57 protein-coding genes and 1 tRNA gene (1 of these 58 cut by a window edge) are annotated in these 45239 nt (G+C 33.8%); 27 read left to right on the forward strand and 31 right to left on the reverse strand.

Annotated features, from left to right (window positions below; genetic code table 11):
* Positions 1-749: the end of an ABC transporter substrate-binding protein gene (locus C6989_RS07430; RefSeq protein ID WP_182126803.1), read on the forward strand. The gene continues 1705 nt to the left of window position 1, outside the view; 749 of the gene's 2454 nt are visible here — the last part of the coding sequence; its start codon lies off the left edge, out of view; the stop codon is at positions 747-749.
* Here the strand turns inward: C6989_RS07430 and C6989_RS07435 are convergent.
* The 4 genes from C6989_RS07435 to C6989_RS07450 form a co-directional block, all read right to left on the reverse strand.
* Positions 734-1225, reverse strand: coding sequence for a DUF367 family protein (locus C6989_RS07435; RefSeq protein ID WP_182126804.1), 492 nt, complete (start codon positions 1223-1225; stop codon positions 734-736). The two genes, C6989_RS07430 and C6989_RS07435, sit on opposite strands and share 16 nt — an antisense overlap.
* A gap of 34 nt (positions 1226-1259) precedes the next feature.
* Positions 1260-4550, reverse strand: a complete 3291-nt coding sequence (locus C6989_RS07440; RefSeq protein WP_182126805.1) for a lamin tail domain-containing protein — start codon at positions 4548-4550, stop codon at positions 1260-1262.
* A gap of 138 nt (positions 4551-4688) precedes the next feature.
* On the reverse strand, positions 4689-4985 hold the full coding sequence (locus C6989_RS07445; RefSeq protein WP_237087641.1) for a hypothetical protein: 297 nt from the start codon (positions 4983-4985) through the stop codon (positions 4689-4691).
* An 85-nt stretch (positions 4986-5070) separates the two neighbouring features.
* Positions 5071-5147, reverse strand: a tRNA-Pro gene (locus C6989_RS07450).
* Between the two features lie 72 nt (positions 5148-5219).
* Here C6989_RS07450 and map point away from each other — a divergent pair.
* Positions 5220-6113: a type II methionyl aminopeptidase gene (map, locus tag C6989_RS07455; RefSeq protein ID WP_148703635.1), complete on the forward strand. Its 894-nt coding sequence runs from the start codon at positions 5220-5222 to the stop codon at positions 6111-6113.
* 1 nt (position 6114) lies between these two features.
* On the opposite strand, the gene C6989_RS07460 is transcribed toward map, so the two are convergent.
* Entirely contained in the window at positions 6115-6294 is a 180-nt protein-coding gene (locus C6989_RS07460) for a hypothetical protein (protein ID WP_148703636.1), read from the reverse strand.
* Positions 6294-7415: a DUF1512 domain-containing protein gene (locus C6989_RS07465; RefSeq protein WP_148703637.1), complete on the reverse strand. Its 1122-nt coding sequence runs from the start codon at positions 7413-7415 to the stop codon at positions 6294-6296. The genes C6989_RS07460 and C6989_RS07465 overlap by 1 nt, the downstream gene beginning before the upstream one ends.
* A gap of 137 nt (positions 7416-7552) precedes the next feature.
* Here C6989_RS07465 and C6989_RS07470 point away from each other — a divergent pair, with 137 nt between their 5' ends.
* A complete protein-coding gene (locus C6989_RS07470) occupies positions 7553-8113 on the forward strand; it encodes a TATA-box-binding protein (RefSeq protein WP_012214981.1) in 561 nt (186 codons plus the stop codon).
* A 171-nt stretch (positions 8114-8284) separates the two neighbouring features.
* On the opposite strand, the gene C6989_RS07475 is transcribed toward C6989_RS07470, so the two are convergent.
* Together C6989_RS07475 and C6989_RS07480 are read right to left on the reverse strand one after the other, a co-directional pair.
* Positions 8285-8614 carry a tRNA-binding protein gene (locus C6989_RS07475; RefSeq protein ID WP_148703638.1) on the reverse strand — a complete coding sequence of 110 codons (330 nt, stop codon included), beginning with the start codon at positions 8612-8614 and terminating at the stop codon, positions 8285-8287.
* Positions 8615-8652: 38 nt separating this feature from the next.
* The gene (locus C6989_RS07480) at positions 8653-8850 is read right to left on the reverse strand and encodes a hypothetical protein (protein ID WP_148703639.1); all 198 of its coding nucleotides are present in this window, start codon (positions 8848-8850) and stop codon (positions 8653-8655) included.
* Between the two features lie 390 nt (positions 8851-9240).
* On the opposite strand from C6989_RS07480, the gene C6989_RS07485 reads away from it, so the two are divergent.
* From C6989_RS07485 to C6989_RS07495, 3 genes are read left to right on the forward strand one after another with little or no spacing between them, the layout of a single operon-like run.
* Positions 9241-9657 carry a type II toxin-antitoxin system RatA family toxin gene (locus C6989_RS07485; protein ID WP_148703641.1) on the forward strand — a complete coding sequence of 139 codons (417 nt, stop codon included), beginning with the start codon at positions 9241-9243 and terminating at the stop codon, positions 9655-9657.
* Between the two features lie 3 nt (positions 9658-9660).
* A complete protein-coding gene (locus C6989_RS07490; RefSeq protein ID WP_182126807.1) occupies positions 9661-10869 on the forward strand; it encodes a glycosyltransferase family 2 protein in 1209 nt (402 codons plus the stop codon).
* 38 nt (positions 10870-10907) lie between these two features.
* Entirely contained in the window at positions 10908-12050 is a 1143-nt protein-coding gene (locus C6989_RS07495) for a S1C family serine protease (RefSeq protein WP_148703643.1), read from the forward strand.
* A 75-nt stretch (positions 12051-12125) separates the two neighbouring features.
* On the opposite strand, the gene C6989_RS07500 is transcribed toward C6989_RS07495, so the two are convergent.
* Positions 12126-12713 (reverse strand): hypothetical protein, encoded by a 588-nt coding sequence (locus C6989_RS07500; RefSeq protein ID WP_182126808.1) that lies wholly within the window; start codon positions 12711-12713, stop codon positions 12126-12128.
* A 14-nt stretch (positions 12714-12727) separates the two neighbouring features.
* A complete protein-coding gene (locus tag C6989_RS07505; protein ID WP_148703645.1) occupies positions 12728-13087 on the reverse strand; it encodes a KpsF/GutQ family sugar-phosphate isomerase in 360 nt (119 codons plus the stop codon).
* 144 nt (positions 13088-13231) lie between these two features.
* On the opposite strand from C6989_RS07505, the gene cofG reads away from it, so the two are divergent.
* The 3 genes from cofG to C6989_RS07520 are packed head-to-tail and all read left to right on the forward strand — an operon-like array spanning position 13232 to position 17016.
* Positions 13232-14401 carry a 7,8-didemethyl-8-hydroxy-5-deazariboflavin synthase subunit CofG gene (gene cofG, locus C6989_RS07510; protein WP_148703646.1) on the forward strand — a complete coding sequence of 390 codons (1170 nt, stop codon included), beginning with the start codon at positions 13232-13234 and terminating at the stop codon, positions 14399-14401.
* On the forward strand, positions 14398-15657 hold the full coding sequence (cofH, locus tag C6989_RS07515) for a 5-amino-6-(D-ribitylamino)uracil--L-tyrosine 4-hydroxyphenyl transferase CofH (protein ID WP_148703647.1): 1260 nt from the start codon (positions 14398-14400) through the stop codon (positions 15655-15657). Before cofG ends, cofH begins: the two co-directional genes overlap by 4 nt.
* The gene (locus tag C6989_RS07520) at positions 15658-17016 is read left to right on the forward strand and encodes a TldD/PmbA family protein (RefSeq protein ID WP_182126809.1); all 1359 of its coding nucleotides are present in this window, start codon (positions 15658-15660) and stop codon (positions 17014-17016) included.
* Between the two features lie 14 nt (positions 17017-17030).
* On the opposite strand, the gene C6989_RS07525 is transcribed toward C6989_RS07520, so the two are convergent.
* From C6989_RS07525 to C6989_RS07535, 3 genes are all read right to left on the reverse strand, one after another.
* Complete coding sequence (locus tag C6989_RS07525; protein WP_182126810.1) at positions 17031-17966, reverse strand: calcium/sodium antiporter; 936 nt, start codon at positions 17964-17966, stop codon at positions 17031-17033.
* Positions 17967-18080: 114 nt separating this feature from the next.
* Positions 18081-18455, reverse strand: a complete 375-nt coding sequence (locus tag C6989_RS07530; protein WP_148703650.1) for a DUF6659 family protein — start codon at positions 18453-18455, stop codon at positions 18081-18083.
* 14 nt (positions 18456-18469) lie between these two features.
* Entirely contained in the window at positions 18470-19780 is a 1311-nt protein-coding gene (locus C6989_RS07535) for an ammonium transporter (protein WP_148703651.1), read from the reverse strand.
* Between the two features lie 116 nt (positions 19781-19896).
* On the opposite strand from C6989_RS07535, the gene C6989_RS07540 reads away from it, so the two are divergent.
* Entirely contained in the window at positions 19897-20229 is a 333-nt protein-coding gene (locus C6989_RS07540) for a P-II family nitrogen regulator (protein ID WP_148703652.1), read from the forward strand.
* Between the two features lie 6 nt (positions 20230-20235).
* Entirely contained in the window at positions 20236-20364 is a 129-nt protein-coding gene (locus tag C6989_RS10255) for a hypothetical protein (RefSeq protein WP_255464666.1), read from the forward strand.
* A gap of 95 nt (positions 20365-20459) precedes the next feature.
* Here C6989_RS10255 and C6989_RS07545 read toward each other — a convergent pair whose 3' ends face one another.
* Complete coding sequence (locus tag C6989_RS07545) at positions 20460-21041, reverse strand: P-II family nitrogen regulator (RefSeq protein ID WP_148703653.1); 582 nt, start codon at positions 21039-21041, stop codon at positions 20460-20462.
* A 185-nt stretch (positions 21042-21226) separates the two neighbouring features.
* Here C6989_RS07545 and C6989_RS07550 point away from each other — a divergent pair, with 185 nt between their 5' ends.
* Positions 21227-21574, forward strand: coding sequence for a helix-turn-helix domain-containing protein (locus C6989_RS07550; RefSeq protein ID WP_148703654.1), 348 nt, complete (start codon positions 21227-21229; stop codon positions 21572-21574).
* Between the two features lie 85 nt (positions 21575-21659).
* On the opposite strand, the gene C6989_RS07555 is transcribed toward C6989_RS07550, so the two are convergent.
* From C6989_RS07555 to C6989_RS07565, 3 genes are all read right to left on the reverse strand, one after another.
* Positions 21660-23033, reverse strand: a complete 1374-nt coding sequence (locus tag C6989_RS07555; protein ID WP_148703655.1) for a pyridoxal phosphate-dependent aminotransferase — start codon at positions 23031-23033, stop codon at positions 21660-21662.
* An 84-nt stretch (positions 23034-23117) separates the two neighbouring features.
* Positions 23118-23276 carry a hypothetical protein gene (locus C6989_RS07560; protein ID WP_160272900.1) on the reverse strand — a complete coding sequence of 53 codons (159 nt, stop codon included), beginning with the start codon at positions 23274-23276 and terminating at the stop codon, positions 23118-23120.
* Between the two features lie 3 nt (positions 23277-23279).
* On the reverse strand, positions 23280-23495 hold the full coding sequence (locus C6989_RS07565; protein ID WP_148703656.1) for a hypothetical protein: 216 nt from the start codon (positions 23493-23495) through the stop codon (positions 23280-23282).
* 142 nt (positions 23496-23637) lie between these two features.
* Between C6989_RS07565 and C6989_RS07570 the strand changes: the two genes are divergently transcribed.
* The 9 genes from C6989_RS07570 to C6989_RS07610 all read left to right on the forward strand — a co-directional run bounded on the left by C6989_RS07570 (position 23638) and on the right by C6989_RS07610 (position 31809).
* Positions 23638-23823 carry a hypothetical protein gene (locus C6989_RS07570; protein ID WP_148703657.1) on the forward strand — a complete coding sequence of 62 codons (186 nt, stop codon included), beginning with the start codon at positions 23638-23640 and terminating at the stop codon, positions 23821-23823.
* Between the two features lie 354 nt (positions 23824-24177).
* On the forward strand, positions 24178-24903 hold the full coding sequence (locus C6989_RS07575) for a proteasome assembly chaperone family protein (protein WP_148703658.1): 726 nt from the start codon (positions 24178-24180) through the stop codon (positions 24901-24903).
* Between the two features lie 49 nt (positions 24904-24952).
* On the forward strand, positions 24953-25975 hold the full coding sequence (gene purM / locus C6989_RS07580; protein ID WP_148703659.1) for a phosphoribosylformylglycinamidine cyclo-ligase: 1023 nt from the start codon (positions 24953-24955) through the stop codon (positions 25973-25975).
* A gap of 74 nt (positions 25976-26049) precedes the next feature.
* Positions 26050-27300: a cation:proton antiporter gene (locus tag C6989_RS07585; protein WP_148703660.1), complete on the forward strand. Its 1251-nt coding sequence runs from the start codon at positions 26050-26052 to the stop codon at positions 27298-27300.
* Between the two features lie 46 nt (positions 27301-27346).
* Complete coding sequence (locus tag C6989_RS07590) at positions 27347-27568, forward strand: hypothetical protein (RefSeq protein WP_182126811.1); 222 nt, start codon at positions 27347-27349, stop codon at positions 27566-27568.
* Between the two features lie 56 nt (positions 27569-27624).
* A complete protein-coding gene (locus C6989_RS07595) occupies positions 27625-29214 on the forward strand; it encodes an elongator complex protein 3 (RefSeq protein ID WP_182126812.1) in 1590 nt (529 codons plus the stop codon).
* Between the two features lie 3 nt (positions 29215-29217).
* On the forward strand, positions 29218-30807 hold the full coding sequence (gene lysS / locus C6989_RS07600; RefSeq protein WP_182126813.1) for a lysine--tRNA ligase: 1590 nt from the start codon (positions 29218-29220) through the stop codon (positions 30805-30807).
* Positions 30808-30809: 2 nt separating this feature from the next.
* A complete protein-coding gene (locus C6989_RS07605; RefSeq protein WP_182126814.1) occupies positions 30810-31010 on the forward strand; it encodes a hypothetical protein in 201 nt (66 codons plus the stop codon).
* A gap of 28 nt (positions 31011-31038) precedes the next feature.
* On the forward strand, positions 31039-31809 hold the full coding sequence (locus C6989_RS07610; RefSeq protein WP_255464667.1) for a coiled-coil domain-containing protein: 771 nt from the start codon (positions 31039-31041) through the stop codon (positions 31807-31809).
* Here the strand turns inward: C6989_RS07610 and C6989_RS07615 are convergent.
* Positions 31804-32250: a pyridoxamine 5'-phosphate oxidase family protein gene (locus tag C6989_RS07615; protein WP_182126815.1), complete on the reverse strand. Its 447-nt coding sequence runs from the start codon at positions 32248-32250 to the stop codon at positions 31804-31806. The two genes, C6989_RS07610 and C6989_RS07615, sit on opposite strands and share 6 nt — an antisense overlap.
* Before the next feature lie 220 nt (positions 32251-32470).
* Here C6989_RS07615 and C6989_RS07620 point away from each other — a divergent pair, with 220 nt between their 5' ends.
* From C6989_RS07620 to C6989_RS07630, 3 genes are read left to right on the forward strand one after another with little or no spacing between them, the layout of a single operon-like run.
* A complete protein-coding gene (locus tag C6989_RS07620; protein WP_182126816.1) occupies positions 32471-32614 on the forward strand; it encodes a hypothetical protein in 144 nt (47 codons plus the stop codon).
* Between the two features lie 27 nt (positions 32615-32641).
* Positions 32642-32944 (forward strand): hypothetical protein, encoded by a 303-nt coding sequence (locus C6989_RS07625; RefSeq protein WP_182126817.1) that lies wholly within the window; start codon positions 32642-32644, stop codon positions 32942-32944.
* A 31-nt stretch (positions 32945-32975) separates the two neighbouring features.
* Positions 32976-33149: a hypothetical protein gene (locus C6989_RS07630; RefSeq protein WP_182126818.1), complete on the forward strand. Its 174-nt coding sequence runs from the start codon at positions 32976-32978 to the stop codon at positions 33147-33149.
* A 288-nt stretch (positions 33150-33437) separates the two neighbouring features.
* Here C6989_RS07630 and C6989_RS07635 read toward each other — a convergent pair whose 3' ends face one another.
* Genes C6989_RS07635 through C6989_RS07655 form a run of 5 tightly spaced genes read right to left on the reverse strand, consistent with a single transcriptional unit; the run spans position 33438 to position 36593 of the window.
* Positions 33438-33770 (reverse strand): hypothetical protein, encoded by a 333-nt coding sequence (locus C6989_RS07635; protein WP_182126819.1) that lies wholly within the window; start codon positions 33768-33770, stop codon positions 33438-33440.
* Positions 33771-33814: 44 nt separating this feature from the next.
* Positions 33815-34330, reverse strand: coding sequence for a ferritin (locus tag C6989_RS07640; RefSeq protein ID WP_182126832.1), 516 nt, complete (start codon positions 34328-34330; stop codon positions 33815-33817).
* A 40-nt stretch (positions 34331-34370) separates the two neighbouring features.
* Entirely contained in the window at positions 34371-35669 is a 1299-nt protein-coding gene (locus C6989_RS07645) for an NRAMP family divalent metal transporter (protein ID WP_237087644.1), read from the reverse strand.
* The gene (locus C6989_RS07650; RefSeq protein WP_148703668.1) at positions 35641-36012 is read right to left on the reverse strand and encodes a carbonic anhydrase; all 372 of its coding nucleotides are present in this window, start codon (positions 36010-36012) and stop codon (positions 35641-35643) included. Before C6989_RS07650 ends, C6989_RS07645 begins: the two co-directional genes overlap by 29 nt.
* 29 nt (positions 36013-36041) lie before the next feature.
* Positions 36042-36593: a DNA-3-methyladenine glycosylase I gene (locus C6989_RS07655; RefSeq protein ID WP_148703669.1), complete on the reverse strand. Its 552-nt coding sequence runs from the start codon at positions 36591-36593 to the stop codon at positions 36042-36044.
* A 50-nt stretch (positions 36594-36643) separates the two neighbouring features.
* Between C6989_RS07655 and C6989_RS07660 the strand changes: the two genes are divergently transcribed.
* Entirely contained in the window at positions 36644-37069 is a 426-nt protein-coding gene (locus C6989_RS07660) for a hypothetical protein (protein WP_148703670.1), read from the forward strand.
* On the opposite strand, the gene C6989_RS07665 is transcribed toward C6989_RS07660, so the two are convergent.
* The 3 genes from C6989_RS07665 to C6989_RS07675 all read right to left on the reverse strand — a co-directional run bounded on the left by C6989_RS07665 (position 37070) and on the right by C6989_RS07675 (position 39963).
* Positions 37070-37477 carry a CBS domain-containing protein gene (locus tag C6989_RS07665; RefSeq protein WP_237087645.1) on the reverse strand — a complete coding sequence of 136 codons (408 nt, stop codon included), beginning with the start codon at positions 37475-37477 and terminating at the stop codon, positions 37070-37072.
* Between the two features lie 66 nt (positions 37478-37543).
* A complete protein-coding gene (locus C6989_RS07670; protein ID WP_255464669.1) occupies positions 37544-38728 on the reverse strand; it encodes a hypothetical protein in 1185 nt (394 codons plus the stop codon).
* A 77-nt stretch (positions 38729-38805) separates the two neighbouring features.
* Complete coding sequence (locus C6989_RS07675; protein WP_255464670.1) at positions 38806-39963, reverse strand: tetratricopeptide repeat protein; 1158 nt, start codon at positions 39961-39963, stop codon at positions 38806-38808.
* Positions 39964-40163: 200 nt separating this feature from the next.
* On the opposite strand from C6989_RS07675, the gene C6989_RS07680 reads away from it, so the two are divergent.
* Positions 40164-40304 (forward strand): hypothetical protein, encoded by a 141-nt coding sequence (locus C6989_RS07680; RefSeq protein ID WP_182126820.1) that lies wholly within the window; start codon positions 40164-40166, stop codon positions 40302-40304.
* A gap of 181 nt (positions 40305-40485) precedes the next feature.
* Here C6989_RS07680 and C6989_RS07685 read toward each other — a convergent pair whose 3' ends face one another.
* Positions 40486-42234, reverse strand: coding sequence for a sensor histidine kinase (locus C6989_RS07685; RefSeq protein WP_182126821.1), 1749 nt, complete (start codon positions 42232-42234; stop codon positions 40486-40488).
* Between the two features lie 580 nt (positions 42235-42814).
* Here C6989_RS07685 and C6989_RS07690 point away from each other — a divergent pair.
* Positions 42815-43189, forward strand: coding sequence for a hypothetical protein (locus C6989_RS07690; RefSeq protein WP_182126822.1), 375 nt, complete (start codon positions 42815-42817; stop codon positions 43187-43189).
* Between the two features lie 97 nt (positions 43190-43286).
* Here C6989_RS07690 and C6989_RS07695 read toward each other — a convergent pair whose 3' ends face one another.
* The 4 genes from C6989_RS07695 to C6989_RS07710 all read right to left on the reverse strand — a co-directional run bounded on the left by C6989_RS07695 (position 43287) and on the right by C6989_RS07710 (position 45147).
* Entirely contained in the window at positions 43287-43904 is a 618-nt protein-coding gene (locus C6989_RS07695) for a hypothetical protein (RefSeq protein WP_182126823.1), read from the reverse strand.
* A gap of 99 nt (positions 43905-44003) precedes the next feature.
* Positions 44004-44204 carry a hypothetical protein gene (locus C6989_RS07700; RefSeq protein ID WP_182126824.1) on the reverse strand — a complete coding sequence of 67 codons (201 nt, stop codon included), beginning with the start codon at positions 44202-44204 and terminating at the stop codon, positions 44004-44006.
* Entirely contained in the window at positions 44201-44425 is a 225-nt protein-coding gene (locus C6989_RS07705) for a hypothetical protein (protein ID WP_148703677.1), read from the reverse strand. Before C6989_RS07705 ends, C6989_RS07700 begins: the two co-directional genes overlap by 4 nt.
* Positions 44426-44586: 161 nt before the next feature.
* Positions 44587-45147 carry a galactose oxidase early set domain-containing protein gene (locus tag C6989_RS07710; RefSeq protein WP_182126825.1) on the reverse strand — a complete coding sequence of 187 codons (561 nt, stop codon included), beginning with the start codon at positions 45145-45147 and terminating at the stop codon, positions 44587-44589.
* Positions 45148-45239: the final 92 nt, after the last annotated feature.

Here is a 45239-nt window from a genome sequence, read left to right on the forward strand (position 1 = left end):
CGGGAGCTACAAGTAAGAATGTAAATTGGATTTCATTGATAGTGCCAAATGATGCAAATCTAGTCAAAGATTATTTGAGTGATTTTAGAAACTCGAACTACATACCTATATCATTAAAACAAAATAATTTAGAATCAAAATACTATCAAGAAAGATTTGAATCAGCAATAAAGTGGATTGATGAAAAAAACCATGCAGTAATTAGTAATGGTCCATTTTATTTAGAGTCATATTCACCAGAATCACGGACAATTTTAGTAACTGCTTTTGATGATGATTCATATCCCTTTGAAATTGGAAGTTGGTCTGAATTTCAAAATGCAGCATTTCCAATTATCAGAGAAATTAAATTAAAAGATGTGATTCAAAAAGGAGAAGAATTTTCAGTAGAAATAGAGGTTGAAAATACAGATTCTATCCTATACTTTTTAGTAAATAGTCATGGAAATATGATATCATCAGAATCCATACAAGTGGATAAAGACAAAATAAATCTCAAAATAGATTCAGAAAAATTACTGCCTGGAACAGGTAACATCAAAATTTTTGCTGTTTCAAATTCAGTTCTTAAACCAGATTTTTATGAATCAAGTTTTATTGTAACTGAAAAGAAAACAGAGTTACCAAGTAGTTCTTCTGATAATATAGAATTTTCAGAAGATGGTATAAAATACGAGGTTTTGATTATTCCCATAATCATTATTATCGGAATTATTATTTTATTAAAAAAACATCATAACAACCCATAATCTTTTAGAATTAATTCAACTTGTTCTTCCTTTTCTAATTTGGAATATTCACCCAAAAGGTTTTGATTAAGTTCATAGAATGTATGTCCCCACTTGAATTTATCAAGCAACTCTAATCCCTGTTCGTTATGTCCCAAAATAAACAAAGATGCTGCCAAGGCTTCAGCAGTAGTTAATTTATTTAATTTAGCATAGTTTACTGGATTTCCTGCAAGCAACGGGGGCAACTTTCGTTTTATTCCATTAAATTTTTTTGAAAATGCTTGATCTGCTAGATTCCAAGAGCAATCAATTCCAACTATAGAGTTGATCAATGACCTGTCTTTTGGCATCAAAGTATTTTTTGAAAAGGGATCTAAAACTAAACCTTTTATTCCAATCTTTTTAATATTTTGAGCAAGACCAAACTTTATCATTTTTGCAGCAGTACATTTTTTTGGATCATCTTGATAAAACATCAAAACCTGAAGTTTCATTTCAAATAATTTTAGAATGAAGAGTATTTTGAATTTACTCTACAGTCTTGTATGTTACCTTGTAATAGAATCGAGATACCTGATCATCTTTTATTATCTCCACATTCCAATCAGAATCAAGTAAGAAATCTTCAGAGGATTCAGGTAAAATACTGAATTTTTCTAGGCGAACATCAGGACCACTATATCTAACATTTAGGCTCATTCCATCCACCTCCACAACATCATAGATTTGACCAGGTTTTCTAGTAGATTCACTAACAAGGCAATCAGCATCAGGACCAATTACACAAATACCACTTGAAGATGAAATTTTGAGATTAACATCAGAAATATCAGATCTTAAAGGAGTTAGCAAAGAACCTGAAACAACTCTTGGCAACAGAGTCACATCATCAACAGTTTTTTCTTGTGCAGATACAGAAATGATATTATCAGCAATTCTATTTTCTTTTTCAATTACTGTTTCCAATTTTGGAGTAGGTGGTTTTTCAACAACATTAAATCGGATATGTTTTGTTTCAAAGTCAGCATCAATGGTCACCTCATATTTTCCAATTGCAGATGCAGTGTTTGGTATTTTATATTCATGAGTAAATGAACCAGATGGGCTTGGGCGAATTGATTTAACTGCACCAGCATGAACTCCACAAATAAAAGAGCCACAGGTAATTTCGGTATCAGACTTTTTAATTATGCTTACATCATATGTTTCTAGATAGATGAGTTTGTTTGGCTTTCCAGAAATTATTACAGTATCACCAGGGTGATATTCAGGTTTATCAGTAGAGACTAACAAAGATACAGGATCATCAATACCAAAAGTAAAATCATTAGCAACACTAAAGGTAGCAGTTGCTCTAGCAGTAGAATAGACTGCCTTGACAGAATAAAATCCTTCACTAAATACGGTTGCAGGTAATTCAAACAAACTTGAAAATTCACCTCCAGGCTTTGGATAAACAGCAGATTCATGAATAATTTTGTAAGGGAATACACCATCCAGAATTTGGATTGTTACACGGTCAGGTACAACAAGTCCTTCATCGCCCTGTATTCGTTGAATTACATTTCCCACTACCTTGAGTTTTTCTCCTGCTTGGTAAAGGGGTTTTCCAGTTGTTACAAATATAGGAGTTTTTGAAATAGAATCATTTGCAGGATCTGCTGAAACCTTAAAAAATAGTGTTTCACCATAGGAGTCAGTTCCTATGTTTATTTTATAAAGACCAAAATTAGAAGAAGATGTACTTCGACTGTCATCTCCTTTAATAGTTTGATATCTTTCAGAGACAGGAGTGGTCCAGGACCATGAAAATCTCTGATTATCAATTGGAGCTCCATATGTTGTGGTTGTTCCATCAGGTCGTGTTACTGAAATTGTTACGGCTCGATCACTAGTAGGAATAATTCCGTTAAGAGAGACCTTTTCTCCTAATCCATATACCTCTTTGTCAAGGGAGATAGTAAGGCCACCAGCCAAATCATCAACAACTTCAAAAGTTGCAGTGGCCAAAAGATCAAGATATTGTGCAGTAATTATGTATGTCCCTTCAGAAAATATTAATCTGCTAATATCAGTTGCGACTTCAAACGTTCCACCAGCTTCAGGAATTGCAGTAAGCTGGTAATCTGCTACTACAGATCCTTTTCCTCCAGTAGCACCTTGATTTACCCCTCCAGGTACCCCAAAAATCGAAAGAGGTTTTCCATCTTCAGTTTTTATTGAAATCAACACTGTAGGAATCTCAAAACTTGTGCGTTCAACAAGGTTCTTTATTTTACCACTAATTACAAGTTCTTTATCCAAATTGAAATCATAAACAAGTTTGTTAGTTGTAATAGCCAAAGGTTCAGTTATCTGAACAAAATTTTCAGGATCTACTACCGCTTTTATGGTTTTTTTGACAGAGCCAACATCTTTTGAAACTTTAATTTTATAATCTCCTAACCGCATATTCTCATTAGGAATGGTAAATGAGTATTGGAATTTTCCATTTCCATCAATTCTAACGACATCCAAAATTTTTAGGACAGAGCCGCCACCAACTTTACTACCAGTACCTAATGAAAGGCTCTTTGTTTGTACTATTTCTAAATCAAGTGCAGGAATCCAAACATCATTTAGTCTTCCTGTAATAGTAACAACTTCACCCAATCCATAAACTTCTTTATCAGTCCACAAAGATATTGGAACTGTTTCTTTAACATCTTCTACTACCTCAAATGTAGCAATTACAGATTTGTCAAAATATTCCCCAATTATTTGATAAGTTCCATAAACTGGGTTGACAGTAGATATGAAAACATTAGTTTTGAATTGGCCATCCACTGGAAACAAATTTCCATTATAGACAACATTATCAGAAGAATCAGTTACTGTGAACTTCATTCCTTGAAGAGGTATAATTTCAGTAGTAGTGCCCATAATTGAAACAAGTTCACCAGGAAGGTATTGAGATTTGTTCGTAACCAAACTTAGATAACCATCCTGTTTAGATTGTTGTTCCGTTATTTCAAAACCTACAGAAAACGAGGTACTTGCAGTAGCACCAGCATAACTTACATTTACATCATAATTTCCTTCATTAATACCTAAAACTTGGTGTAGACTCAAAGTTGTTTTATAATTTAATTTTAAATCAGGATACAAAGTCAAAGTTCTATCAAAGTTTGGACCAGTAATTTTTACAGTAATTACTTCAGGTTGGAAGAATGGTTTTTCAATAAAGACTTTTTTTGAGACACTTCCTTGAATTATTACAGTTTCTCCAAATGAATATGAAGACTTTGGAGATGAAACTGTTACAGTGGTTTCTTCTGCTTTTTGTTCTTGTATTAATTTCCCATTAGTAGAGCCAGATGTAGAGGTTACAAATTTCCAATCATCATAGCTGTCAAAATCATAGCCATCATAGATTCTTTGCCAAGATTTAAAATCATTTTGAATGTCAGATAGAACAGGAGTCTTGTCAATTACAACACCATTTTCATCTCTCAACTCAACTGATTCACTCGAATCAGTGAACCAAACACTTTGATATGAAAACGTTAAGAATTGTCCAGGATTAATAGTTGTCCCAGATGGAATGGTCATAGTTTTCTTTAGAACAGTAGTTGATGCAATCTTCCATCCACTCAAATCAATTGTAGAGTCAGTGGGATTGTAAAGTTCTACCCATTCAGAAATAGATTTTGAATCATCTCCAGGGGGATTGATATCAACTTCATTAATTACAACGGTTTGATCAGTTTGGGCATATACAGGTACAATTACTCCTGCAAGTAAGAATATGAAAAATACTATAGGCAGGTTCCGATTCATTGCTGTTTCCTACTTTTTTGGGCCAGAAGAGTCATTTTAGAATGAAATTGAGGAAAAGTTGAGCTAGTTGTTAAAGTCATATATCTTAAAGACATCAGGAATTTTAGTAGTTTTTCAGTTTTAAGGCATACGTAGGAATCATTCCTGAGAATAGTCACAGTTTGGACATTTTTTCTCATGTATTTTAGCCCCGCACTCAAGGCATATGCCTTCACCCACATCCCTTTGAATTAACTGTCGTCTCTTTGCAACATAGATTTTGATTCCAAAATACATGATAATTACAATAATTGCAGCATATGCAGGACTCATAAAGGGAATAAGACCAATCATAAAAAGCAATAATCCTGCAATCAAAATTATATCTCGTCTCTCAAATTTCAATGAATCAAGACCTCGATGAATTGATAAAAACATGCCGGAGCTCAGAGCCATTAGTTTACTTCATATCAAAGTCATTACTCTAACTCTTCTTCATTGCTCGGCAGTAATAATATGAATTGATTTGATAATAAGATAATGGTGGGATCGGCGAGATTTGAACGCGCGACCTCTGCGTCCCAAACGCAGAATCATACCAAGCTAGACCACGATCCCAGTAAATCCTAAAAGTTGCCCAATTTAAGCTTCACAGATAATCATTTTAAAGGTACACAAAGGAGCAGAATTGTGCAAATAGAAGAATACATCAAAGCAGGAAAAATTGCATCTGAGGTAAGAGAGATAGTCAGGGTAAAAGATTGGATTGGAAAAACAGTTTATGAAATTTGTGAGTCGGTAGAAGATGAGATTAAAAAACGTGGTGCAAAATGTGCGTTTCCAGTTAACACAAGTATCAATGAAGTAGCAGCTCACTACACTGCAGAGCCAAATGATCCCATCACTATCAAAGATACAGACTTGGTAAAAATTGATCTTGGTGCACAGATTAATGGGTACATTGCAGATACCGCAGTAACAGTATGTTATGATCCACAGTATGACGGACTAGTACAAGCAGCAGAAGAAGGACTAGCAAATGCAATGTCAATGATAAAAGCAGGAGTAAAAGCAAGTGATGTTGGAAGAACCATTGAAACTACAATAAAGCAAATGGGATACAAACCAATTGCAAATCTTAGTGGTCACTCCCTAGAACAGTACACAATACATGCAGGGAAATCTATTCCAAATATTTGGTCAATTGGAGGATTTTCACTTTCAGAAAATTCAGCATATGCATGTGAGCCATTTGTGACAACAAGTGATGGAGGGGGGTTTGTCAGAAACGGGCAGATAAAAAATATTTTTGCAATAAATTCTAGAAAGAAGACAAAGGATCCGGAAGCAGACAAGATGCTTGATTTTATTTGGGAGAATTTTAACATGTTACCATTTGCCTTAAGGTGGATTACAAAAGAAAGAGATGAAAAAGAAGCAAGGGATTTGCTCAACATATTGATAAAGAAAAAAGCTGTCCAAGCATATCCAGTTTTAATTGAAGTCAATGAACAAAGAGTTGCTCAAGCAGAACACACATTCATTCCAACAGAAAATGGGGTCACCGTTACTACCAAGGCATAGATTATTGTTCAATAGTTTCTCCAAATATTTTATCAATCACAGTATCACCATCACAAGAGTTACATTTTGATATTTTAGAGAACAATACATCTCCTTCAGCAAATTTTCTTTTCTTTTGTATTCCACAACCTTCACATTTTTCAATAGTGTACGCAATCGTGATTTTTTCTTTTGAGAACATTATTGAGGAACTCCCACAGTATTGCCAACACCTATGATGGCTACAGATTGACCTTCTTTTGTATTCTCTCTAATCATTTCATAGACTTGTAAGCGAACATCATCGGCTTGGTCTGCAATTTCTTTTGTCATCAAAGTTATTGCCTCCTTAACAGACTGTTTTACTACAATAGAAAATATTGGAATTTGTTTTTTAGTTGCAATTGCCTCAATGTGGAATTTCTCAGTTCCAATTCCTCCAATGGCTGCACCAAATCCTCGTGCAACAGATGCAGAGTCCTCACCTTCCATTTTCAATGCAGCATCAATCATAATTATTGCATCCAATTTATTTTCTGAAATTATTGATTCTAGTGCATCAGCAGGTCTTCCAACAGTAGAACCAGGACCTTCTGCTTTTAATAAAAATAATTTTCTGCTTTCAAACTCAGTTTTAGCAACAGCAGTTTGAAACGCAACAATTTCTTTTGGGCTATGTAACATCATTTTTCCAACAACCATGGGTCCAATTCCATCACCCACAGGTTGTCCTCTTTTAAATACAGGAATTGCTTCTTTCATTGCCTCTGCCTGCTCCATTATAAAAGGCAGAATCATCTGAAGTGGCAAAATTAAAGGATAGTTATTTTGTTTTTTAGCAGTCAAAAACATGTGATTGATAATTTTATGAATCATCTGCAAGGATGATGCAATTTCAAGCAAAGTTTGAGTTTTAGATAATTCTACATCATTTATTTCAGAAAAAAGTGATTTCACATGTTCTCGAGTATAATCTTCTCTGGATCTTACTGTATGCTGGACCTTCTCAACAATTCCATTCGGATCCATATCAACAGGCATTATAGTAAAATAATCTAGAAATTGATCAATTTTCTTTTCAGGGTTATCTTTTGGATTCAGATGTTTATTGACATAATTAATTAATTCATTTCTTGATTCTTCCCTGAATCCACCTAGTTTTTTAATTCCTTTTTTAATTTCACCTGAAGTTACATACAATTGAATTCGTTGACCATAAAAAATGAAGATGATAATTGGCAAAATCCAGATCAGCATCATTAAGGGATTGGTATCATCTTTCATTCCAAACAGCTGATCAAAATCAAAATTTGTAAAATCCACTAAATCCCCGATCGTCAAATCTCAATTAAACCATTCGTCTGCTACAAAATCAAGCCAAAAAATTGTAGAAAATGCCTCTAGATGTGAAAAAATATGGCGAGTGCTTTTATTATAGTTCAAATACAAAAAAATCGAATATGCCACAAACCAAACCTATCGTAAGTGTGGAAAATGTAGTAGCTTCTGCATCTGTAGACCAAAAGATGGACTTAAATGAGATCACCAGAACATTTCCAGATGTAGAATACCATCCGGACCAATTTCCAGGATTAGTTTTTAGATTAAAGAGTCCAAAAACTGCAACATTAATTTTCACTTCAGGTAAAATGGTATGTACTGGTTCTAAATCAGAAGAGATGGCAAGAAAAGCCGTAAAGACAGTTGTTCAAAAACTTCGAAAGGGTGGAATCAAAGTAAAGAAAGATGCAGTTGTAGAAATCCAAAATATAGTTGCATCAATTAACCTCGGCGGAAAAATCCACCTAGAACAAGCTGCAAGAACATTGCCACGAAGCATGTATGAACCAGAACAATTTCCAGGACTTATTCATAGAATGCTAGATCCTAAAACAGTCATTTTGCTATTTTCCTCAGGAAAACTGGTCTGTACAGGTGCAAAAAAAGAGCCAGATGTTTACAGGTCTGTAAATAATCTGCATGCATTACTAGAAGAAAAAGATCTAATGATTTATGACTAGTCATAAATCAAATATATTTTCATTAATTTTCTAATTATTTAGTTATAAAAATAATCAAACTTTAATGCAAAATCTACAACATTAATCAGATAATCAAAGAAATTATGGCATCTAAATAACAGGTAGAAAACACATTGAATAAAAGACTAGCATTCCCTTTCAAAAATTAAATTATTTGATGGGGCTTCCTAAAGGAACGTCTTCTTCCACGGTCAACCAGAATGGTCTGTCATCTACATCTGCAGCTAAAAGCATTGCATTAGATTCCACTCCTGCCATCTTTTTTGGTTCCAGATTTGCAAGAACAATTACAGTTTTTCCAATAATATCATCTGGTTGAAAATATTGAGCGCCACCAATAATCACATCACGTTGATCATCATTTCCTAAATCAATTTGGCCTTTGATTATTCTTGTTTTTCCTTCAATTGGCTCTGTTGCGATAATTTTTGCAACCCTAATATCCAATTTTGCAAAATCATCATATGATACATTTGACATGAAAAGACATTAATTTTGCCTGTTAAATGAATTTCGAATTACTGTAAATCTTTTTTATCAATTCCACTAGTTTCAATCTCATATCGCAATGCAGCTGGAAGTTCCATATACTTTTTGTTAACCATTTGAATAATTTGGTCTTCAGGCACATTGACTTTTTTTAATAATTTTCCACGTTGATGCGCATATGCATTTTTCCAAAAACCAGCACCATCAAAGGTTCCTATTTTTGGCATGTATTTCGAGGGTTTCATTTTCTTTCAAAGATTAATTGACTGTGACGGAAGAATGGCAAATGCCATTAGAACTGGAGTTACTGTTCTGGATTTTAGGCATGTTGCCCATCACAGTCTATATTCTATGAAATCGGAATCTAATATATTTGATGAAGCTCAAAAGTTGCAATATAATACTTAGAATTTACGAGTAGAACAGGAATAACAAATAGTACACATGATTCTAGGATAGCGTTTTGTATTCCATAGAAGATATACACATTCATCATCTAAGAGAAATTTTGTTTTGCACTTACGACAAACATATTCACATAAGGGTTCAGGGAGTCTATCCCCACATTCATGTTACAGATTATTACATATTTAATGCAGGATGAATAATTTTACCTCATGGCAAAAATAGAAGTCAAAGTCCAAATTATTGCTCCTGTTGAAAAAGTATGGGATATTGTTTCAGATATCGATAATGAACCAAAATTTTGGAAGGGGACAAAAAAAGTAAGAAATATCTCAAAGAATGAAAATACCATCAACAGAGAAATTACAATAGCATTTCGTGATCAAAAATGTCTACAAGAGATCACCATAGAGCCAAAGAAGAGAATTCATGCAAAATTCACCAAAGGAATAATCAATGGTGAAAAAATTGTCACTTTAATTCCAGAAGAAGGTAAGACCATTCTTCAAACTGTCTGGGACATTAAATTGACAGGAATGATGGGGATGTTTACTGGAATGATAAAAAAACACATCAAAAGCGGTACTGAGCAAGCTATGCAAAGTATCAAAGAAGAGATTGAGAGATAGTTCATGGACATAGTATTTGATGTTTTTAATTATTCATTGTCTGCAATTCTAATTGGAATATGTGGAGCTTGGACATATCTAATAAAATCAATGGTAGATTCATTTCGATTAACACCATATTTAGATAGATTCAAAAACACTGCACAAGCATCACCAAAAGTATCAATAATTCTTCCAGCAAGAAATGAAGAGGAATTTCTTGGTAGATGTTTAGATTCATTAATCAATCAAGATTATGAGAACTATGAGATTATTGTAATTGATGACTCATCAGAAGATTCCACAGCAAACATAATTTCAGAGTATGCCAAGAAAAATCTAAAAATTATTCATGTGTCGGCAAGACAAAAACCAGATGGATGGATGGGTAAGAATTGGGCATGTATGGAAGGGTACAGAAAGGCAACTGGAGAACTTTTACTGTTTACAGACGCAGATACAACACATCAAAAAAACGTTGTATCACTTGCAGTGGCACACCTTCTTTCATTTGATTTAGATGCATTATCAACTATACCCAAAATGAGAACATTTGATTTTTGGACAAAAATTACACTTCCAATGATCTCAACATTTTTGCATACGCGATTTTCTGCATTAAATGTCAATAACCCTTCAAAAAAGACAGGGTATTTTTTTGGTAGTTTTTTCATTTTAAAGAAAACAACATATGAACAAGTTGGAATGCACGAAGGTGTAAAACATGAAATAATTGAAGATGGTGCACTTGGTAAAAAAGTAAAGGAATCAGGTTATAAAATGAAGATGGTTAGAGGAGAACATCTTATTGATGCAGTTTGGGCAAGAGACAAAACCACACTTTGGAATGCACTAAAAAGATTGATGATTCCTTTATACCTTCAAAGTGGAAAAATTGCGATAGGAATTTTCTTTGCAGTAATGTTTTTGCTCTTTGTTCCATTTCCAATTTTGGTGGCATCAATTTTATTACCTGTTGAAACTTTATCTTCAAAAATTCTTTGCATCACATCACTAATCGGATCACTTTTGATTTATACTGGAGCAATAATCGAAGCCAAAAAAGGATTGGAGTTAAGATTTGCTCATGCATTATTTGCCCCACTAGGCAGTTTGGTGGTAGTTTTAGGATTTTTGACAGGATTACTTCAAGCCAAAAAAACGTCATCAGTTACTTGGAGAGGAAGAAGTTACTCTATGAAGGATCATACTCAGAGTTCAATTAGCGTATAGCAAGCCTTTTAGATACAAAATAAGAAATAAAAAATCTCATGGACAAATCAGGCGTATTTGTAGGTGGGGCCATAGGAGCTGCAATTGCAATAGTAGTTTTTGCAGTGTTATTTGTTTCACCACCAGAATCAGTAAAGCCAGACATTATTGTTAGTAATGGACATAGTCCAAGTACTGTTGGAGAAACCACCCCAGCATACACAAAAAAATTATCATTAATAGAGATATTTGAAAAATCAGAACCAGGAGTCGTCAGAGTTAATGTTCAAAGAGGTGAAACTGGCGATTCAGTTGGAGGAGTTGGCTCAGGTTTTGTCTTTGATAAAAATGGTCATGTAATAACAAACGCACATGTGATCAAAGAGTCTCAAAAAATTGTTGTAACTTTTCTTGATGGAAGATCATATAATGCAGAAATTATTGGAGTAGATACGTTCACAGATCTTGCAATAATCAAAGTTAACGCAGATTTATCATTGCTACAACCATTATCAATTGGAGATTCTTCAAATCTCAAAGTTGGAGAACCAATAGCAGCCATTGGTAATCCATTTGGACTATCAGGGTCCATGACATCAGGCATTGTTAGCCAATTAGGAAGATTGCTTCCATCAGGTTCAGGATATTCAATCCCAGATGTTATTCAAACAGATGCAGCTATCAACCCAGGAAACTCTGGAGGCCCATTATTGAATATGAGAGGAGAGGTAGTTGGAATCAATACTGCAATTCAATCAGCAACAGGGGAATTTACAGGTGTAGGATTTGCAATTCCATCACAAACAGTTGCAAAAATAATTCCTACATTGATTGAAGATGGGGAATACAAACATCCATGGATAGGGATTTCAGGCAGAGATATCGACCCTGATCTAGCCAAAGTATTAGATCTTCAAGATGCAGTGGGCTTTTTGATAGTAACAGTAGTAGAAGATAGTCCAGCATCCAAAGCAGGATTAATAGGATCAGAGAAAACTATTGAGGTAAACGGAGTCAACTATCCAATGGGGGGGGATATTATTTTATCAGTTGATGATGTTGAAGTAAGAAAGATTGATGATATTTTGATTCATCTTCAAAGAGCAAAATCAGTTGGGGATGAGATGATTTTAGAGGTGTTACGAGATGGTAGAACCACAGATGTTTCAATTATTCTTCAAGAAAGACCAAATGGGAATTAAGTAATATAAAAATAAAAAAAATTAAGTCTGAAGTAGAGTAATCTAATAAAATTTTAAAATTATTTGAGAATCACATCAAGTAGATATTTCTTTTAATTGGATATTAAAAAAATCAATGTCTGTCATCATGAGATGGTTCATTTCATCAATGACTTTTTGGACAACTTCAGTTTTTGATGTAAAAAATCCTTTAAACCAATCACCTTTTTCAACACCGCCAATATCTTGAGCAACTAATGCAAACAAGTAATCATTATGTTTAGAAATTACAATCCACATATCTTGAAGAGTGGTTCCAGCACATGTTAAAATTTCAGCCTTATCAGGTGGAGTTTGTGGTGCAAAGAACGGGTTATCAAATCCACCAATAATCCAAGCCTTTGGAATATTTTTTAACATTTCCAAATATCTATTTTCAACATATTTGTAAAGATGTTCGGTTTCAAATGTTGCAACTAGTGGCGCATATGCTCTTTGTGCATGCTCCTCAATCATCATACTAAGCCTATAGAGATCAGTTCTCTTCACTTTGTCAAAATTCAAATATTCTGCATTAATGTAGGACATAAGAGTATCAAACCGATTTCTATCAGCGACATCCACTAACGAAGTATCTCTAAGTTCAGGAAATTGATTTGTAATGCTCTCTAAAAATTTCACCATATCAGTTCTCCATTCTAGTTGTGTCTGGGGGACGCCTTACCAGTAATTCGTACGATATCCGGATCAGTTGCAATTTTTTCAATATGTCTTACACCCATCAAACCAGAAAATATCACACCATCTCCCCATTTGTTGGTAGTAATTTCAATTGGGTATTTGTCTCGACCTTCTTCTTGTTTTTTATGTAAATCTGTCCCTTCCTTATAGGTGGCAGTGATATTTACGTGTGGAATGTCTGGACCAACATATCTTTTTAGATTTAATTCAAACAACAATACACGAATTAAAAGTTCAGGATCAATTGTGGGATGGCTATTCATAACATTATTTAAGAAAACACGAAAGTGTTCAGAGATTGTTAATGTTTGACTCATACAGGCTTCACGTCAAAATCAAATTTAAGGGACATGACAAACAAATCAACTTTGGCACTAGGAATTGTTTTTAATGCTGAATAGTACTCAGAAATTAATCAGCAACCACACAAGCATAAATACTTCCCATCAAGAATTCTTCTGTTGAACAAACTTGTACTGAATTCTGAGAGTTTAAACAATGTTTTAGACAATAGGGGAATTTCGCGTCAAAATATATTAGAAATTTATCAACATGCAATAAAAGATCCAAATGAGCTTTTTTCAGCAGCACAAATTTTAAGAAAAAAATACAAAGGAAATGCAGTTACATTTTCAAAAAAGGCATTTTTCAATATTGTTAATCTATGCAAAGATAGTTGCTCATATTGCACATACAAAGCAGAGCCAGAGGAAGAAAAATTATCACTAATGTCAAAGCAACAAATTACAGAATTACTTGAACTGGCAAAAAAATACAGATGTGTTGAAGCATTATTTGTAACAGGTGAACAACCCGAACAGAGATATCAGGAAGCAAGAGATTGGTTAAAAGAAAATGAGGTCACATCAACGTCAGAGTATCTAATTCATGCATCAGAAATAGCATTAGAAAAAGGGTTGTTCCCACATACCAACGCAGGCAATCTAAATTTTGAAGAGATGAGAGAGTTAAAGAAAACAAATATTTCGATGGGATTAATGCTTGAAAATGTTAGTGAAAGATTAACTGAAAAAGGAATGCCTCATTTCTTGGCAGCAAGTAAAAGACCAAAGGCAAGATTAGAGATTTTAGAAAACTCCGGAAAATTACGAATTCCAATGACCACAGGAATTCTTGTAGGGATTGGAGAAACCATAGAGGAAATTATCGATTCATTACTGGCAATAAAACAATTACATCAAAAATACGGAAACATTCAAGAAATAATTTTACAAAATTTCCAACCAAAACAAGACACTAGAATGAAAGACGAGCCATCAGCTGATGAGAAATATTTCAAGATTGTAGTGGCGCTATCTCGAATCATCATGCCAAAAATGAATATACAGATTCCACCAAATCTCTCTCCAAGATCATATCAAAGTTTTTTGTCAGTTGGAATAAATGATTGGGGAGGAATTTCTCCTCTAACACCTGATTTTGTAAATCCTGAATTTTCTTGGCCAGAAATAAACAAGGTAGAAGAAAATTCAAAGAATGCAGGATTTAATTTGAAATGTAGATTTCCAATATATCCTGAATTCTCTTCTTTTATTAGTAAAGAGTTACAAGATAAAATGGAAAAAATTCAAGATGAGGAAGGTCTAGTAAAAGAGGAGTATTGGAGATGACAGCAAACATAGACTCACTTTTTAAAAATTCTGATCCAATTATTTCAGAAATTCTAAACAAGGCACTTTCAGAAAAAGAAGTATCAACAAAAGAAGGGCTAGCATTATACGATGCATCTGGAATTGATTTTCATTTAGTAGGATTGGTTGCAGATGAATTGAGGAAGAGAAGAGTTGGAGACATTGTTTCGTATGTGGTAAATAGAAATATCAATTTTACAAACGTCTGTATCAAGCAATGTGGATTTTGTGCATTTAGTAGAGATTTTAGAGAGGAAGAAGGATATTTTCTTCCAACAGAAGAAATTGTACGTAGAACAAAAGAAGCATATCAATTAGGAGCAACTGAAGTTTGTGTGCAGGCAGGCCTTCCACCAGATATGGAGGGAGATGTGTATGAGAATATTTGTAGAGAAATAAAGAAAGAGGTCCCAGATATTCATATTCATGGTTTTTCACCTGAAGAGATACTGTATGGAGCAACACGTTCTGGAGTTAACATTGAAGAATTTCTCAAAAGAATGAAAGAAGCAGGAGTAGACACACTCCCAGGAACATCAGCTGAAATTCTCGATCAAGAACTAAGAGATAAAATTTCACCAGGTAGAATAAGTGTAAAGGATTGGGAAAAAGTCATCAAGACTGCCCACAAAATGGGAATCAATACCACATCAACTATGATGTTTGGACATTTGGAATCACTTGAAGACAGAGTAAAACATATTGAAAAACTCAGAGAGATTCAAAAGGAAACCAATGGATTTACAGAATTTGTTCCACTAAATTTTGTTCATACAGAGGCACCAATGTACAAACACCAATTGCATGAAGGAATTAGACAAGGCGGTAGCGGAAATGATGTCTTACTAACTCATGCCATTGCAAGAATTATGCTCAACAATTGTATAAACAACATACAGATGTCTTGGGTCAAAGAAGGACAAAAAATGTCTCAGCTTTTACTGATGTGGGGAGCTAATGACTTTGGGGGAACGTTGATCAATGAAAGTATTTCAACATCTGCAGGTTCAGAACATGGTCAATTATTAAAACCAAAAGAAATTAGAAGGATGGTAAGAGAGATTAAAAGAACTCCTGCTGAAAGAAATACAAAATATAAAATACTGAAAAAATTTGAAGATAATGAAGAACCAGAAGAGGGACTAGATAAAATTACAAACACATCACAATTTGGCTCATATGTAGAATTGATTAAAATAAATAAATTCAATTATCAAAATCCAAGGAGAAAATAATTGTCTGCCTTAGAAAAGGCATTACAACATTCAAAGAAAAAACGAATCGATGAATGTGAAATTATTTTTGTGAAAAAAAACATCACCACAGTAAGAATAACAGATTCAGAGATTGCAGAAATCAAACAAAATTATGATGAAAGTTTTGGAATAAGATTAATTCATGAGAAAAAAATTGCAACAATCCAAACTACAAAAAAAGAAGAAATAGAAAATTCCGTGGATTTAGCATTTTCAACCATTTCAAATCTAAAATCAAGAGAATTTTGGAAAGGACTGCCTGAAACTGCACAAAATACAAATCTCAAAGGAACGTACGATGATAAATTAGAAAATATTTCAGGCTCAAATTCAATGGATATCGCACAATCTATGATAAATTCAGCAAATTCTAATAAAATTAATACGATTACAGGCTCATTAAACATTGTTTCAGAGCTTTTTGAGATAGAGAATTCAAACGGACTCCATTTCAATGACAAATCAACATACATTTCAGGAATCATTAATGCAGAATCAGAGCAAGGGATTTTACCAGTATCAGGAATAGGACACGCAAATTGCAGAACCCTATCAAATTTTTCAGCAGAGCAGATTGGTCAAGATGCAAAAAAAATGTGTATTGAATCAATAAATCCAAAAAAAATTAACTCAGATGTTTATTCAATAATTTTTGAGCCGTATTCTGTGGGAGAATTATTAGCGTTTGTTGTTGGATCAAATTTCAATTTTAAAACATTTTCAGAAAAGAAGAGTTGCTTTTCAAATAATTTTGAAGATAAAATAGCAGTTGAGGATTTTAATTTAACAGATGATCCACATATACCAGAAGGGATAGGAACAAAATCAGTTGATGACGAAGGAATGACTACAAGAAAAAACAGTTTAGTTGAAAAAGGTGTTTTTAAAAATACTTTTTCTAATCTTTTTGATAGCTACAAAGAAGATAAAGAATCCACAGGAAATGCTGCAAGGTTAAGCTCATTGATGGGCAGAAGTTCAGAACCTATTCCAATTTCAGCACCACATAACCTAAAAATTGATTCAGGAAAATCCTCGCAAGAAGACATGATCAAAGATACAAAATACGGATTGTTAATTGGAAGATTATGGTATACATATGCAGTAAATCCCATAAAGGGTGATTTTTCATGTACTGCAAGAAGCGGCATTAGAATTATAGAAAATGGTGAAATTAAGGGTCCGGGAAAATCTGTAAGAATTGTTCACAATCTTCCAATAATGTTAAAAAATATTTCAGAAATTGGAAACAATCAACAAAATGTTATCCAATGGGCATCATTGCCATCCATCACTCCTTCAATCAAGGCTGAAAATATCAAAGTAAATTCAATTTGAAACAAATTAGAACATTATTTGAAAAAAGTCAACAAAAGATATGCCACATATCCTATTGCCAAACCTACGCCCACGACTCTATTAATCACGCCTGTTTTAAGACCAATTAGTAGTGCTAGACTAAACAATATCATAATTGCATAGTCAATGTAAACATCAGCTGAAATTATTACACCGCCAAGTGCAGCACCGACTCCCATTATCATTAAGATGTTGTAGATGTTGCTTCCTATGATGTTACCAACACCAATATCCCCATGTCCCTTTTTAATTGCAATAACTGATGTGATCAATTCTGGAAGAGATGTTCCAATTGCAATTATAGTTAAACCAATAATTTTTTCAGATAACCCAAATTCTTTAGCAAGAATTACTGCATTATCAACTGTTAGAATCGCACCAATATACAAAAGACCAATACCAAGTCCAATCAGACCAATTGATTTTAGAAAGACATTTTCTTTTCCTTGAGGAAGTTCATCTTTGTTTTTTTGACGCTGTTTCATTGCATCCTTTAGAGTATAATATCCAAACACACCCAACCCAACAAGCAAAAGTATTCCATCATAATTAGATAGTTCACCATCAATTGAAATTAAAACAAGTAAGATAGAAACTCCCAACATGATTGGAATTTCTTTTCGAAGTAATGATTTTTGAATTACAATTGGAGCAAGGATTGCTGCAACTCCAATTACCATTCCAACATTTGCAATATTACTTCCAACAACATTTCCCAAAATGATTGCGCTGTGCTCACCTGCAGCTGCTACACTTGCTGCAAGTTCTGGCGTGGAAGTACCATACGCTACAATAGTCATTCCAATAACAAGATTGCTGATGCGGAATTTTCTAGCAATAGCAACGCCACCACTAACTAGCCAATTACCACCAAAGCACAGCATTACCAATCCTACAAGAGTAAGAACTGCACTGATTACGATTTCCACAAGAAACTTTCAGTTTATGATGGTTTAAAGTGAGACATTTACTATAATTTTACAATTCAAGCAATTCAAGCTATTCTAAATTCAAAGTTTAGGCTCAAATTATGACCTAAACGATTATTCGGATTCTTTTAGGGAATCAAGTTTAGTACTTGCTGTATCAATAATTTTCAAATAGTCTGCTCTAGGTTCAGTGCTTATTAGAAATAACTCATTTGAATTTATTGGAATGGTAATCATTGTTACTTTTTCATATTCTGTAATAGAGGATTTTTCATGACCTATCTTATAAGCCAGATTTGTATACAAATCCCGTTTTTGTAAAGCATAGTGAATAGACATTTTCACCTCATCACCAACCAGCAATTTTTCAACTTCATCTTTTTGCCCCCCTGCAATCAATTCGCCTTTATTATTTGCCACACCAGCAAATCGTACCTGAGGATCTAAATCAAGAATTTCTTTGGATAAAACATCATAATTAATTGCCAAAGAATACACCAAATCTACTTCTTTTTCTTTCTAAAGATTTCATCTTTTTCTTGTAATTCATCAGTGTACGTATCCATATCCAGCATGAATTCCTCTTCATCTGAATACGCAGATTCAGCATGTTCGCTGATATCAAGACCGACATCTTCAACTTCAGGTGAAACTCTAATTCCAATCAAATGCTTAATTATTTGCATCAGTATCCAAGTTCCTCCAAATCCTATTGCTGCTGCAACACCAACGCCTACTGCTTGAATCCATAGTTGATCAGGATTTCCAAATAGCAATCCATCCACGCCACCAGGGTTAATCATAGTACTTGCAAAGATACCAATTGCAAGAGAACCTACAATGCCTGCAACACCGTGAACTGAGCTGACATCAAGTGCATCATCAATGCGTAACTTCTCTTTGAATAACACTACACCAGAGTAAGAGATAACACCGATTGCAATTCCAATTACAAAGGCATGTTCAGCACTAACAAATCCAGATGCAGGTGTAATTCCAGCAAGACCAGCAATTGCACCATTAATTGTAGCAACAACAGAAGGTTTTCCTGTTCTTACCCATGAAAGTCCACCCCAAATCAGGGCTGAAACTGAAGAAGCCATATGTGTTACAATAACAGTATTTCCTGCAACACCGCCAGATGCTGCAAGTGCACTTCCTGCATTAAATCCAAACCAACCAAGCCACAACAAAGAAGAACCTAAGACTGCAAGTGGAATACTATGAGGAATCATAATAGCAGGACCGTAATTCCTTCTCTTTCCAAGAACTAGTGCAGCAGCTAAGGCTGCCATACCAACACTTGTGTGAATCACAATACCTCCGGCAAAGTCTACAACTCCTAGTTGAGATAACCAACCGCCACCCCATACCCAGTGTACAAGTGGATAGTAGATGAGCATAGACCATGCTGCAATAAATATGATAAATGAGCTGAACTTCATTCTTTCAGCAATTGTTCCTGTAAGAAGTAATGGAGTAATACATGCAAACATCAATTGGAATTTTACAAACAGCACTCCCGGAATTGTTGGTGCATAATCAAGTGGAGCGTCTGAGGGTATACCCTTTAGGAATACCCAATCCATGTTTCCTACAAGACCAGTATCAGATGGACCAAATGATAAACTAAAACCAAAGACAAACCACATTACACTCAAAAGTGCCAAACCGAAAAATATTTGCATGAAAATTGAAGCGGCATTTTTCTTTCTTAGTAAACCAGATTCAAAAAGACCCAATGCAGGGATCATAAGCAATACAAGACTTCCAGCTACGAGCATCCACGCGGTATCACCAGAGTCAAGTACCATTAAAAAAAAGACTCGTTTTTAATTAATAACAATATCTAAATTTGATTGTCAAATGATAATCATTTGGTCTACAAAATCAGAAATTATATTTATCAAGTTGAAACTATAGTTATCAAATGCTCAAAATACAAGCCATTCTTGGCGAAAATGACGTCATGGCAATAAGTGAAGCACTAAAAGTAGTTGGAATAGGTGGCCTTACTGTAACCAAAGTTAGAGGCAGGGGAAAGAGACCAGGTCCTGAAATTCACGCATCAAAAGGAAGTGAGATTTTTGTTCCACAATTTAATGACAAGTATTTTATCGAGGCGATCATACCAGAGTCAAAAGAGGACGAAGTGGTAAACATCATCAAAGAAAATGGCAGAGTGGGAAAGATTTTTGTTTCACAAGTATTGCGTGCAATAGACATTGCAACAGGTGAAGAAGGCGAATCAACAATAATGTGATGTGGTATGAATTTTCGTAAAAGTAAATTATTCCAAAGGGAAAAAATGCAACCAATTAAACCAAAAGATTATCCAAAAGTTGCAGCCATAGTAGGAATAATTGTTATACCACCAATACTTTTGTTGTTCATATGAAAGTCTCTAAAATTACTATTGCAAAATTAATAATGGCCGCAGTTGGTCTAACTTTAGTTGGATTGTGGTTATTTTCAGATTATATTTTCTAAAAATTAAAAATCTCCAAAATTGTTTTCATAAACAATTGTAGGATTTTTGAGTTGTTTTTCTAGTGCAGGTAAGGATTTCATTATACAATAATTTACAAAATCACTAAATGATTTTATTCTATAATCAGTTCGAAGTGTTTCTTTATTTTCCTCATAGATTACTTGGAGTTTATGTAAAGTAAATTTCTGTAATGGGACAAACCTACTTCGTTTTGGCAAAGGTCTTGATGCCACATTTTCTTCAAAAGTAATTTCAAGATCTTGTTTACCATCAATAGTTTCCATGTCAACAACTTCTTCCATTTCAGAGACAAAGATTTTTCCTCCATGTGTTGCAGACAAACCAGAATTTTTTGAAATCATCTCAACAATTTTTCGTGCATCTTTATCTGGAACAACAGTTTCAATTTTTGCAAGTGGTATAGATTTTAGGCCAGTTGAACCAACACGTGAGCCTTTTGATTCATCATAGATGTTACTGTCTTCGAGATTTCGTTTATCAATAATGTAAGTGCCAACCATATTCAAATGAGTTTTAATCGTAGGAAAATTTTTTCTTTTGATTACAGCTTCTATCTTCTTCACAAGTAATTTTCAAAAAAAGGGGCTATTTATGAGAATAGGCAGTTATCAGCAATAAATTCAGATCGAATTTAGACTTTAGATCTAAAATTAGAAAATATAGGCACGAAAGAGTGTAAAAAATCAGCTAGAAAGTTCAACAAAGCTCAAGTTAAAGACTAATAAGGTAATGTACCATACTGTACAGTATGATGAGAGCAAGACTAACATATGTACCACTAGAAGTGGCAGAACAATTCGAAGATTTCATAATCAAAAGAGATGAAGAAATTCTTGGAGCAGTAAAAGCAAGAACTAGAGATTACAGCACGTTATCTCTATTGAAATTATTGTATCAGTTAAGAGGAAACCCAATGACATTTTCGGAACTGTATTCAAAATCAAAGATCAGAATGAAAAAGTCATTTCTGAACTATCTTCACTTATGTGTAGATTACAACTTTATCAAAAAAGAGGCAGTTGGATCAAACATGATCTATACAATAACTGACAAGGGACATACAATGCTAGGTCTCTTTATGCAGAAAAATAATTGACATGTAAATTCTCTGCATCATACCAAAGATATGTTTCGACAATTAGATGAAAATATCTAATTTTGTAAACATCTCGTATGACAGGTTAAATTGCATTAGAGTTTTTTTCTTTATGTGTAAATTTTACAATTGATTTTGTTTTTACATCTTTTAGAAAACGCTCAATCATATCAAGTCCCTTTACAATTCTTGGTGCATTTTGATGAACAAATTCAAGTCTGGCAGATGCCGTAGATGGTTTTTTGGCAATCCAATTTTTCATTGCATTGTTTCCATCATAATCTACAAAAGCAATTCTAGCACTAAAATCAGTTCTTTCTAAAACAAGACTGTCCCCACCAACTAATGCAGTATGATAAGGGTGATCCAACAACGCAATAGAAAATTCTTGTGAGGTCTTGATGTTGTTTGCAGCAAAATCATCAGCATAATAATTAAAATTTGCAAGCAAATAGAAAGTTGCCTCAGGTTTTGTAGTGACTACGCCTTCAATTTCATTTAATCGATTGTACGTATACTCACCCATGATTTTATGCAGTTCACGAGTGACTTTGAAATAGTCATCCATCTCAACGCTATTTTCAAATCCTGCAATGGCAGCATGTTGGATAGGAGTAGAAGTTGCAGTATATTCAGTGGCAAGGATTTTTTTGAATTGCTCTCTGAAATTAACCACATGTTGAGGAAACAATACATAGCCAATCCTATATCCGCCTGCAGCGTGGGATTTGGATAATCCGTTCGTAACAAATGTGCCTTCTGGATAAATTTGCAACATGCTTACAAATTGACTAAAATCATAAGTAGTCATGGCATAAATCTCATCAGAAATTACAGTAATTTTTTGTTGTCGACACACATCAGCTATTTCTTCTAACTCTAGTTGTGAGTAAAATAATCCTGTAGGATTATTTGGATTGTTTAAGATCAAAATTTTTTGCCTATCATGCAATCTTAGTGCAAGATGTTTCAGTTTGTTTGGAGATATTTTTCCGTCTTTATTTACAGGTAACATGTGATAATTTTTTCTAAGAAATCTGATTTGTGGCAGATATCCCAACCAAGCAGGAGTAGGAAGAATTACGGTTCCATGTAAAAGTTCCAATAAATTAAAAATTAGTTCTTTAGTTCCAGGCCCGACAATAATTCGCTTAGGATCAACGTTAATGTGAAAATAATGTTTGTTGTATTTGGAAATTGCATTTTTTAATTCTGTAATTCCAGAGACAGGAGCATAAGTTCCTTTATCCGCATTTTTTACTAGTGCATCAACTACAGGTTTTGGAACAGGAAAAGGAGCTTGACCAAATGCAAATCCATAGTTTCCAAAATTACATTCAGGGTGAGAACAGTCTACACTAAACTCTTGCAAAAATGTGTTTAATTTGAGATTTTCAGGCATCTCAATATCTTCAACTTGTTGATCTATTACAAATCGATTAGAGTTAGGCGACGACATTTATTTCACTAATTAATATTAAAAGGAATAATTAAACTAGATGATATTGATTTTATCATAGCAATGCCAATCCAATTATGATAATTATGTTGCTAACATAATTAATGCAACATACTGAACTTTACCATTGTCTAACATAGTTGTAGATAGCTTAATATCTTCAACTTTACGAGATTGAATGCACTCGTTGATCATCTCATCTAATTCCGATACGCTTTCAGATTGAACAATTTCTACTTTCATAAACTACCACCAATGTTTTGGATGACAATCGCAAATACATCCAGAGGTACATTTCATCCTGGTACAATCCTCGCAAAGATTACTTACCATATGATACAGACTTTTCTTTTCAGCATAAGCAGTTGACCCCCTATACGACTTTTTGTAAGATAGTGTGCCTCCAGCACTATCAGAATTTCCTTCTAATTTGAGATCACGGTATTTCCACGCATGTTTCATGAGTAATTATTGTAAATCAAGTTAATCAATTAGTTTGAAATTATCTAAAACCAGATCAGAGTAAACCAGTTGATAATATTCAGAACAAAGTCATTTCTAAATCTGCTTAATAATATTCTTGACAATTATCAATTGATAAAAAATGAATATCTACGATACAAAATCAGTTTACTGTAAAGACTGTGGAAAACCAATTGGTGAAATTGAATACGATGCCAATGTTATCCTACCAGAATGCGGACAGTGTGCGGATCCTATTCCCGAAGGAGACAAGATACTATACACTGTAAGTGCATTAAGTCAATCAAAGAAGATGATTGCAGCATGATTGAAATGATAGATTTAGGAATTTACCTAATAAGATGGTGCAAGGATACCATACAGTTCAGATTATATAAAAATTCCAATGCATTAACACACAATAGTGTATGAGGCAATCTTAGTTCCTCATACACACAAGAGCAAGGTTAGTTTTCATTTAATTTTTTGAAATGAAGGTTTTTCTTTCCGTATGATATTATCAACTAGGTTTTACCTACAAACCTTGTAACGGCAAATCTCAGATTTAATTCAGGGATTTAAACATAATGAATGACTTAGTTTACCTAGAATATGATTTAACAAAAAACATATCAAAAACAAAGTAACAAAAGTAATTAGATAGAACAAATCGACGTAAACAGTGACTAAAGAATTTCCTGAGGCTGAAGTCTTTGAGACAAAGAAAATTGAATTAAAAAGTCCCGTAATCTTTGCAGGGTTTGTAGGAGCAGGACTTGTTGGACCTGTTGCAATTAATCATATTATTGAAAAATTAAAGATGGAAGAAATTGGAGTAATGAGATCAAAATATCTTCCACCTTCAACAGTATTTATGCGAGGGAGGCTACGCCATCCGTTTAGGTTCTATTCAAACAAAGAAGGAACGGTCTGTGCCATAATTTGTGAAATAACACTACGTATGGAAGGATTGTATTCATTAGTATCATCAATTTTAGATTGGGCAGCTGAAAAAGGATCAAAGGAGATTGTAATTTTAGATGGAGTTGCAGGTGTAGAACATGATGATAAAGCATATTGTGCTGCCGAAGAGGATTTGGTAAGAACAATGGCAGATAAAGACATCAGTATGATTCCGCAAGGATTCATCACAGGTATTCCAGGAGGAATTCTAAATGAATGTCTAGTAAGAGAGATTCAAGGAATCACGCTTTTGGCCAAAGCAAATAAAATCGCTCCAGACTCAGAGGCTGCAGCCACATTAATTGAGGCACTAAACAGATTCTATGACATGAATATTGATACAAAAGACCTACAAGAAGAAAAAGATAGGATTCATTCAGAGTTTAGTGAATTATCACAAAAATACGTAGAACACAGAGAAGAAACATCTGGAATGTATATGTGATCGAAATAATAGGCAAATTCTTTTATTCATATCAAAAGGGCAACAAACTATGGTTCTAACCTACAAGAAAGCAGGAGTAGACATTTCTAAAATTAAACAGAGTCAACAAGCAATTGGAAAATTGATTTCATCAACTCACAAATTACAGAAAAAAGCAAAGATAACACACGGGTTTGGACATTATGCTGGGATTGTAGAGATTCCAGGAGGAGAACTTTTAGCTACACATACAGACGGAGTTGGAACCAAAGTTGTAATTGCAAACATGATGAAAAAATACAACACAATAGGAATAGACTGTGTTGCAATGAATGTTAATGATATAATCTGTATTGGTGCAACACCAATATCATTTGTAGACTATATTGCTGCAAACAAAAATGATGTGATAATTTTTAAAAAAATTGTAGAAGGATTAGTTGTAGGGGCAAAAAAATCTGCCATGCCAATAGTAGGAGGAGAAACTGCAATAATGCCAGATGTAATCGAAGGAAAAGGATTTGCATTTGATTTGGCAGGAATGGTTGTAGGACTAGTAGAAAAAAAACAAATGGTTCTTGGAAACAAAATAAAAGCAGGAGACGTAATTATTGGCGCAAGCAGTACTGGGATTCATTCAAACGGGTATTCACTTGCAAGAAAAGCATTACTAAAAAAATATTCAATTAAAGACAAAGTAAAAGGGGTTGGAACTATAGGAGATGCGTTGCTAAAGCCAACAGAAATTTACACAAAACCAGTTTTAGAAATGGTACAAAAATGCAAAATTAATGGTCTTGCCCACATTACAGGGGGAGCATTTACCAAGTTATTACGCCTCAAAAAGATAGGTTTTGAGATAGACAATCTACCAAAAACCCCACCAATTATGAAACTAGTAGAAGAACAAGGGGTAAAACCAGAGGAAATGTACAAGACGTTTAACATGGGAGTAGGATTCTGCGTGATTGCACCAAAAGATCAATCAACAAGAATAAAGTCAATATTCAAAAAACACAAGATCTCAAGTCAAGAGATTGGACAAATTGTTTCCAAAAAAGGAGTTTTTGTGAACTCTAAAAAAATTGCTTAATTTTACTACAGCAAAATAATTTTCAACTTGGTATCGCCTTATATTACAGATTTTTCCAGAATTATTAGATAAAAATGGCTGCAGAGGCACACTTCATTGAAACAATTATCGGAGTAGGTATACTTCTGTTTGCAGCTAAATTAATGGCAGAGCTCTTCTTGAGATTAAAACTTCCAATTGTATTAGGAGAATTGTTAGCAGGAATGATTGTAGGTCCGTTTGCATTAGGATCATTTTTTGTTCTTGATGGAAAACAACTGCTTCAGATTAGTGATGAAATCAAAATACTTGGAGAGATGGGCGCAATTGTAATTTTGTTTATGGCAGGGCTTGAGATGACACCAAAAGAATTTCTCAAAGGGGGTAAGGCGTCATTTACAGTAGGAACTTTAGGGGTAGTAGTACCGTTTTTCGCAGGTCTAGTAGTATTCCAAATGTTTGGATTTGATGCATTACAATCAATGCTAATTGCCACAGCGCTAACTGCTACAAGTATCGCAATCTCTATTCAAGTACTCAGTGAGTTTGGAAAGCTAAAAGCTCCAGAAGCTAGACTAATCATCGGTGCAGCAGTTGTAGATGATATTTTAGCAATTGCAGTATTATCAGTTGTCACATCAATTGCAGGAAGCGATGGGGGAGTAGACAATATTGACCTCATGGAAGTAACTATCACAATCTTACAAGTATTAGGATTCTTTGCAATTATGCTCATAGTAGCAGTAGTTGTAATCCCTAAAATCATTACACCAAGACTGTGGAAAGCAAAAGGTAGTGTTGAGGGAATTGCAACAGCGTCGTTCTTTGGTGCAGCTGCGCTTGCAGGCTCTATCGGACTATCACCGATTGTAGGAGCATTTGCAGTAGGTATGGCATTATCAACTACCAAGGTATTTGAAAAGGTGGAAAATTATATTGGAAAGATTGGATTAATTTTTGCGCCATTATTCTTTGCAATAATTGGAGCTCAAGTAGATCTTCGTGCAGTCGATTTGAATATTTTGATGATTAGTGGAGTAATCATTGCAGTTGCAATTGTTACAAAACTGTTGGGTTGTGGACTTCCAGCAATGTTTTTCTTGAAAAACAAGGCTCAAGGAATGAGGGTTGGAATTGGGATGATTTCAAGAGGAGAAGTAGGATTGATTGTTGCAGGAGTAGGAGTGACAGCAGGAGTCTTAACATCAGAAGTATACTCTACAATCGTAATTATGGTAGCAGTAACTACAATCATCACACCAATCTGGTTGAAGATAGAGTACAGAAAAGAACAGAAAAGTGGAAACAGCGGATCAGAGCAAAACATAGAACAAAAACACGAATAATTTCTAACAAAGTCTTAAATTCAGCAAAAATTTTTGAAAAGCAGCAATGCTAGATGATCCAAGCAGTCAATCATTCAGAGAAAACATGATTGCAGAAATAAAACGAATTCAAAATGAATTAAACGAGATAAAAACAATGAGAACTGAAATATCTGCGAAGAGAAAACCAGCTAAAAAGACTGTGAAGAGAAAACCAGCTAAAAAGACTGTGAAGAGAAAACCAGCTAAAAAGACTGTGAAATCAAAAAGAAAAACTAGGCGACGGTAGGCTCAAAATTAGCCAAATTATTTAACGAATTTATGTCCAATTTAGTGTGAGTACCTATGAGTAAGTTAGATTCAATATTTTCAAAGGCATGTAGTGAAATTACTCAAAATTTGCTAACAATTAATGAACCTAACAAAAAGCAGGTTAAAGAAGAAATTAAGAAAATTTGTGCCAAATATTCGTTAGAAAGAATTCCAAGAAATCATGAAATACTTTCCATGGCAAGTGAATCAGAATTTGACAAACTTAAAAAAGTATTACTAAAAAAACCTGCAAAAACAGCATCAGGGGTTGCCGTAGTAGCACTAATGCCAAAGCCATTTGCATGTCCACATGGAAGATGTACATATTGTCCAGGAGGTATTGAATTTAATTCGCCAAATAGCTATACAGGAAAGGAACCATCCACATTAAATGCAATTGAAAATGAGTATGATCCAAAATTACAAATAACAACAAAGATTGACAAGTTGATTGCATTTGGACATGATCCATCGAAAATGGAAATTGTAATTGTTGGAGGAACATTTCTATTTATGCCAAAAGATTATCAAGAAAATTTTATCAAATCATGTTATGATGCACTAAATGGTACAGACTCAAAAAATTTGCAAGAAGCAAAATCCAGCAATGAGCATGCATCAATTAGAAATGTAGGATTTACAATTGAGACAAAGCCAGACTATTGTAAGAAGGAACATGTTGATTGGATGTTAGATTATGGAATAACAAGAATAGAAATTGGTGTTCAATCATTACAAGAAAGAGTTTACGATATTGTTAACAGAGGACACAATTATAATGACGTGATAGAATCATTTCAAATTTCAAAGGATGCAGGATACAAAATTGTTGCACATATGATGCCAGGTTTACCATCAATGACACCAAAAGAAGACATTACAGATTTTAAGAAATTATTTTCAGATTCACAATTACGTCCAGATATGCTAAAAATTTACCCATCATTGGTTATTGAAAACACTCCAATGTACAAAGAATACAAAGATGGAAAGTACACACCGTATTCTGATGAAGACATGATCAATGTATTGACAGAGGTCAAGAAAGATATTCCAAAATGGGTAAGAATTATGCGTGTTCAAAGAGAGATTTCTCCAAATGAGATCATTGCAGGTCCTAAATCAGGCAATCTAAGGCAGATTGTACATCAAAACCTAGCAAAACAAGGCACAAAGTGCAAGTGTATTAGATGTAGGGAGGCAGGACTAAGCAAAAAATCAGAGCCAAAAGACATCAAATTAAACAGAATTAATTATGATTCATCAGGAGGCAAAGAAGTATTTTTGTCATATGAAGACAATAACGAATCAATCTATGGGTTTTTGAGATTGAGAAAGCCAAGTAATGATGCACACAGAGATGAAGTAGGGACAAATTCTTGCATCGTCAGAGAACTTCATGTTTATGGAAAGTCAGTAAAGATTGGACAAAAGGAAGAAAGTGAGATACAACACTCAGGTCTAGGGAAAAATTTGATGAAAGAGGCAGAAAGAATTTCAAAAGAAGAGTTGGACGCAAAAAAGTTATTGGTAATTAGTGCAGTTGGTACCAGAGAGTACTATCAAAAGTTAGGGTATTCGTTATATGGGCCATACATGTCCAAAATATTAAACAAGGGATAAGATATGTCAGAACAAGAAATTATCGGAAAGGGTACTTGGATTGACAAATTAGCTTCCGAATTACTTGAAAGGGAAAAATCACTTGGAAGAAATTTAGAACTTCTTAAAGTAGAAAGTGGTCTAGGAGCATCAGGAATTCCGCATATTGGAAGTTTGGGCGATGCAGTAAGAGCTTATGGAGTAAAGCTAGCTTTAGAGAATTTAGGTTACAAATCAGAATTAATTGCATATTCAGATGATCTTGACGGATTGCGAAAAATCCCAGAAGGAATGCAAGAGTTTGGTTTGGAAGAACATCTAGCAAAACCAGTATCACTCATTCCAGATCCATATGGATGCCATGATTCATACGGCATGCACATGAGCAGTATTCTTTTAGATGGACTAGACAAAGTTGGAATTAAATACAAATTTAGAAGAGCAATTGACACATACAAACAAGGATTACTAAAAAACAACATCCACACCATTTTACAAAACAGCACAAAGATCGGAGAAAAAATTTCAGAGTTAGTAGGACAAGAGAAATATCAAAAGTACCTGCCATATTTTCCAGTATGTGCAAGCTGTAATCGACTCTACACAGCAGAAGCAACAGAGTATATCGCAGATGAAAAGAAAGTCAAGTATCATTGTCATGATGCTGAAATAGGCTCAAAAATGATCAAAGGATGTGGGCATGAAGGAGAAGCAGACATTGCAAAAGATCTTGGAAAACTTGCCTGGAAGGTAGAATTTGCAGCAAGATGGTCAGCATTTGATATTAGATTTGAGGCGTATGGAAAAGACATCATGGATTCTGTTAAAGTAAATGATTGGGTAGCAGGTGAGATTTTAGATTTCCCACACCCACATCACGTAAAATATGAAATGTTCTTAGACAAAGGCGGAAAAAAGATTTCAAAATCATTAGGAAATGTGTTGACTGCACAAAGATGGTTAAAGTTTGGCAGTTCAAAATCAATTCTATTGTTACTTTACAAAAGAATCACAGGGGCTAGAGAGTTGGGATTAGAAGACATACCATCTCTGATGAATGAATACAATGAATTAGAAGACATCAATTTTGGAAGAATTAAGATAGATAATCAAGCAAAACTTGTAAAGTCAAAAGGACTCTACGAATATGTTAATCTATTAAATCCCCCAAAACAGCCAAGTACACATGTTAACTATAGACTATTAATTGAATTAGCAAAAATTTTCAAAGAAAATAGAAATGAAAGGGTGATGAAAAAGTTAATTGACTATAGGGTAATAAAAAACCCAGAACCAGAAATTGAAAAACTCATTGAACTTGCAGGAAATTACTCTGATGAGTTTGATGAACAAGAAAAAATTCAAATTGAACTAGATGGCACTGCAAAAAAAGCATTAAAAATTTTAGCAGAAACTCTTGGAGCAGAGGATGAACCAGAAGACATTCAAAATACAATTTACCAAATTGCAAAATCAAATGATGTACAACCAAAAGATTTCTTTAAAATATTATATCAGATAATTCTTGGAACCTCCAGAGGACCAAAAATTGGTCCATTTATCTCAGATATTGGAAGAAAACAAGTAGCAGAGAAACTTTTAGAGTACACGTAAAATTGGTCCATTCTGAGCATAACAGATCAAAAAACAGTGGGGGATTTGCCCTAATTATTTTGGGGGCATTATTACTAATTATTGGTCCACAAGAAGCAATTGTTCCAAAAAGTATGAGCATAGCAACATGGATTGTAGGACTAATAATTGGAGGATTAGGATTTTACCTTAAATTTTTGAGAGGCAGAGCAAAACAACAATAAAGAAAGATTCATCTTTTAGAGAAAGACGGTGAAAAATGATATGGGGTTGTTTGGTAAAAAGGAAGAAACAGTATCAGAAAACAGTGATGAATATGTACTAAAAGAAGAACTAGAAACAGAAGTAGAAAATCTCCAAAATGAATTTAGAGCAAAACAAGATGAATTAAAGAGTATTCAGCAAAAAATTGAATCAGTAAAAGGAGAATATGAAACAGCAGTAAGTAGTTTGATGTCCGTCAAAAAAGAGCTAAATCAAAAAAGAATGGAGCTTGACATAGCTATTCGTGAGTATAAAGAAACTAAAGAAAAAACAAAAAATTCTGAACAAATCAAAGATTCAAAATCAATTACAGAGTTTACTAAAACAGAAGATGACTTGTCAAAGATGAAACAAGAGTTAGAAGAAATGACTAAAGAATATGATGAAATTAAAGAAAAAATTACATCAGAACAATTAGCACTTGCTCAGATTAGAAAACAACAGATAGATGCAGAAAAAGAACTTGATGAAGCAAATTCACGATTGTATAATGCAAAAGAGGAATTGGACAAAAAAGATCAATTTCAAGACACCAGTATTCTCACACCCAAGGAGAAAGAGTTCATTCAAGGAAATAACAAAAGTTCTGCAGGCGTAATTGAGGCTGCTAGTGCCGTTGTAGGATCACTGAAATCAAAACTCAACATGACACAAAAAGAATTAGAAGCAATACAGTCACTGTTAGAAAAAGAGAGAGAGGAGCACGAAGAAACTAAAAAAGAATTAAAAAAACTCAAATCCGAAAATCAGAAATTATAGACTTTCAAAATGCTTTTTCCATTTCAACTTGATTTCCTCTTCACTGATTCCCAAATCATACAATGGAGAAATTACCTCTGAGATATCAGTTACATCAACTAATACAATAGAACCAATTGAACTTTTGATTCCACTATCACGATAGTGTTTTAAAATATCATCATAAGGATTGGAATTACTTAGGATTTTGGCTACACCCTTGAACAAAAACCCCTTTCGCAACAAGGGATCAATGACGTTAATTTCCACATTAGGATTTGTTTTCAAATTAGTCATTGTGTCAGGAGAACGAATGTCTGCAAATGCTAATTGAGTTTTAGACCATCCAATTATAGTTCCTTTAGGCGAAATATTTGGAGTGCCATCAGCAGAAACAGTTGCGATATAACCTAACTTTTGAAGATCTAAAAATTTTTTGATTTGAGGAGTGATTTCAGACAATATTTTTAGGAATTCTTACAGTGTAATTAATTTTTGAGTTATCGCATGAATTCAGCAGCTTCTATAGAAAAGAAGAAGAACCCTATTCCGCCCCCAATAATTCCAATCCAAATAGCAATTTGTTTTATTCTAGACATATGATAGGAATCATTCAAACTCATTATTGAATCTAATTAGTCATTCAGACAATTATAATTAGAATGACTACAATCAAGCATTATTGGCCAGCATAAAGGATGTAGGGAGATTTTTTATTTTCATAGTTGGAGGATTAGTAGCAATTATTGTAGGCTCATTTATGATTAGAGGAACTATGCACATGTGGGATAACCCAGACAATGCAGATGATGAAAAAAAGGACTAAAAAACAAGTATACTAAACAAGTTACAATTGCTTCAAGACTCATCAATAAGAAAATCACTTGACTTATACATTAAAAATAGAATTTTAGATGTAGACTCTGAAATCAAACAAACATTTCCAAATATCAAAAAGATTTGGAAGTGTGAAAATGAATTAGATTTTCTATATGGATATTATGTTGGAAAAATAGAAGAAGGGGCATTGCGTTATTTGCTAAAAGCAACTAGGGCATCAGCAGGAGGATACGTGGATTCATTTGAGATACGAGGAATCATAGAATCATACAAAAATCAATTATACAACATAATAAAGACTGTAATAAATCAGTGAACTAGAAATACTACATCACACATCTAAAAACATGGTAGGCCCACAAGATGGCGGTTTTGGATTTGACCAATCAAAAAAATATACCAAGGTAGACAATATCGATGAGGTTTGTGTACAATGTCAAGCAGGCCAACACAAAAACTGTTTGAAAAAAGCAAAAAAACAAGATGATTGTGAATGCGAGCATTGTATAATTTACGGTTAAATTAATCAAAAATCAAGAAATTTTTTAATAATATTATGTTTAAGGGTTAATCTTGTCAAATGAATACACCTTCTATTGTAAGTTTTGTGGAAAAGACTTTGGCAGTAGTGTTATTGACCTTGCAGCACATATCGGCAAGGAACATGATGAACCCAAAAAAAATAATTTCTAAGATGGGAAAATGAAATGTAGTAATGATGGAATCGGATGCTATCATGATAACTCAATCCACATGGACGGAAATGGTAAATGTCTAGTCAGAGAATGCAAATGTCAAAAGTACAAACCTTAGATACCAGATAACTTGTTTTCAAGTTCTGTGATTTCTTTTTGGTATGATTCGGAAATATTGTTTGCAAATTCTTTGTGTGCTGCAATTATTCTAGTCAATGCATCTTTGTATTCGGGGTGACCATTTTTTAACACATCACATGATTCCAAAGAAGTTACATGGCCAGTAACAGTAGCTATTGCATCTTTTTGATTAAATTTTACAATCCCACCAAATGCCTCAATTAGCATGTATGCAGAATCTGCTTTACATTTGTAAGTCACACGTCCAGTATCAGTATTGAATAGTTGTGTTATTCCACCAGGTTTTCGTGTAACAGTGACTGTCATGGATGAATTGTAAAATATGAAGTATTAATTATTTTAGAAAAAAATTAGGCGGTAGAAGAAGCTGGATCACCAGAATCAGAAGCTAAGAATTTATCAACTTCATTAATTCCGAGTTTGTCTCTACCAAGAAGATCAAACTTTTGCAAGATTGTTTCAAATTTTGTTTCTTCTTGAACTTGTTCGTTTACAAACCATTCTAGAAATGCATATGTGCAATGATCTTTTTCTTTATGTGCAAGTTCAACAATTTTATGAATTGCTTTTGTTACAGATTGTTCATTTTTGAGAGCAGTTTTGATTGTTTCTTCAAGGGATCTGTATGAACTTTTTGGTGCTTTGACTGCAGGTATTGTTGCAATTGCCCCAACATCATTTAAGTAATGAATTATTTTTAGCATGTGTGTTTTTTCTTCGTCTGATTGAGCATAGAAGAATGTTGCACCGCCTTGGTATCCTGTAACTTCACACCAAGAAGCCATTGCAAGATAACTGTTAGATGCTGCAGATTCTAGAGCAATCTGATCATTTAGTGCTTTTTTCATTTTAGTAGAGATTCTCATTGTTATCATAAGGAGGTCATTTCTTTTTAAATTTAAAGGATTATGAATAAAACTTCATAATTAAGAATATCATTGCAAATCCACTAAGAAAAATTATTCCTGCAAAACTCAAAATCCTCAATATCCCAGATGGTTGAGATTCTTTATTCAGGAATTTACCAGTAACTAGTCGGAAATTAAATACTGCAATTATAGGTGCAATAATAAATGAAAGAACTGTTGCAAAATCAACTAATTCCTTTAGATTATTCCCAAACTGAAATATTACAACAAGTGAGCCTGTAGCGATTACGAGTAAGAACACTACATACAAGGTTCGAAATTTTGTGTGTATTTTTTCCTCTTTTTTGGTAAAAATCAACTCTATTGTTCTTTGTAAGGAACGAGAATATCCATCAAACACTGCAATTATGGTTCCAAACATAACAGTGAATGCAGATGCAGTAATTATCAGGTAGCTCCAATCCCCAATTGTTTTAGTGTACAATGAAACAATCTCATTTGCAAATAGAGCATTGTTGTTTGGTAATTCATGACCAGAACCATAAAAGATGAAGGCACCTAATGTGACAAACATTATTGCAAGAATTCCCGTGATAAGATATGCCAATCGGAATTCAAACAAAGTTTCTTTGAGTTTTGGTTTGTAGTTTGTTTGTTTCATTCGTTCCAGCGTCCACAAACTATTCCAACTAGAAAGATCAACTGCAGTTGGCATCCACCCCATTAGTGCAAGCAAGAAAAAGATTCCAGACACACCCCAAAGATCTTTTGGTTCAAATCCTGCAACAGGCTCTATAGGGCCATTATAAAGAGAAAGTAGAAATGCTGAAACCGTAGATACAAGCAAAACTATTGCAATAATCTTAATCAAACTATCAAGAACATGATATTTTCCAATTCCAAGTATGCCAACACAGACAGCAAACAAAATGATTATCGTCCATTCTCCAAGAAAATCAAGTCCAAAAAGATTCTCAAAGAATCCTGCAGTAACAAATCCTACAGCTCCTGTAACAAAGAACATAGAAGCAATTGTAATGAAAAAGTACAACCACAATGCAGGTTTTCCAAGTTTTTTGTATCCATCAATTATACTAGTTTGAGTAGAATTTGCATAACGAGAACCATATTCAAAGAAAGGATATTTTAACAAAGTAACTACAACCACAAACCCTAAAATCAGCAAGCCATAATCTGCGCCTGCTCTAGTAGATTGAACAAGATGAGACACACCTATTGCAGTACAGGCAAATAAGATTCCAGGTCCAGCTGTTTTAGAAAAATGAGAAAGTTTTGAATCCATTATTCTAGACAGGGTTGATATTCCAAGAGCCATCAACCCAAACTCCAATAACTTTAGCGCCAGTGTTCCAAGATGAAATCACATCCACACCTTTTTTGATTTGAGATATGTGCTCTTCATCAGATACAGGATTTCCAGCGCAGTCATAGTGACCTGACACTACAATTAGTTCGGATTTGTGTGCATTAATTGAAATTCCAACTTTTGTCTTAATTGATTCAAGATCAGAATTGTCTGCAACTTTTTTGTCAACACCAGGTTCTGTAATGGCATCAACATAATTAACAGAATAATTTTCTTTAATCCATTGTGCTAGTGGTAGTTGAATTCTTCCATCCATACAGGAAACAGATGTTGCAAATTTTCCTTCTGCCATGCTTTATCAGAAATAGAGGAGAATAAAAATTATTTTCCATACAAAAAGCATCCAGTAGTGTGATCATTTACCATGCCTATTGCCTGCATTAAGGCATAGCATATTGTTGGGCCCACAAAACTAAATCCACGTTTTTTTAGATCTTTACTTAATTTTTCAGATATTTCAGTAGATGTGGGGAGATCAGATAATTTTTTGAATTTATTTTTAATTGGTTTGTAACCTACAAAGCCCCAAAGATATCTATCAAAAGACTCAAACTCTTCTTGGACTTTAAGGAATTGTTTTGCATTATTTATTGCAGAATTGATTTTGAGTTTATTTCGAATTATGAATTCATCTCGTAGTAGTTTTGATACATGTTTTTGAGAGTATTTTGAAACTTTGAGCGCATCAAAATTAGAAAATGCCTTTTTGTAGCCTTCCCTGCGCTTTAGTATAGTTACCCATGAAAGACCAGCCTGGGCACCCTCCAAGATTAAAAATTCAAACAATTTTTGATCATTATGTTGAGGTCTTCCCCATTCTTTATCATGATAGGTAATGTTTGGTTCTTGAGTTGCCCACTCACATCTATTCATGATTATTTAAAATTCTAACAAAATATTAGTTATCAAATTTTAAAAAAATCATGAAATTAAATCAGCAGTTACTGAGAATTAACAGAAGTTTTCTAATTTGCTTTGTAATTTCAGCATCACTTTCTGCAGTATTTGCACAAATGTTATCTGACTATGACAATTATCTTAACACAACATTTACAATAATTTTTGGTTATGTTGTTTACTTTGGAATATTTTCAGGATTATTTTACTGGGACAACAAAGATCGCTACAAATCAATGGGAAAGGAGTTAATCAGAAAAGAGTTACTTGCTTTAGTTTCTTCTTTTGGGGTTGGAGAGATTATTTATCTTGGGATAAGATGGCCAACTTTGTATTATTTTCTAGAAATAGGAATTGAACCATTTTTGGCATCATTGATTTCAGAAGTAATTGCCACAGGATGTTATATGGCATCAGTTACAATATTTCTTAGAAAGACAAAAACTTTCTAGTTATTTTGCTAGTTGATTTACTAGATCAGTAGAAGTGATGATTCCAGTAATGGTGCCGTTATCAGATACTGCTAGTTTTCTTATTTTTTTAGTGGCCATCATTTTTGCAGCTGCAGAAATTGACTCATCTGGATTAATTGTAATTAATGGAGAAGACATTATTTTCTCAACAGGAGTGTCTAAGGAAAGACTGTTTGCAGCAATTTTTGTAGCATAGTCTCTGTCAGTAACAATTCCAACAAGATTGTCGGCATCTTTTACAATGATTGCACCTATTCCACCTTGCTCCATCATCTTTGCCACTTGCAGTGCAGTAGTATTAGTATTGACAGTAATCAAAGCACGTCTCATTATATCCTGAACCTTGATTGATGAAAAATTGAAATCTTCCTGAGTCACTATTGACATATGATGTCATAATATTTAAGATATTCATATCACAGAAAACAGATTTTTTATTTAAGATTCAGATTATTATTCGTCGTCTTCATCCTCATCTTCACCCTCATCTTTGATAGAATCAATTTCAAATTCAATTACTTCTTCTATCTGTGCAATAGTTAATCCCGTAACAGAAGCAATTTCTGCAATAATATTTTGCTCATTAGTCCATTCAATTTCAAACTCTCGTTCACCATCATTTTTTTCAATTTTAATTTTAGCAATTCCATCTTCTACTTCCACTTCAATTTCTAATTCATTTTCATGTTTATCATCAAGATTTTCGGCAGATTTTCCAAGGAATTTCATTCTAGATTCAGATGCCAAATCTTTTGCATCCTCTGCTAAATCTTCAGCTTTGGAAAAAGAATCAGCAGCAAAATGGTCTTTTGCAAATATTAAAAGTTCTTTTGCTTCATCTAATTTTTCTAGTGAAATAAAAACATCCTTTCCATCCCTTTGTGCTTCATTGATTTTCTTTTCTGCCCTTGTAATTGCTTGTGATGCTTCTCTAATTTCTTTTGCTGCATCTTTTGCGCCATCTGAACCAGCTAGAATTGTTTTTAGTTCATCACGTTCGTTTTTGTGCTTTTCTCGTAATTCATCACGTTCTCTTTTTTCTTGTTCACGCAGGTGCTTTTTCTCTTCTCTTAGTTGTTCACTTATTTTCTGTTTTAGTTCTCTTAATTTTTCCCTTTTTTCAGTTGAATCAGAAATAGATTCAATATCTGCTATTGCGGCATCTCTTTGAGCAGAATTAACTGGTAGGCCTTTTGATTCTTGTATGAATATCTTCATGTTTTCTCTAAATTCTTTAAAAGTCTCACGATATATTTCTCTAAGTTCTTTGTAAGATTCTCTAATTTCTTCTAAATTAGATCTACACTCCTCTCTAACTGACTTTCTTTCAGAGGGTTCTGCATTTCTCATATTCTCTCTGCATTGTAAAATTACTTCTTTAGTCTCTGCTTTTTGTTGTTTAAATAATTCTCGTGATTCATGAACAAAATTTGAAACTTGTTGTCCTAAATTGCTCGCTATACTATCAATGTCTGTATCTTGTGTGTCTGTATCCTCACTAGTAATAGAGATAGATTCTTCTAATTCAATTGTAATATTTTCAAATTCATCATCAATGGTTTGAGCAAATGAAAATGGGCTGGAAAGTAATCCTAAAACAGATATTGAAACAACAAAAACATTGAGAGTGAATCTCACATCAAAAAATTGTGTTGATGATATATAGCAATTGCGAACAATTTCATAGTTTAATATTCTAATTGCAATAAAAAATTCTAGTTTCTAATCTCTTTATTCAAAGGTTTAGATTCTTTTTTGGCCATATTCTTCATCATTTTATACACCAAATCCTCAATTTGTTCATTAGAATCTATCAATCTACGCCTCAAGTCTGCATTTTCTCTAATTTTGAACATTACAACAATAAATGAAAAGACTGACGTGATACTGCCAATAATTGTAACAATCAGTATCAAGTCAAGTGAATCGCCTACTTTGTCTTCTAAAATCAAATCTTTACCACTAATTGCAGCTTGATTAGTAGGGTCAAGTTCAAGGGCTTCATCAAAATATTCCAATGCATCATCAATTCTACCCAATTCGACTAAAACTGATGCATCTCCAATCAACGCTTTTGTATTATCAGGATCAAGCTGTAATACCCGCTCATAAATTTTGTGAGACTTGATGTTTTTTTCTTCTAGAAAATGTATCTCAGCTAAACCTAGCAATGCAGTAATGTTTTCTGGATCCTTTTCAAGTGCAATGTTAAAGGCGTTTCTAGAAGGATCATATCGTTCTAATTCTAAGAACACATTACCAATTCCATTTAAGGCATTAACATTGTCAAGATCAATTTCAAGAATTTTTTCATAGAATCTCATAGCAGGACCATATTGATTTGTAGCTAATAACGCATCAGCTTTTCCTTGCAGTCCTGCTAAATTATTGGGATCTCTTTCCAATACAAGATTAAAAAATAATATAGAATCATCATGTTGCTCTAACTTTAGTAAAACATTACCACTTCCTACGAGAGCATCTGCATTTCTCCTATCTTTTTTTAAGATAAATTCATAATAATCCAAAGCATCATCATACCTATCAAGAAAGTAATACGAATTTCCTATTCCGTTAATAGAGTCAAAATTATTTGGATCAATACTTGCAGCTCGTTCAAAATTTTGCAAGGAGCTAACATATTTTCCTTGAAGTAATAAAATTGAGCCTTTCATATTTAGCGCATCAACATTTTCTGGTTCTATTTCCAGTATTTTATCTAATTCTAAAATAGATTCATCATATTTTTTTTCTTGGTAAAAATTTTTAGCGTTTTCCATAAATCGTGTATCCATGTCATTGAATCCAAAAGCTGGCGGCAATACCAAAAACGGTAAAATAATTCCAGGTAAAATAATCACGAGAAAGTTCATTTCTAATTATTTGTGTGTCATCAGGCTCTGCTGTCCGGATACAAGAGCATCACTCTGACATGCTATGCCTGGGTCACACATACAAAATGACTTTGATTTTGATTAATAAGGAAAAAGATAGTTGATTTCAACCAAAACAAAGTCAACTCGCTCGTAGTTAATTAATTTGGAAGCTTGAATGGTGTTCCGAGGTGAAAGATATGCAAACTCAAAAAATCGACACATGGAATAAAATAGTTAAGGCCCCATTCAAGAAGGTCGTAAAATTCGATCTTATTTGTATGAGCATTGGTGTTGTAATGGGTATGGGTATTGGTGCCTTTATTGCAACCAACCTATAACTTTTCTAGTGCACCTCATTTTGACAGACAATTTGTCTGTCATTTTTTATTTTAATCCAATCATAAAATATAACAAAATACAATAATTCTAACCAAAGGAGTTTCGAACAATGAATTAATTTATCTCTGAAAGTCAAAAGTAGACAAAACTCAGTTTTTATTTAAAATTTAATTTTTATAATTATGAAAGGTTGTCATCTAGAGGTAAAATTACAGAGAAGGTGGTAGGATCGTTTTTTACTGTAATCTTTCCACCGTGTTGTTCAACAATTGTCTTGCAACTAACAAGACTCAACCCAAGTCCTTCTTGTTTTGTTGTTAACAATGGTTCAAACAGTTTAGATAATACATCATCAGGCATATCAGGGCCAGAATTAATAAAATCAATGTTTAGATAACTCTTTTCTTTAGTCATTTTGATAGTAATTGTTCCCTCCCCATTAACTGCTTGAATTGCGTTTTTAATTAAATTAACAAAAACGATTTCTATTTTATGAGGGTCACATACAAGCTCATAATCTTCAGTGGGTTTGTTAACAATCACTTTATCAGGAATTATCACAGATTTTAATGATTTTGTGATAATTTTAGAGAGCAAAATTTTCTCTTTTTTCATATTTTTTCCAACAAGAACAAGCAAATTGTCAATATGATCTTTTAGTTTGTCAGAAGCAATAGATACGCGTTCAAAATCTTCTTTGTCTTTATCACTCAATATGTTTTGATTTCTTTTTTTTATCAGATATACAAGTGTAAAAATTACATCTAAAGGATTTTTTAGTTCATTAATCAGTCGTGATGAAAATTCACTCACAGCATACATTTTAGCATTTTTTATTATGCGGTTTTCTGCTTTTTCCAATTCAGTTTTCATTGTTTGGATATCAGATGCTAACCCAATAATTTCATCAGGTCCGTTAAGTGTGATCTTAGTCTCTAGATTTCCTTTAGCAATATCTTTGGTTGCTTTACGCAAAGCAATGATTGGGGATGATATGTTTCGTGAAAACAGAATGGATAAAATCAATGAAATTATCGCAACAACAAAAACATTTCCAGCTGAAATTAATTGGACATATGTAAGATTTTGAAATATCTCAGATTTGTCAATTTTTACTACTAATCCCCAATCTGTTTTTTCAATATATTTTGAGGAGGATAAGACTTCAACACCCCTATAATCAACAGTGTCTATGAAATTAGATTCTTGTTTTGATAGTGCACGAATTATTGGAACATTTGATTGTTCAGAAGATATAACTTTGTTTAGCTGTGCATTAGAATCAAATCGTAGTGGAGTCAAAAACAAAGCATCACCATCTGCATTGCGTTGAGCCAAAAATGATTCTCCAGTAAGACCTAATCCAGTATGATCACTAGTAATATCCAAGATGGAATCAGGAATAGCAACTATCACAAGAGTTGCAAGAATTTTTTCATCAAGAATTAGAGGTGCAGACATTACAAGTTTTGGATTTATTCCATCATGTACAAAGTTAAGAAAATTGTCTTGATCAGATGAAATTATATCATCTGGAATAAAATTATGTGATGCATAATTCATGGTTGAGAACTTTTCATTGCCGTTTAAATCATAAATTATAATCTCTTCATAATCTGCAATTGAGGCTACAGTGTCATTTAGAATGTGGCGGATTTTATCCCCATCAATTTCATTAGGGTTCTGGTTATATGCATCAAGACTCAAACGTAACTGTGTTCTACTAGTAACACTTTGCAGTCTTTCAAGATTTCGGTCTATAGAATCATTAACTCGTTCTTTTTGGATGGTTGCAATAGCATTAAGATGATCTAATGTATCTTCAGTAATATGAAATTGTGAAGCATGGTAGTTCAAGGTGCCTGCTATTATAATCATTGGAATTGAGCTGATCATCATCACAATCAAAAATTTGTTTCTAAGATTCATACAAAAAACTTTAAAGAATACCTTAAAAACATATAAAATATTAGATCAGGTTAGCACTAGAAAAAAATCATTGGACACTATTAATAGAAAAAAATATTTTCAAGCAATATGCACACTAGAGGCCAAACTAATTTCAATACAAAACCATGTTCAATTTTAGTGACAGGAATGTGCGACGGTTGTTGCAATGTGTGTTGCAGAAGATGTCTAGAGGTCATCTACTACAGAAGAAGCGGAGAATCGGATTATAGATGACTACAAGTTTGTGGCAAACTTTCCAAATGGAGTAGTCAGGAAAGGTTCCGGACATACATGATAGACGGACCCGATCGGACTGTTCTTCATTAATCAGTTCCAGTTTTTATTTTTCAAAGTAACATCCCATAGTTTTTCCCAAAATTATTGCAATTACCGACAGAATTGCAGCAAACACAATATTCTTTGTCCCAACCTTGTCCATTCTCAAACCTTTGAATCTTGTCTTTTAAGCATGTCGTAGAATTCACACTATATGAACAAACAGCTACAACAGATCATCAATAATTCAAGCGATTAAATAGAGTATTACCCATATAGAATCATGGATGAAGAATCCTTGCGATTCTGGATAATTCCTATGGTGTGTGTTGTTGTAGTTGCAATAATTTTTGGCGCATCTCTTGATTATAGATACAACGTGGTGTATCCAAATGCTGCAATAGAAAAAGAGATGTTAAAAACAATCACATGTCCTGAAATTCTTGAAAAACAAAAAACAGGAAGATACTGGAGTTCTGAAAATGCACTAGTGGGAGCTGAAAAAGCTTTGGCATGTATTCCGGCACCAGCAGAAAAATCTACAGGAGGCAATCCATACGTAGAGTTTTGTACTCCAGGAGGATTTGCACCTGTTAAAATAATTGAAAACAGTACCCATTCATTTAATCACGACACATGCATTTGGGATTTAAAGTAGGTTTAGACACTTTAATCCATTCAGTTTCAATGGGAATTGTCTAAATAGAATTAGAACTACTCAAGTAGAATCAACATCATAATAGATTTTCTAGTTTTCATTTTCTTCTCTTCCTTATTGCATAAATTACAATGAATAAAATTATGAGTATTGCTCCAAGACTCTGGATTACTACAATCACTTCAGGATTTGATATGGTTTCGCCAGTTTGCAAATCTCGAAAATCAGAGGGTTTTGGTTTTGGAACACATATTCCATATACTAGCACATGCTCATCTTCACAAAGTACCTTTGCTTGTTCAGATTTTTCTCCAGAAAATGGTACAGTATAAACAGTTCTGTCCAAACTTATTCCACTGTTGGATCTAGTATCCCATTTACAAGTATCAAGATCTATCAAATGGGTGTCATTAAGATATCTTAGTTCTCCAACATAATCAAGTGGGCCATGTTTTTCACAGTGCTCCAAGATGAATTGCAATCTTTGTGGATCATCAGATTTGGACAAGCTGATGTCTCTTAGCGGATTACCCATAGGTTCATCATAACAATTGTATTTCCAGTCAGTGGGAATTTCATTTTTTACTGCTTCTTTGCAATTAAAACTAGAGTTTGCAGCATCTAGAGACATTGGAGGAAACCACTTGTCACACATTGAATCATTTCTATAATCTTCTAAACTTGAAATTCTATAGTCATCTTTCCATTGTAACATTCGGTAGTGGGTCTGATCTTTCCAATCAAACGCAGTACAAATTATTGTTGGATGTTAATAGATCACATCAGTGCTTGTCCAGCTTCTGTCAGTTTGAATTCAGCCATCATAGTTTATTTCAAGATTTCTGTATATAGTATCCATGATCAATTCTTCTGTAAGAGGTTCTTGTGATACTAGAAAGCTGTCAAAACAAGGTTCTGGTAGAATTGTTGTAGCACAAGATGCATAAGAATACTGAATTACTGTAACACCAATCAACCCAATACATCCAATGACTATCAAAAGTCTAGTTTTCATTTTCCATAACTCCATTCTGTAAAATTTTCAGAAATTATTGCTCTAATATTTTCATTAAACAAATTTGTGTCCAGTAAATGTCCAAAAAAGTTAACACCAGTAATTGAACACACATTAGGCTCAGTCATACTATAATTATTGCTTACTCCCTTTCTGTTTTGAGAGAAATTATCAAGTGCTGCCAAAATATCAAATAGTCTAGGCTCTAGTGGAGAATCCATATGCCAAGATACAGTGTCATGAGTTCAAGTTAGGACAAAAAAATCCCAATGTATGAACAAAACCAAGCATGTTGGGATTTTATTCCAAAATTATCCTCAAACATTAAGGTCAACATGAATTCCCACCATTCAGTTGTTTTCAGCATCTTATTTGCTCCTATCTAATGCGTTATCCTCACAAATGGTGCAATACATGGTACTCCCGAATGATTTCTGACAAATAACATATAGTATCCCGGTGGAACCAAGTTCTCATTTTTTGGAATCTTTGAGGAAATCTTATCCCCATTTTGCACAGTGTCGATCTCAATATAGCGTTGTTCAGGATTAAGACAGTGTGTAGTGTTGGATGGTCTTATCAGTGCAGTATCCAGGATCTCTGTACCATCATGCATTTGAATCTCAAATGATTCTTCATATTTTAACACAGATTTAACATCATCAATTACTGGTCTGTCTCCTGCAAACAGATATGGTGGTGAAAAAATCTCTATTCTTTTTTCAACACATTTTCTTGTAGGATTACTTCCCATAGTCATTACCTTACCGTCTGGCAACAAAATTGCATGTAGCATGAATTGCTTTGCCTGTGTCTCAAGTGAACCACCATACTCTAGAAATTCAAAAAAGTTACCTAATCTTCTTGAATAACGGTCCTTTGTAATTGGACTCTTGATTCCAAACAAGAAATTCTCCATTGGGTTATTTTCTATTTCTGACATTATTTTCACATCTATTACGTGTGAAACCAATTTAAGAACCACTAAAGGTACGGACCCGACCGGATTCGAACCGGCGACCTAACGCTCCGCAA

Source organism: Nitrosopumilus sp. b2 (assembly GCF_014078535.1).
In the GTDB taxonomy this organism is placed as follows: domain Archaea; phylum Thermoproteota; class Nitrososphaeria; order Nitrososphaerales; family Nitrosopumilaceae; genus Nitrosopumilus; species Nitrosopumilus piranensis.

Coding starts and splice junctions, on each gene's coding strand:
- C6989_RS07435 (WP_182126804.1), bottom strand. CDS start 1,225: ATGAAACTTCAGGTTTTGATGTTTTATCAAGATGATCCAAAAAAATGT.
- C6989_RS07440 (WP_182126805.1), bottom strand. CDS start 4,550: ATGAATCGGAACCTGCCTATAGTATTTTTCATATTCTTACTTGCAGGA.
- C6989_RS07445 (WP_237087641.1), bottom strand. CDS start 4,985: ATGGCTCTGAGCTCCGGCATGTTTTTATCAATTCATCGAGGTCTTGAT.
- C6989_RS07460 (WP_148703636.1), bottom strand. CDS start 6,294: ATGTTCTCAAAAGAAAAAATCACGATTGCGTACACTATTGAAAAATGT.
- C6989_RS07470 (WP_012214981.1), top strand. CDS start 7,553: ATGCCACAAACCAAACCTATCGTAAGTGTGGAAAATGTAGTAGCTTCT.
- C6989_RS07475 (WP_148703638.1), bottom strand. CDS start 8,614: ATGTCAAATGTATCATATGATGATTTTGCAAAATTGGATATTAGGGTT.
- C6989_RS07480 (WP_148703639.1), bottom strand. CDS start 8,850: ATGCCAAAAATAGGAACCTTTGATGGTGCTGGTTTTTGGAAAAATGCA.
- C6989_RS07485 (WP_148703641.1), top strand. CDS start 9,241: ATGGCAAAAATAGAAGTCAAAGTCCAAATTATTGCTCCTGTTGAAAAA.
- C6989_RS07490 (WP_182126807.1), top strand. CDS start 9,661: ATGGACATAGTATTTGATGTTTTTAATTATTCATTGTCTGCAATTCTA.
- C6989_RS07495 (WP_148703643.1), top strand. CDS start 10,908: ATGGACAAATCAGGCGTATTTGTAGGTGGGGCCATAGGAGCTGCAATT.
- C6989_RS07500 (WP_182126808.1), bottom strand. CDS start 12,713: ATGGTGAAATTTTTAGAGAGCATTACAAATCAATTTCCTGAACTTAGA.
- C6989_RS07505 (WP_148703645.1), bottom strand. CDS start 13,087: ATGAGTCAAACATTAACAATCTCTGAACACTTTCGTGTTTTCTTAAAT.
- cofH (WP_148703647.1), top strand. CDS start 14,398: ATGACAGCAAACATAGACTCACTTTTTAAAAATTCTGATCCAATTATT.
- C6989_RS07535 (WP_148703651.1), bottom strand. CDS start 19,780: ATGGTACTTGACTCTGGTGATACCGCGTGGATGCTCGTAGCTGGAAGT.
- C6989_RS07540 (WP_148703652.1), top strand. CDS start 19,897: ATGCTCAAAATACAAGCCATTCTTGGCGAAAATGACGTCATGGCAATA.
- C6989_RS10255 (WP_255464666.1), top strand. CDS start 20,236: ATGAATTTTCGTAAAAGTAAATTATTCCAAAGGGAAAAAATGCAACCA.
- C6989_RS07550 (WP_148703654.1), top strand. CDS start 21,227: ATGATGAGAGCAAGACTAACATATGTACCACTAGAAGTGGCAGAACAA.
- C6989_RS07555 (WP_148703655.1), bottom strand. CDS start 23,033: ATGTCGTCGCCTAACTCTAATCGATTTGTAATAGATCAACAAGTTGAA.
- C6989_RS07560 (WP_160272900.1), bottom strand. CDS start 23,276: ATGAAAGTAGAAATTGTTCAATCTGAAAGCGTATCGGAATTAGATGAG.
- C6989_RS07565 (WP_148703656.1), bottom strand. CDS start 23,495: ATGAAACATGCGTGGAAATACCGTGATCTCAAATTAGAAGGAAATTCT.
- C6989_RS07570 (WP_148703657.1), top strand. CDS start 23,638: ATGAATATCTACGATACAAAATCAGTTTACTGTAAAGACTGTGGAAAA.
- purM (WP_148703659.1), top strand. CDS start 24,953: ATGGTTCTAACCTACAAGAAAGCAGGAGTAGACATTTCTAAAATTAAA.
- C6989_RS07585 (WP_148703660.1), top strand. CDS start 26,050: ATGGCTGCAGAGGCACACTTCATTGAAACAATTATCGGAGTAGGTATA.
- C6989_RS07590 (WP_182126811.1), top strand. CDS start 27,347: ATGCTAGATGATCCAAGCAGTCAATCATTCAGAGAAAACATGATTGCA.
- C6989_RS07595 (WP_182126812.1), top strand. CDS start 27,625: ATGAGTAAGTTAGATTCAATATTTTCAAAGGCATGTAGTGAAATTACT.
- lysS (WP_182126813.1), top strand. CDS start 29,218: ATGTCAGAACAAGAAATTATCGGAAAGGGTACTTGGATTGACAAATTA.
- C6989_RS07630 (WP_182126818.1), top strand. CDS start 32,976: ATGGTAGGCCCACAAGATGGCGGTTTTGGATTTGACCAATCAAAAAAA.
- C6989_RS07635 (WP_182126819.1), bottom strand. CDS start 33,770: ATGACAGTCACTGTTACACGAAAACCTGGTGGAATAACACAACTATTC.
- C6989_RS07640 (WP_182126832.1), bottom strand. CDS start 34,330: ATGAGAATCTCTACTAAAATGAAAAAAGCACTAAATGATCAGATTGCT.
- C6989_RS07645 (WP_237087644.1), bottom strand. CDS start 35,669: ATGGCTCTTGGAATATCAACCCTGTCTAGAATAATGGATTCAAAACTT.
- C6989_RS07650 (WP_148703668.1), bottom strand. CDS start 36,012: ATGGCAGAAGGAAAATTTGCAACATCTGTTTCCTGTATGGATGGAAGA.
- C6989_RS07655 (WP_148703669.1), bottom strand. CDS start 36,593: ATGAATAGATGTGAGTGGGCAACTCAAGAACCAAACATTACCTATCAT.
- C6989_RS07660 (WP_148703670.1), top strand. CDS start 36,644: ATGAAATTAAATCAGCAGTTACTGAGAATTAACAGAAGTTTTCTAATT.
- C6989_RS07665 (WP_237087645.1), bottom strand. CDS start 37,477: ATGTCAATAGTGACTCAGGAAGATTTCAATTTTTCATCAATCAAGGTT.
- C6989_RS07675 (WP_255464670.1), bottom strand. CDS start 39,963: ATGAACTTTCTCGTGATTATTTTACCTGGAATTATTTTACCGTTTTTG.
- C6989_RS07680 (WP_182126820.1), top strand. CDS start 40,164: ATGCAAACTCAAAAAATCGACACATGGAATAAAATAGTTAAGGCCCCA.
- C6989_RS07685 (WP_182126821.1), bottom strand. CDS start 42,234: ATGAATCTTAGAAACAAATTTTTGATTGTGATGATGATCAGCTCAATT.
- C6989_RS07690 (WP_182126822.1), top strand. CDS start 42,815: ATGGATGAAGAATCCTTGCGATTCTGGATAATTCCTATGGTGTGTGTT.
- C6989_RS07695 (WP_182126823.1), bottom strand. CDS start 43,904: ATGTTACAATGGAAAGATGACTATAGAATTTCAAGTTTAGAAGATTAT.
- C6989_RS07700 (WP_182126824.1), bottom strand. CDS start 44,204: ATGAAAACTAGACTTTTGATAGTCATTGGATGTATTGGGTTGATTGGT.
- C6989_RS07705 (WP_148703677.1), bottom strand. CDS start 44,425: ATGGATTCTCCACTAGAGCCTAGACTATTTGATATTTTGGCAGCACTT.
- C6989_RS07710 (WP_182126825.1), bottom strand. CDS start 45,147: ATGTCAGAAATAGAAAATAACCCAATGGAGAATTTCTTGTTTGGAATC.